The 42,876-nt window shown below is 73.4% G+C and carries 33 protein-coding genes; 15 read left to right on the top strand and 18 right to left on the bottom strand.

Translation table 11 applies throughout. The annotated features are described in order from the left end of the window. The 6 genes from kdpB to ACIPXB_RS36345 form a co-directional block, all read left to right on the top strand. The coding region (gene kdpB / locus ACIPXB_RS36370) for a potassium-transporting ATPase subunit KdpB (protein ID WP_401457157.1) at positions 1–1,196 on the top strand (1,196 nt) is incomplete at its 5' end. A gap of 5 nt (positions 1,197–1,201) precedes the next feature. Beyond that, a complete protein-coding gene (locus ACIPXB_RS36365) occupies positions 1,202–1,921 on the top strand; it encodes a potassium-transporting ATPase subunit C (protein ID WP_401457154.1) in 720 nt (239 codons plus the stop codon). Between the two features lie 100 nt (positions 1,922–2,021). Next, entirely contained in the window at positions 2,022–2,705 is a 684-nt protein-coding gene (locus ACIPXB_RS36360; protein ID WP_401457153.1) for a response regulator, read from the top strand. 52 nt (positions 2,706–2,757) lie between these two features. Further along, positions 2,758–5,298 (top strand): ATP-binding protein, encoded by a 2,541-nt coding sequence (locus ACIPXB_RS36355; RefSeq protein ID WP_401457152.1) that lies wholly within the window; start codon positions 2,758–2,760, stop codon positions 5,296–5,298. 694 nt (positions 5,299–5,992) lie between these two features. After that, positions 5,993–6,799 carry an SDR family NAD(P)-dependent oxidoreductase gene (locus ACIPXB_RS36350; RefSeq protein ID WP_401457151.1) on the top strand — a complete coding sequence of 269 codons (807 nt, stop codon included), beginning with the start codon at positions 5,993–5,995 and terminating at the stop codon, positions 6,797–6,799. 198 nt (positions 6,800–6,997) lie between these two features. After that, positions 6,998–7,801 (top strand): GNAT family N-acetyltransferase, encoded by an 804-nt coding sequence (locus tag ACIPXB_RS36345; RefSeq protein WP_401457150.1) that lies wholly within the window; start codon positions 6,998–7,000, stop codon positions 7,799–7,801. A gap of 38 nt (positions 7,802–7,839) precedes the next feature. On the opposite strand, the gene ACIPXB_RS36340 is transcribed toward ACIPXB_RS36345, so the two are convergent. Then, positions 7,840–9,402 carry a Na+/H+ antiporter gene (locus ACIPXB_RS36340; protein WP_401457149.1) on the bottom strand — a complete coding sequence of 521 codons (1,563 nt, stop codon included), beginning with the start codon at positions 9,400–9,402 and terminating at the stop codon, positions 7,840–7,842. Positions 9,403–9,650: 248 nt separating this feature from the next. Here ACIPXB_RS36340 and ACIPXB_RS36335 point away from each other — a divergent pair, with 248 nt between their 5' ends. The 3 genes from ACIPXB_RS36335 to ACIPXB_RS36325 all read left to right on the top strand — a co-directional run bounded on the left by ACIPXB_RS36335 (position 9,651) and on the right by ACIPXB_RS36325 (position 13,240). After that, positions 9,651–9,740 (top strand): K(+)-transporting ATPase subunit F, encoded by a 90-nt coding sequence (locus tag ACIPXB_RS36335; RefSeq protein WP_401457146.1) that lies wholly within the window; start codon positions 9,651–9,653, stop codon positions 9,738–9,740. A 3-nt stretch (positions 9,741–9,743) separates the two neighbouring features. Further along, a complete protein-coding gene (locus ACIPXB_RS36330; protein ID WP_401457145.1) occupies positions 9,744–12,290 on the top strand; it encodes an ATP-binding protein in 2,547 nt (848 codons plus the stop codon). Positions 12,291–12,589: 299 nt separating this feature from the next. Then, entirely contained in the window at positions 12,590–13,240 is a 651-nt protein-coding gene (locus ACIPXB_RS36325) for a hypothetical protein (RefSeq protein ID WP_401457143.1), read from the top strand. A 108-nt stretch (positions 13,241–13,348) separates the two neighbouring features. Here the strand turns inward: ACIPXB_RS36325 and galK are convergent, their stop codons facing one another. Further along, the gene (gene galK, locus ACIPXB_RS36320; RefSeq protein WP_401457141.1) at positions 13,349–14,566 is read right to left on the bottom strand and encodes a galactokinase; all 1,218 of its coding nucleotides are present in this window, start codon (positions 14,564–14,566) and stop codon (positions 13,349–13,351) included. Continuing rightward, complete coding sequence (gene galT / locus ACIPXB_RS36315) at positions 14,563–15,612, bottom strand: galactose-1-phosphate uridylyltransferase (RefSeq protein ID WP_401457139.1); 1,050 nt, start codon at positions 15,610–15,612, stop codon at positions 14,563–14,565. Before galT ends, galK begins: the two co-directional genes overlap by 4 nt. A 137-nt stretch (positions 15,613–15,749) precedes the next feature. On the opposite strand from galT, the gene ACIPXB_RS36310 reads away from it, so the two are divergent. Further along, positions 15,750–16,559, top strand: a complete 810-nt coding sequence (locus ACIPXB_RS36310) for a DeoR/GlpR family DNA-binding transcription regulator (protein ID WP_401457136.1) — start codon at positions 15,750–15,752, stop codon at positions 16,557–16,559. 85 nt (positions 16,560–16,644) lie between these two features. Here ACIPXB_RS36310 and ACIPXB_RS36305 read toward each other — a convergent pair whose 3' ends face one another. Genes ACIPXB_RS36305 through ACIPXB_RS36285 form a run of 5 tightly spaced genes read right to left on the bottom strand, consistent with a single transcriptional unit; the run spans position 16,645 to position 22,547 of the window. Beyond that, a complete protein-coding gene (locus ACIPXB_RS36305; protein ID WP_401457134.1) occupies positions 16,645–17,658 on the bottom strand; it encodes a LacI family DNA-binding transcriptional regulator in 1,014 nt (337 codons plus the stop codon). Further along, a complete protein-coding gene (locus ACIPXB_RS36300; RefSeq protein ID WP_401457132.1) occupies positions 17,655–19,439 on the bottom strand; it encodes a glycoside hydrolase family 36 protein in 1,785 nt (594 codons plus the stop codon). The genes ACIPXB_RS36305 and ACIPXB_RS36300 overlap by 4 nt, the downstream gene beginning before the upstream one ends. A gap of 2 nt (positions 19,440–19,441) precedes the next feature. Next, positions 19,442–20,269, bottom strand: a complete 828-nt coding sequence (locus ACIPXB_RS36295) for a carbohydrate ABC transporter permease (protein WP_401457130.1) — start codon at positions 20,267–20,269, stop codon at positions 19,442–19,444. Further along, positions 20,266–21,213, bottom strand: coding sequence for a carbohydrate ABC transporter permease (locus ACIPXB_RS36290; RefSeq protein ID WP_401457129.1), 948 nt, complete (start codon positions 21,211–21,213; stop codon positions 20,266–20,268). Before ACIPXB_RS36290 ends, ACIPXB_RS36295 begins: the two co-directional genes overlap by 4 nt. Next, the gene (locus ACIPXB_RS36285; RefSeq protein WP_401457128.1) at positions 21,210–22,547 is read right to left on the bottom strand and encodes an ABC transporter substrate-binding protein; all 1,338 of its coding nucleotides are present in this window, start codon (positions 22,545–22,547) and stop codon (positions 21,210–21,212) included. The genes ACIPXB_RS36290 and ACIPXB_RS36285 overlap by 4 nt, the downstream gene beginning before the upstream one ends. Positions 22,548–22,802: 255 nt before the next feature. On the opposite strand from ACIPXB_RS36285, the gene ACIPXB_RS36280 reads away from it, so the two are divergent. Then, entirely contained in the window at positions 22,803–24,785 is a 1,983-nt protein-coding gene (locus tag ACIPXB_RS36280) for a hypothetical protein (protein ID WP_401457127.1), read from the top strand. A gap of 60 nt (positions 24,786–24,845) precedes the next feature. Here ACIPXB_RS36280 and ACIPXB_RS36275 read toward each other — a convergent pair whose 3' ends face one another. Next, the gene (locus ACIPXB_RS36275) at positions 24,846–25,301 is read right to left on the bottom strand and encodes a hypothetical protein (protein ID WP_401457126.1); all 456 of its coding nucleotides are present in this window, start codon (positions 25,299–25,301) and stop codon (positions 24,846–24,848) included. A gap of 231 nt (positions 25,302–25,532) precedes the next feature. Beyond that, a complete protein-coding gene (locus tag ACIPXB_RS36270) occupies positions 25,533–26,288 on the bottom strand; it encodes a TetR/AcrR family transcriptional regulator (protein ID WP_401457124.1) in 756 nt (251 codons plus the stop codon). Positions 26,289–26,380: 92 nt separating this feature from the next. Between ACIPXB_RS36270 and ACIPXB_RS36265 the strand changes: the two genes are divergently transcribed. Further along, a complete protein-coding gene (locus ACIPXB_RS36265) occupies positions 26,381–27,436 on the top strand; it encodes an aldo/keto reductase (RefSeq protein ID WP_401457122.1) in 1,056 nt (351 codons plus the stop codon). Positions 27,437–27,519: 83 nt separating this feature from the next. On the opposite strand, the gene ACIPXB_RS36260 is transcribed toward ACIPXB_RS36265, so the two are convergent. Both ACIPXB_RS36260 and ACIPXB_RS36255 read right to left on the bottom strand, forming a co-directional pair. Then, the gene (locus tag ACIPXB_RS36260; RefSeq protein WP_401457120.1) at positions 27,520–29,052 is read right to left on the bottom strand and encodes an amino acid permease; all 1,533 of its coding nucleotides are present in this window, start codon (positions 29,050–29,052) and stop codon (positions 27,520–27,522) included. A 213-nt stretch (positions 29,053–29,265) separates the two neighbouring features. Continuing rightward, positions 29,266–30,246 carry a hypothetical protein gene (locus tag ACIPXB_RS36255; RefSeq protein ID WP_401457158.1) on the bottom strand — a complete coding sequence of 327 codons (981 nt, stop codon included), beginning with the start codon at positions 30,244–30,246 and terminating at the stop codon, positions 29,266–29,268. 423 nt (positions 30,247–30,669) lie between these two features. Between ACIPXB_RS36255 and ACIPXB_RS36250 the strand changes: the two genes are divergently transcribed. Genes ACIPXB_RS36250 through ACIPXB_RS36240 form a run of 3 tightly spaced genes read left to right on the top strand, consistent with a single transcriptional unit; the run spans position 30,670 to position 34,720 of the window. Then, complete coding sequence (locus ACIPXB_RS36250) at positions 30,670–32,109, top strand: FGGY family carbohydrate kinase (protein ID WP_401457118.1); 1,440 nt, start codon at positions 30,670–30,672, stop codon at positions 32,107–32,109. After that, complete coding sequence (locus ACIPXB_RS36245) at positions 32,106–33,521, top strand: FAD-dependent oxidoreductase (protein ID WP_401457115.1); 1,416 nt, start codon at positions 32,106–32,108, stop codon at positions 33,519–33,521. The genes ACIPXB_RS36250 and ACIPXB_RS36245 overlap by 4 nt, the downstream gene beginning before the upstream one ends. After that, positions 33,518–34,720 carry an NAD(P)/FAD-dependent oxidoreductase gene (locus ACIPXB_RS36240; protein ID WP_401457113.1) on the top strand — a complete coding sequence of 401 codons (1,203 nt, stop codon included), beginning with the start codon at positions 33,518–33,520 and terminating at the stop codon, positions 34,718–34,720. Before ACIPXB_RS36245 ends, ACIPXB_RS36240 begins: the two co-directional genes overlap by 4 nt. A 9-nt stretch (positions 34,721–34,729) precedes the next feature. Here ACIPXB_RS36240 and ACIPXB_RS36235 read toward each other — a convergent pair whose 3' ends face one another. From ACIPXB_RS36235 to ACIPXB_RS36210, 6 genes are all read right to left on the bottom strand, one after another. Next, positions 34,730–35,443 (bottom strand): thioesterase II family protein, encoded by a 714-nt coding sequence (locus ACIPXB_RS36235; protein WP_401457111.1) that lies wholly within the window; start codon positions 35,441–35,443, stop codon positions 34,730–34,732. Positions 35,444–35,456: 13 nt separating this feature from the next. After that, the gene (locus ACIPXB_RS36230) at positions 35,457–36,299 is read right to left on the bottom strand and encodes an ArsR/SmtB family transcription factor (protein WP_401457109.1); all 843 of its coding nucleotides are present in this window, start codon (positions 36,297–36,299) and stop codon (positions 35,457–35,459) included. A 65-nt stretch (positions 36,300–36,364) separates the two neighbouring features. Next, positions 36,365–37,543, bottom strand: a complete 1,179-nt coding sequence (locus tag ACIPXB_RS36225; protein ID WP_401457106.1) for a cytochrome P450 — start codon at positions 37,541–37,543, stop codon at positions 36,365–36,367. Positions 37,544–37,615: 72 nt separating this feature from the next. Continuing rightward, complete coding sequence (locus ACIPXB_RS36220; RefSeq protein ID WP_401457104.1) at positions 37,616–38,932, bottom strand: MFS transporter; 1,317 nt, start codon at positions 38,930–38,932, stop codon at positions 37,616–37,618. Continuing rightward, a complete protein-coding gene (locus tag ACIPXB_RS36215; RefSeq protein ID WP_401457101.1) occupies positions 38,932–39,912 on the bottom strand; it encodes a TauD/TfdA family dioxygenase in 981 nt (326 codons plus the stop codon). The genes ACIPXB_RS36220 and ACIPXB_RS36215 overlap by 1 nt, the downstream gene beginning before the upstream one ends. A gap of 21 nt (positions 39,913–39,933) precedes the next feature. Beyond that, a partial coding sequence (locus ACIPXB_RS36210) for an amino acid adenylation domain-containing protein (protein WP_401457098.1) occupies positions 39,934–42,876 on the bottom strand: 2,943 nt, incomplete at its 5' end.

Genomic DNA, 42,876 nt, shown 5'->3' with positions numbered 1-42,876 from the left:
CCGGCCGGGCCGTCGAGGCCGCCGGTGACGTCTCCACGCTGCTGCTCGACAAGACCGGCACCATCACCCTCGGCAACCGCCAGGCCGCCGAGTTCGTGCCCGTCAAGGGCACCACCGCGGCCGAGCTGGCGGATGCCGCCCAGCTCTCCTCGCTCGCCGACGAGACCCCCGAGGGCCGCTCGGTCGTCGTGCTCGCCAAGGAGAAGTACGGGCTGCGCGAGCGCCACCAGGGCGAGCTCGCGCACGCCACCTGGGTCGCCTTCACCGCCCAGACCCGCATGTCGGGCGTGGACGTCGACGGCAAGCAGACCCGTAAGGGCGCAACCGGATCGGTCATCGCCTGGGTCGAGGAGCAGGGCGGCACGGTCGCCGCGGACGCCCGGGAGCTCACCGACACGATCTCCCAGGCCGGCGGCACGCCGCTGCTGGTCGCCGTCAAGGACGCCAAGGGTGCGCGCGTCCTGGGTGTCATCCACCTCAAGGACGTCGTCAAGGAGGGCATGCGGGAGCGGTTCGACGAGCTGCGCCGCATGGGCATCAAGACGGTCATGATCACGGGTGACAACCCGCTGACCGCCAAGGCGATCGCCGAGGAGGCGGGCGTCGACGACTTCCTCGCCGAGGCCACCCCCGAGGACAAGATGGCCCTCATCAAGCGGGAGCAGGCCGGCGGCAAGCTCGTCGCGATGACCGGTGACGGCACCAACGACGCCCCCGCCCTGGCCCAGGCCGACGTGGGCGTGGCCATGAACACCGGTACCTCGGCCGCCAAGGAGGCCGGGAACATGGTGGACCTGGACTCCAACCCCACCAAGCTCATCGAGATCGTCGAGATCGGCAAGCAGCTCCTCATCACCCGGGGCGCGCTCACCACCTTCTCGATCGCCAACGACGTCGCGAAGTACTTCGCGATCATCCCGGCGATGTTCGCGGTGGCGTACCCGGGCCTGGACAAGCTCAACATCATGGGCCTGGCCTCCCCCGAGTCGGCGATCCTCTCCGCCGTCATCTTCAACGCGCTGATCATCATCGCGCTCGTACCGCTCGCCCTCAAGGGCGTCCAGTACAAGCCGTCCAGCGCCGACAAGATGCTCCGCCGCAACCTCGGCCTCTACGGACTGGGCGGCCTGATCGCCCCGTTCATCGGCATCAAGATCATCGACCTGCTCATCTCCCTCATCCCTGGCATCGGGTGACCGCAATGAACACTTCCGTATCCAGCGCAGCACGGCTGCTCGGCGCGGGCCTGCGGGCCCTGCTGGTCCTCACGGTCATCTGCGGCGTGCTCTACCCGCTCGCCGTCACCGGGATCGCCCAGGCCCTGTTCAACGACAAGGCCAACGGCTCCGAGATCAAGGACAAGAGCGGCCAGGTCGTCGGCTCCGAGCTGATCGGGCAGACGTACAACCTGCCCAAGCAGAACCCGGACGACCCGGAGGAGGCAGCCCGGCCGGACCTGAAGTGGTTCCAGCCGCGCCCCTCCAACGGCCTCGGCTCCAACAGCGTCAACACCCAGTACTCGCTGCTCCTCTCCGGTGCCACCAACCGCTCCGGTGACAACGGCGCCGTGAACGGCCAGTGCACCAAGGACGCCGAGGAGGGCACCCTCTGCGCCCAGGTCATCGCCGCCAAGGACGCGGTCGTCGCCGACAACTCCACCGCGACCTACCAGGTCAAGCCCGAGGACGTACCGGCCGACGCCGTCACCTCCTCCGGCTCCGGCCTCGACCCGCACATCTCCCCCGAGTACGCCGACCTCCAGGCCCACCGGGTCGCCGAGCAGAACGGCCTCGACGTCAAGCAGGTCGAGAAGCTCGTCAAGGACCACACCCAGGGCCGGACCCTCGGGTTCATGGGCGAGCCCCGCGTCAACGTCCTCGAGCTCAACACCGCGCTCAAGGCCCTGGTGGCCAAGGGCTGACGGTACCCGTCGCACAACCCGGAGCCGGCGGGGGCGCGGAGTGTCCGCACCCCCGCCGGCCCACGGCCGTAACTGCACCTATGGAAAGGCTGCACACCACATGACCCGGGTTCTGGTGGTGGAGGACGACCCCCAGCTCGTACGCGCACTCAAGATCAATCTCCAGGCGCGCAAGTTCGAGGTCGAGGAAGCTCCCAACGGGACGTCCGCCCTGCACCTGGCAGCTGCCCGAAACCCCGACGTGATCGTGCTCGACCTCGGGCTGCCGGACATGGACGGCATCGACGTCATCAAAAGCATCCGGGGCTGGAGCCGCGTCCCCATCCTCGTCCTCTCCGCCCGGCACACCTCGGAGGAGAAGGTACGGGCCCTGGACGCCGGCGCGGACGACTACGTGACCAAACCGTTCAGCATGGACGAGCTGCTGGCCCGCCTGCGAGCCGCCACCCGTCGTCAGGAGGCCCCTGCCGCGACCGACCGGCCCGCCCTGGTGGTGACGGAGGACTTCACCGTCGACCTGGCCGCGAAGAAGGTCCACCGCGGCGACCGCACCGTACGGCTGACCCCGACGGAATGGCACCTGCTGGAGATCCTGCTCTCCCACCCCGGCCACCTCGTGACCCAGCAGCAACTGCTCCTGGAGGTATGGGGTCCCACCTACCAGGAGAACACCAACTATCTTCGGGTCTACATGGCCCAGCTCCGGCGGAAGCTGGAATCCGACCCCTCCCACCCCCGATATCTGATCACCGAAGCGGGCATGGGGTACCGCTTCGAGCCCTGACCGGTGCAGCACCGCCGGCACGCACCACCACCTGCAACAGAGAGTCGAACCCATGGGACGCGGCAAGCTCCGGATCTACCTCGGCGCGGCGCCCGGCGTCGGCAAGACCTACGCCATGCTCTCCGAGGCGCACCGCCGGATCGAACGCGGCACCGACTGCGTCGTCGGCTTCGTGGAGCACCACCGCCGGCCACGCACCGAGGTCATGCTCCACGGGCTGGAGATGATCGAGCGCCGCGAGATCGAATACCGGGGGACGACCTTCACCGAGATGGACGTCGACGCGCTCCTCGCCCGGCGTCCCGCGGTTGCCCTGGTGGACGAGCTGGCGCACACCAACGTGCCCGGCTCGCGCAACGCCAAGCGCTGGCAGGACGTGGAGGAGCTGCTCCAGGCCGGCATCGACGTCGTCTCCACCGTCAACATCCAGCACCTGGAATCGCTGGGTGATGTGGTGGAGACGATAACCGGGGTCCGGCAGCGGGAGACCGTCCCGGACGAGGTGGTGCGCCGGGCCGACCAGATCGAGCTGGTCGACATGTCCCCGCAGGCCCTGCGCCGCCGGATGGCCCACGGCAACATCTACAAGCCCGACAAGGTCGACGCGGCCCTGTCCAACTACTTCCGCCCGGGCAACCTCACCGCGCTGCGCGAGCTGGCGCTGCTGTGGACCGCCGACCGGGTGGACGAGTACCTGCGGGAGTACCGGGGCGAGCACAACATCCGCACCACCTGGCAGGCCCGCGAGCGCATCGTCGTGGGCCTGACCGGCGGCCCGGAAGGGCGCCAGCTCATCCGGCGGGCCGCCCGGCTGGCGGAGAAGGGCGCCGGCGGTGAGGTGCTGGCCGTCTACATCGCGGCGAGCGACGGACTCTCCTCCGCCTCGCCCAAGGAACTGGCCGTCCAGCGGACCCTGGTCGAGGACCTCGGCGGCACCTTCCACCACGTCATAGGCGACGACGTCTCCGACGCCCTGCTGGAGTTCGCCCGGGGGGTCAACGCCACCCAGATCGTCCTCGGCGTCAGCCGCCGCAAGCCGTGGCAGTACATCTTCGGGCCGGGCGTCAGCGCCACCGTGGCCCGCGAGTCCGGACCCGACATCGACGTCCACCTGGTCACCCACGACGCCGTCGCCAAGGGCCGCGGCCTGCCGATCGCCCGAGGGGCCCGGCTGGGGCGCGGGCGCATCATCTGGGCCTGGCTCACCGGCATGATCGGCCCCGCCCTGCTGACCGTGCTGCTGAGCGTCCTTCCCGAGCTCGGGCTCGCGAACGACATGCTGCTGTACCTCACCCTCACCGTCGCGGCCGCCCTCCTCGGCGGTCTGCTGCCCGCGCTGGCCTCGGCGGCCTTCGGCTCCCTGCTGCTCAACTACTTCTTCACGCCGCCGCTGCACCAGCTGACGATCTCCGACCCCCGCAACATCGTCGCCATCTCGATCTTCTTCGGCGTGGCCGTCTCCGTGGCCTCGGTGGTCGACCTCGCGGCCCGCCGCACCCACCAGGCCGCGCGGCTGCGCGCCGAGTCCGAGATCCTCTCCTTCCTCGCCGGCAGCGTGCTGCGCGGCGAGACCGCCCTGGACGCGCTCCTGGAGCGGGTCCGCGAGACCTTCGCCATGGAGTCCGTCGCCCTGCTGGAGCGGGCCGACGAGACGGAGTCCTGGACCATCGCGGGCGCCGTGGGCACGGGCCCGGTGGCCCGGCCCGAGGACGCCGACGTCGACATGCCGATCGGCGAGAACATGGCCCTCGCGCTGTCCGGCCGGGTCCTGCCGGCCGAGGACCGGCGCGTGCTCGGCGCCTTCGCCGCCCAGGCCGCCGTCGTACTCGACCGCCAGCGCCTGGTCGGCCAGGCGGAGGAGGCCCAGCGCCTCGCCGAAACGGGCCGCATCCGCACCGCCCTGCTCGCCGCCGTCAGCCACGACCTGCGCACCCCCCTCGCCGGCATCAAGGCCTCCGTCTCCTCTCTGCGCTCCGACGACGTCGAGTGGTCGGAGGAGGACCAGGCGGTTCTGCTCAAGGGCATAGAGGAAGGCGCCGACCGGCTCGGCCACCTCATCGGCAACCTGCTCGACATGTCCCGGCTCAACACCGGCACCGTCGTCCCGCTGATCCGCGAGACCGACCTCGACGAGGTCGTCCCCATGGCCCTGGGCGGCGTACCCGAGGACAGCGTGGAACTCGACATCCCCGAGACCCTGCCCATGGTCGCCGTCGACCGGGGCCTGCTGGAACGGGCCGTGGCCAACATCGTCGAGAACGCCGTGAAGTACAGCACCGACGGGGAGCCCGTCCTGGTCTCGGCGAGCGCCATCGCCGACCGGGTCGAGGTACGGGTGGTCGACCGCGGGCCAGGCGTCCCCGACGAGGCCAAGGACCGCATCTTCGAGCCCTTCCAGCGGCACGGGGACGCGCCGCAGGGAGCCGGAGTCGGCCTCGGCCTCGCCGTCGCCCGCGGCTTCACCGAAGCCATCGGCGGCACCCTCACCGCCGAGGACACCCCCGGCGGCGGGCTCACGATGGTCCTCACGCTACGGGTGGCACATGACACCCCCCAGGTGGCAGCCGAGCTGCCCTCCTCGGCGGTCAGCTGACCACGGGGGCCTGCACACAGGACGGCGTGCGGAGACGAGCACGCCAGGACCACGCACAGAGCCGCCCGGCCTCCGGTATCCCCTACACCGGCGGCCGGGCGGCTCATCAGTCGGCGACGGACGCGCGGTGAGCGAAGGGTTCGCCCCGCCCCCCACGGACAGAACGACCCGGTGGCGCCTCCGTCCGGGGCACGTCCAGGCCGCGCGCCGTACGGAGGCTTCCCCACGGTCTCGGCCGCGGCGATGTCGCAAGATCATTCTGCGGCCGGTCCGCGGCCCCCGCACCCGCTCTTGACGGGTTCCTTCCGCACCGGGGGCCAACCTTGACACCGTTCTGACGGATTGTCATCCTGCCACGTCAGAGGGTCGTCAAAGCGGTGCGCCGCCCCTTGCCCGGGGCCATGGGATGCGCTGAGATGGCGGTCATGAACAGCGGTCCGCGCCACGAAGACCGGCCACCGTCATGGCGAAGCCGTGCCGGTGTCGCGCCGGTGTCGCCGACAGCGGCGGCCGCCTGCCCGGCCGTCTGACCCGACCGCCGGCCGAACGACGCCGCGTACCCGCATCCCCGCGGGCGAACCGTCCACCGGTCCACGCCTTTGCGCGTTCTCATCCTTCCCGCATGACCTGAGCCCTCCCCTGCCCCGTGCACGGGCGCGGGCGCCTCGGCCATGCCCTCTCACAGGAAACCGACATGCCCTCTTCCCTGTCCGGACGCACCGTCCTGGTCACCGGCTCCACCTCCGGAATCGGCTACGAGACCGCCCGACAGCTGGCCGGGCAGGGTGCGACCGTCCTGCTGCACGGCCGCACCCCCGAGGAGGCGCAGAGCGCCGCGGACCGCCTCATCGCCACGGCCGGTATCGATGCCGCCCGACTGCGCGCGGTGGCGGCCGACTTCACCCACCTCGACGAGGTCGAGTCCCTCGCCCGCACCGTCAACCGCGAACACCCCGGCCTGTTCGCCCTCGTCAACAACGCCGCGATGGCCGCCCCGGAGCGCCACACCATCACGCCCGACGGCAACGAGATCGCCCTCCAGGTCAACTTCCTCGCCCACTACCTCCTCACCAACCTCCTCGAGGACGCCCTCACCAGCACCCCCGGCGGCCGCGTCGTCAACGTCTCCTCCTCCCTCCACCGCACCGCCGCCATCCAGTGGAACGACCCGCACCGGCTGCGCCGTTACTCCCGCCTGGCCGCCTACGCCCAGTCGCAGCTGGCCCTCACGGTCTTCGCCACCGACCCGCGCGTGACCGCCGTCTCCGTGCACCCCGGTGTCTGCGACACCGGCCTGCTGCACCTGTACGGCCACGAGGGCGAGTCCGCCGCCGAGGGCGCCGCGCACGTCGTACGGCTCGTCGACCCGGCCACCGAGATCGTCAACGGCGCCTACTACGACCGCGACCAGCGCGTGGCCCCCGCGCCCGCCGCCACCGAGGAGCGCACCGTCAAGCGCCTCACCAAGCTCGCCGACCTCCTCGTCGGCCACACCGCCTGAAGAGGCACCAGCAGAAAGGCTCCACCACCGTGTCCAAACGCGCCCGCAAGAAGAAGGCCCGCCGCAAGAAGGCCGCCAACCACGGCAGCAAGGCCGGCCAGCGCTGAGCGAGGCCGCATAGCCACTGCCCCTCCCCGCGGGGCGGCCCTCCGTCCAGGGCCGCCCCGCAGCCATGCCCGCGCACCGAAGGAAGATTCCGTGATCATTCTCCCGGCCAGGCAGCTGCCGGCCCTGATCCGCTGGTTCCCGGCCGGGCCGCCGGGCCCCGCCACCCTGACCGAGCACCTGCTGGCCACCCAAGCCGGCACGTGGTGGGCGGACCGCGCCGTAGATCCCCGGGTCATAGCGGCGGAGTGCGGGGAGCACGTCCTGCTGCGCGGCGACCCGAGCGCGCTGGAACCCGCCGACCTGGCTCCGTTCGCCAACACCTCCATCGAGGCGCCGGACCGCTTCCGTCCGCTGCTCGGCAGCGCGTTCGACCAGATCAGGCCCTGGCCGCGGATCGTGCACGTCAAGCGCTCCACCTCGCCGGCCGCCCGGCCGCCGCTGGACGTGACCGTACGGCGGCTCACCACACGCGACGCCCTCGCCCTGCGCCGGCTCCCCGCCGCGATGAGCTGGGTACACCGCACGTGGGGCGGCCCGCAGGCCCTCGCCCGCTCCGGCTACGCCTGGGCCGCGCTCCACCGCGACCGGATCGTCGCCCTCGCCTGCACCTACTTCCTGGGCACGGTGTACGAGGAGATCGCCTGCGTCACGGTGCCCGATCCGCGCCTCCAGCACCTGGGGCGGGTCTGCGTCACCGCACTGTGCTCCGACATCGCCGCCCGCGACCGTACGCCCAGCTGGACCTGCCCCGCCGGCGACCGCAGCACCCGCCACCTCGCTCTGAGCGCCGGCTTCCGCCCGGAGTACGAGTACACGCACCACGTCGTGGGAAGCGCGGCCGCACCGGCGGACGGCGCCCGGCGGCGCGCCGGTCAGCCGGCGGCACTGTCCTGACGCACCCCGAGTGCACTCCGGCCCTCACGCGGGCCGGCTCACGTGGTGAGCGCCAGGCGGGTCTCCTCCAGGTCCAGGGAGCGCTGGAGCCGCCGGCGCGTGGTGTCACTGATCCGGCGGGCATCGTGGAGGCGCTCCAGTTCGGCGGTCTCGACCCCGATCAGGTCGCGGCGCAGCCGGCGGTAGGCGTGATCGGCCGAGGCGGCCGGGTCGGCGTCCTCGAGCCGGTCGCGGGCGTGTTCGAGGCGTGCCTGGAGGCTGCGGCGCAGCCGGTCGGCCACCGCGTCCGGCACGGCTTCGAGCTCGGTCAGCTCGTCGAGCCGCCGGATGCCCGCGGTGGCCAGGGCGCAGCGGGCCGCGGCCTCCTCCCGCTCGGTGTGGTCCGGTTCGAGGGCGATGCCGGACCGCTCGACCACCCTGGCCAGGGAGAAGCCCTGGACCACGAGGGTGAGCACCACGACGGAGGTGGTCAGGACCAGGACCAGCGGCCGCTCGGCGAGCGGGGTGCCGTCCTCGGCGGCGACGGGGATGGCGAGGGCGGCGGCCAGCGGTACGACGCCCCGGGTGCCGGCCCAGGTGAGCACGGCCGGCATCCGCCAGGAGGGCGGTGTCCCGGCCTGGCGCTGGACGACGGCTGCCAGCGGCAGCACCCACAGCAGGCGTACGGCCATCAGCGTCAGGGCCATGGCCAGCGCGTACAGGGGCCAGAGCCGGTCGCCGTCCGTGAGCGCGGCGACCTGGCCGGGCAGCGTGAGGCCGATGAGGCTGAACACCACGCTCTCCAGGAGGAAGACCACGGTCCCCTGCACGGCGTGCAGGTGGAGCCGGATGGGGGCGTCCGTGAGCCGGTCGGCCACGCTGCCCAGCATCACGCCCGCGACGACCACCGAGGTGATCCCGGAGGCGTGGACGGATTCGGCGAGCACGTACGCCACATACGGCGTGAGCAGGGCGACGACGGTCTCCAGGACCGGGTCCTCGGTCCGCTCGCGGATCCGGGACACCAGCCACGCCACCGCGGCGCCGATGAGCGTGCCGCCCCCGGCCAGGACCAGGAACCCGCCGCCCGCGGACTGCCAGGACGCCCCGCCGACCGCCACGGCGCCGACCACTGCCACGCGGAAGAGCACCAGGGAGGTCGCGTCGTTGAACAGGCTCTCGGCCTGCACGAGGACCTGCACCCGGGGCGGCAGCGAGAGCCTCCGGCCGAGGGCGGTGACGGCCACCGGGTCGGTGCTGGCCAGGACGGATCCGAGGACCAGGGCCATGGGCCAGGAGAGCGGGGTGAGCCACGAGGCGACCGCGCCGACCGCCGCGGCGGAGGCCAGCACCAGGCCCACGGCCAGCACGCCGACCGGCTTCCACACCAACCGCAGCTCGCGCCAGGAGAGTTCCTCCGCTCCGGCGTACAGCAGGGGCGGCACGACCACGAGGCTGATCGCCTCGGGGCTGACGTGGATCTCGGGCGTGCCGGGCACCAGGGCGACGGCGAGTCCGGCGAGGACGAGCAGCGGAGGGGCGGGGATGCGCCAGCGCCGGGCGCCGGTGGCCACGGCGGTGGCCAGCACCACGAGAAACAGGACCGTACTGACACTGCGCACGCGGATCCCCCGCTCGATCGACGCGGGCCACGTGCCTCGCGACGCCGACCAGGCTTCCCGGCACTCCGCGTTCACTCTATCGGCCACACGGCTGCCAACGCAGCGTCAATATTCCATGTCCGGGCCGCCAGAATGCCGTCAAGGGTCGTGGCTCGCGCTCGCGCTGTGCCGTTCTCTGGGGTTCGCTGGGGCAGCGCGCACCGGCCTGGCGGGCGCGGGCACGGTCACACGGGGAAGCGAGACGGACTGTGAGTGTGGAGAAAGTGGTCGGCGTTCTGATCGCCGTCAGCCTGATCGGCTACCTGGTACGCGCCTGGTCGCACCCAGAAGGACACTGAGCGATGGCGCACTCGGCACAACTGGCGGGAACCGGACCCACCAGGGCGGTCACCCGCACCGGCCGGCTCAAGGTCTTCCTCGGCGCGGCCCCGGGAGTGGGCAAGACGTACCGCATGCTCGACGAGGCCAAGCGGAGAAGGGCCCGGGGCGCCGATGTCGTCGGCGGGTACGTGGAGTGCCACAGCCGCCCGCTGACCGAGGCCATGCTCGACGGGCTGGACGTGCTCCCCCGCAGGGAGTGCGACTACCGAGGCTCCCGGTACGCGGAGCTGGACCTGGCCGGTGTGCTGGCCCGGCGGCCCGAGGCGGTGCTGGTCGACGAGCTCGCGCACACCAACGTCCCCGGCGGTGGCCGGCACCACAAGCGCTGGCAGGACGTCGCCGCGCTCCTGGACGCGGGCATCGACGTCGTGGCCACGCTGAACGTCCAGCACCTGGAGTCCCTCAACGACGTCGTCGAGCGGATCACCGGCGTCCCGCAGCGGGAGACCGTTCCCGACGAGTTCGTGCGGCGGGCCCACGAGATCGAACTGGTCGACATCTCGCCCGAGGCGCTGCGCCGCCGGATGGCCCACGGGCACATCTACCCACCGGAGCGCGTGGACGCCTCGCTCGCGAACTACTTCCGGCCCGGCAACCTGGGCGCCCTGCGGGAGCTGGCCCTGCTCTGGCTGGCCGGGCGGGTCGACGAAGGACTGCAGAAGTACCGGGCCGAGCACGGCATCGGCAGCGTGTGGGAGACCCGTGAGCGCGTGGTCGTGGCGCTGACCGGAGGCCCCGAGGGCGAGACCCTGGTCCGCCGGGCGGCGCGGATCGCCGCGCGGAGCGTCGGAGGCGACCTCCTCGCCGTGCACGTCGCCCGCAGCGACGCTCTGTCCTCGGGCACCTCGCACGCCGCGCTGGCCTCACAGCGGGCGCTGGTCGAGGATCTCGGCGGCAGCTACCACTCCGTGGTCGGCGACGACATCCCCACCGCCCTGGTGGACTTCGCACACGCCGAGAACGCCACCCAGCTGATCCTGGGGACGAGCAGGCGTAGCCGGGTGGAACGATTCCTCACCGGGCGCGGCATCGGCGACACCGTGGTGGAGCGGTCCGAGAACATCGACGTCCACATGGTGACCCACGAGCGGGCCGGCCGCGGCCGGCTGCTGCCCTCACGGCGTCGCACGCTCCCCCGGTCCCGGCTCATCGCGGGTCCGGTGGCCGGCCTGGTGCTGCCCGTGCTCCTCACCCTGGTCCTGGACCGGATGCGCGGCACCCTGAACCTGACCAGCGAGGCCCTGCTCTTCCTCGTGGCGGTGGTCGCCGTGGCCTGCATCGGCGGCGTGGCGTCCGCGGTGGTCGCGGCGGTCACGGCCGCGCTCCTGCTCAACTACTGGTTCATGCCGCCCGTCGGGCAGTTCACCCTCGACGATCCGGACGCGGTCCTGGCCGTGGTGGTCTTCGCCCTCGTGGCGGCCGTGGTGGCCGCCGCGGCCGACCGGTCCCTGCGCCTGTCACGGCGCGCGGCCCGGGCCACGGCCGAGGCGGAGACGATGTCCTCGCTGGCGGGCAGCATCGTCCGCGGGGACCAGACGATCCCGGCGCTGCTGGACCGGGCGAAGGAGACCTTCGGCATGGAGGCGGTGGAGCTGGTCCCCGCGCCCGCCGACACCGGCGCGACGGCTGCCGACCGCACTGCGGAGTCCGCCCGGCCCCGGATCGTCGTACCGGCCGGGCCGGACAACTTCCTCGTCCTGCACGGCCGTTCGCTGCCCTCCTCCGAACGCCGGGTCCTGGCCGCCTTCGCGGCCCACGCCGGGGCCGCGGTCGAGCGGGCACGGCTGGCGGAGACGGCCGCCGAGGTCGAGCCGGTCAAGGCCGCCGACCGGCTGCGCACCGCCCTGCTGCGCGCCGTCGGCCACGACCTGCGCACCCCACTGGCCGGGGCCCTGGCCGCGGTGAGCTCGCTGCGCAGCCCGGACGCGGAGGTGTTCTCGGCGGAGGACCGGGCGGAACTGCTCACCGCGGCCGAGACGGGCCTGCTGCGGCTGAGCCGGCTGGTGGAGAACCTGCTCGACCTCAGCAGGCTCCAGGCCGGCGCCCTCACCCTGAACCTGCGGGCCACCACGTACGAAGAGGTGCTCCCGGCCGCCCTGGACTCCCTGGCGACCGCCCCGTCCTCCGCCACCGTGGCCGACATACGCGAACTCGAGTCGATGCCCGCCGTACAGGCCGATCCGCCCCTTCTCGAAAGGGTGCTGGCCAACCTCGTCGGCAACGCCGTACGTCACGCACCGCCGGAGCACCCGGTGCTCGTGACCGCCAGCGCGCTCGCAGGGCGCGTGGAGCTGCGCATCACCGACCGCGGGCCGGGCATCCAGCCGGCCGACCGTGAACGTATCTTCGAGCCGTTCCAGCGCCTGGGCGACCACGACAACTCGGCCGGCCTCGGTCTCGGACTCGCCCTCGCCAAGGGCCTCACCGAGGCCATGGGCGGCACTCTGACCCCCGAGGACACCCCTGGGGGCGGCCTGACGATGGTCGTCTCGCTGCCCGCGGCCTGACCCGCCGCGGCGTACGGCGAGAGCGCGCGAGGCGGCTCAGTGGCGCCTCGCCGTGGGGAGAGTGAGGCCTGCCGGCCGTCCGGCCCTGCTCCGCGCGGTCGCCGGCCCGCGGCGCCCGGCCGTGCGGGGGGCGCCGGTCAAGGCCCGGGCGATCCGCTGCGATGCGTCGCCGGTCAACGGGTGTGCGTGCACGGGCAACGCGGCAGCGGGCCTGGTCCCTGAGGGGGCGTCAGTGCAAGCAGGCTCCGGCGGCGGCACGCCCGCAGGTCTTCGCGCCTCCTCTTCCGAGGGAGTTGCCCATGGATGTCACCGTCAACGGAACCACCCATCAGGGAGCGGACGAGCCGGACGCCACCGCCGTCCAGCTGCTGTGCGGCGGCTCCTCGCGGACGGTGCGGAGACGGTGGCGCGGCCACGCGCCGGCCGTGGCCGTCCTGCTGACCCTGCCGATGGTCCTCGGCCTGCCGGCGGCCACGACCGTCAGCGGCCGGATGGTGTCGGCGCACGGCCGGTGGAAGGGCCATGTGGCGGTCGGCTGCGGCCTGGTCGCGGCGAGCTTCGCCGCACTGGCGACCGTGCGCGCCGACACCTCGCTGTTCGCCGTGGCCGGATATCTCCTCGCCGGCGGCGCCGGGGTGGGCATGAGCGCGCAGACACTGGTGCTGGTCGCCCAGAACGCCGCCCCGGCTTCCCACTTGGGTGCGGTGAGCTCCCTGGCCGGGCCGGCACGGGGGCTCGGGGGCGTCCCGGGCCTGACCGCCCTGGGCGCCGCCGTCAGCGCCCGGGTGGGCGCGCCGACCGGAGCCGCGGCCACCGCGTCCGGGCTCCGGGCGGCGTACGGGCTGGGGCTGGCCGACGCGTTCGCGCCGGCCCTTCCCTTCGCGCTCACCGCGCTGATCGCGGTCCTGTTCCTGCGCGGCACGCCCCTGCGCACCGGCCGGGAGGGATGAGCCGGCCGGCGGCAGGGCCGGTGACGGGCCGGGCATGAAGCCCGGGCGGTCGTCAGCCCTTGCCCTGGGGCGGCGGACGCATCGGCCGTCCTCCTCGCCGCGCTTGCGTCACCGCTCGGCGAGGGCGCCGCGTCGCGGGGGCGGGGAGAGACGTCGGGCGCCCGCCGCCGGGGCGACGGCGAGCATGCGCGGCGGGCGGAAGCCGGCCGCGGCGAACGCGGCCGGCACCTCCCGGTTCACCTGGTCCTCCCGTGCGGCCTCGGTCAGGACGACGACGCAGCCGCCGAAGCCGCCTCCCGTCATGCGGGCGCCGAGCGCGCCCGCTCCTCGTGCGGCGGTCACGGCGAGGTCGGCTTCCGGGCAGGAGACGCGGTAGTCGTCGCGCAGCGACGCGTGGCCGGCGGTCAGGATCGGGCCGAGCGCCGCGACGTCCCCCTGGCGCAGCCGGGTGACGGCCTCGGCGACGCGGTCGTTCTCGGTCACCACGTGACGGACCAGCGGAACGAGCTCGGCCGGGAGGACGCGCAGGGCGCGCGGCAGGTGGGCCGCGGGCAGGTCGCGCAGGGCGGGCAGGCCGAGCAGCCGCGCCGCGCGTTCGCATCCGGCGCGCAGCGCCGCGTACGCCCCGTCGCCGAGATCGTGGGTGACGCGGGTGTCGACCAGCAGCAGCCTCAGCCCGTGCCGCGGCAGGTCGAGGGGTACCTGCCGGGGGCGGTCCGGGGTGCGGGCGTCGAGGTGGAGGGCGGCCCCGGTGGTGCAGCAGATCGAGGCCATCTGGTCCATGATCCCGCAGGGGACTCCGGCGAAGTCGTTCTCCGCGCGCTGGGCGAGCCGGGCCAGTTCGGGGCCGTCCAGGCGCAGTCCGTACATCTCGTCGAACGCGAGGGCGGCGGCGCATTCGAGGGCGGCGGAGGAGGAGAGGCCGGCCCCGGTGGGCACCGTGCTGTCGACGTGGAGGTCGGCGCCGCCGACCGCGTGTCCCGCCTGCGCGAGCGCCCACACCACACCGGCGGGGTAGCGGCTCCAGCCCGTCACCGTACCCGGGGACAGCTCGGCCACGGCGAGGTCGGTGATCCGGCCGTCGCCCTGTGCGCTGTGCAGGCGGAGCCGGCCGTCCGCGCGGCGCCGGGCGGCGATCAGGGTGGTCTGCGGGAGGGCGATCGGGAGGGCGAACCCGTCGTTGTAGTCGGTGTGTTCGCCGATCAGGTTGACCCGGCCGGGCGCCGCCCAGACCCCGTCGGGGCTCTCGCCGAAGATCTGCCGGAAGGTGTCCGCGACCCGGTCCGCGCGGATGCCGTCCTCGTCGTGGGAATCGCTGCCGTTCATACCGCGGCCTCCCGCAGGCGCCGGGCGGCCGTCTCGGGGGCCACGTCGTTGACGAAGGCCTCCGTGCCGGATTCCGTCCCGGCGAGGAACTTGAGACGGTCCGGGGTCCGGCGGATCGTGAACAGTTCGAGGTGCAGGGCCAGTTCCTCGCCCCCGGTACGGGGTGCCTGGTGCCAGGCCGAGACGTACGGGGCGGGGACCGTCCCCTCCGGGCCTCCCGGCGGGGCGAACAGCCGGTCGAACCGGCGCAGCAGGTCGAGATAGATCCGCGGGAACTCGGCCCGCTCGGCCTCGTCGAGCCCGGTCAGGTCGGCGACGCGGCGGTGCGGGTAGAGGTGCACCTCGTACGGCCAGCGGGCCGCGTAGGGCACGAAGGCCGTCCAGTGTTCCCCGGCCGTCACCACCCGCTCGGTGGCGGCGCGGGCGTCGGCCAGCAGGTCCTCGAAGAGGTTGCGGCCGGTGGCGGCCCGGTGGGCGGCCGCCGCGGCGGTCATCTTCGCGGTGCGCGGGGTGACGAAGGGGAAGGCGTAGATCTGGCCGTGCGGGTGAGGGAGCGTCACTCCGATCTCGGCCCCCCGGTTCTCGAAGCAGTACACCTGTTCCACGCCCCGGAGCGCGGAGAGTTCCGCCGTGCGGTCGGTCCAGGCGTCCAGGACCAGCCGGGCGGCGTCCGGCGTGAGGTCGGCGAACCGGGCCTCGTGGTCCGGGGTGAAGCACACCACCTCGCAGCGTCCCGCCTCACCGGCGAGGGAGGGGAAGCGGTTCTCGAAGACGGCCACCTCGTAGTCGGCGGCGGGGATCTCGCTGAGCCGGCCGTCCCGGGAGGGACACAGCGGGCACTCCCCGGCGGGCGGGTGGTAGGTGCGGTCCTGCCGGTGGGAGGCGATCGTGATCCAGTCACCGGTCGCCACGTCCCGCCGTAGATCCGGCCTGCCGCTCGCGCGGTCCAGCGGGCGGGTGTCCGGCGCCTCGCGGCCGGGGGATGCGCCGGAGTCGAAGTAGATCAGTTCGCGGCCGTCCGCGAGTGTCACGGTGGTCTTCTTCACCCACCAAGAATAAACATGATCGAACATCGTTCACCAGAACCAAGCACCACACAGCGCGCCCATCCCTCAGGATCGAACACCACGGCTGTGGTATCTTGCGGTTTTCTGACCGAATTCACCTGGATCCGGGAGCGACCGTGGCCGATCAGGCTGCCCAACTGGCCCACCAGCGGAGGGCGTTCATCCTCGACGCGGTACGCCGCGAGGGCGCGGTACGGGTGACGGATCTGGTCGGCGCACTCGGCGTATCGGACATGACCATTCGCCGGGACCTGGACGCGCTCGCCCGGCGTGGTGCCGTGCAGAAGGTCTACGGCGGGGCCGTCGCCCCGGACGGTGCCAGCGGGCACGAACCGGGATTCGACGCCAAATCGGTCCTCCAGGGGGAGGCCAAGGCCGCCATCGCGGCGGCCGCCGCCCGTCTGGTGGAACCGGGCAGCGTGGTGGCGGTCTCGGGCGGTACCACCGCGCACGCGGTCGCCGCCCGGCTCCTCGACGTCCCGCGCCTGACGATCGTCACCAACTCCCTCCCGGTCGCCGACCTCGTCCGGACCGCCGGGCGGGACACGGACGCCGGCGGCCCCGCCCTGCTCCTCACCGGCGGCTCCCCCACCCCCTCGGCCGCGCTGGTCGGCCCGCTCGCGGACCTGGTCGTCGAGTCCCTCCACGTGGACCTGCTCATCCTCGGCGCGCACGGCGTGTCGGAGCGGGCCGGGCTGACCACCCCCAACCTCATGGAGGCGCGGACCAACCGGGCGCTGGTCGCCTCGGCGCGGCGGGTCGCCGTGGTGGCCGACCACACCAAGTGGGGGGTGGTCGGGCTCAGCGGCTTCGCGGAACTCGGCCGGGCGGACTGGTTCGTGACCGACGCGGCCCTTCCCGCCCCGGCCCGCACGGCCCTCTCGGACGCGGTGGGCGAGCTCGTCGTCGCCGACGAGCGGCACTGAACGGCACCGAGCGGCAGTGAGCGGCGCAGCGAGCACTGAGCGGCACGCCGAGCACTGAGCGGCACGCCGGGCGGCACCGCCCGGATCAGACGCCGGCGGCAGCCGCCCCCGGGGCCGGTCCGGTGCTCGCCCGGATGACCAGTTCGGGGTCGAAGAGCAGCTCCCCCACCGGGACGTCACGATTGCCGACGAGCGCCAGCACGCCTCGCCCCACCTCCAGAGCGAGCCGGTCGGCGGGCTGCCGCACGGTGGTCAGGGGCGGATCGGTGAACTCGGTGACGGACGAACCGTCGTAGCCGACCACCGACACGTCCCCGGGCACCGCGCGCCCCTGGCGGCGTACGCCCCGGATCGCGCCCAGGGCCATGTAGTCGCTGGCGGCGACGATGGCGGTGGCGCCCAGGGCGAGGAGCGGGCCGACCGCGGCCTGTCCCCCCTCCACCGTGTACGACTGCCGGACCACCCAGCGCTCGGGGTCCTCGATGCCCCGCTTGGCCATGGCCTCCAGGAAGCCCTGCACCCGGCGGTCGGCGGGCCGGTTGCCGGCCGGTCCCGAGACCATCCCGATCCGGCGGTGCCCCAGCCGGTGGAGGTGGTCGACGGCCAGTTCGGCGGCGAGGGCGTCGTCGGTGGAGAAGACCGGGACGGGCACCCCGTCCGCGAACTCGCCGTTGATCCCGACGTACGGCACCCGGCGCTGGCGCAGCAGCTCGTACGTGTCGGTGTCGGAACCCTCGACGGTGTTGGAGGCGGACAGGAAGACGACGGCCGCGACGCCCTTGTCGACCAGCGCGGAGACGAAGTCCCGCTCCTGCACCCCGCCGGGGAAGGCGGGGCACAGGACCGTCTTCAGTCCGTGCGGCGCCAGGGCCGACTCGATGCGTTCGGCGACGTCGGCGAAGAACGGGTTCGATACGAACTCGGTGATCACCGCGACGAGTTGGCCCTGGGTAGGGCGTTCGTAGCCGAGCTCCGCCATGGCCTGCTCGACGGCGTCCCGGGTCTTCTTCGACACGCCCTGGCGTCGGTTGATCACCCGGCTGACGGTCGCCTCGCTGACCTGAGCGCGGGCGGCGACGTCGGTGATGCCGACCTTCATCGCGGTCCTTCCGTGAGCGTGAGCGATGCCAGGCCGCCGCGCGGCACGGCCAGCGGGCGGACCCCCTCCGGCAGGTGGGTCGGCGGATCGTCCATGATACGGCCGTCGGGCCCGTGGACCACGCCCCGGACCCGGCCGCCGCCGCCCGTCACCTCGACCACCACCCGGTCCCGGTCCGAGCCGTTGACCAGGTGGAAGTGCCGGTACGCGGAGAAGTCCAGCGGGACGACGCGGTCGCCGTGCACGCTCAGCAGGCAGCGGTCCCCCGCGCCGGCCCGCACCAGCGGGTACAGCTCGTCGGGCCGGCCCGGTTCGACCTCCCCGTCCAGCAGCAGCTCGCGGTGCCGGCGCCACTGGCGCAGCCAGAAGGCGATCGTCTCCCGGTGCGCGGCGGGCACCCGGTCCAGCCGTACGGAGATCTGCGGCACCGCGTGGAGCGAGCCGATCAGCTGCCGGGCCACCGAGTCCACGGGGGCGTCCGACGACCACAGCAGCATGTCGGAGTGGACGGCCCCGCCCACCGCGAGCAGCGCGGTGTCCAGGGTGCGCACCCGGTTGGCGGTGGCGTCCGCCGGGCAGTCGAAGGAGCGCAGCATATTGCCGAACGGCGCCATGCCGGGGCCCGTGTAGGGCTGGCGCAGCTCCAGGAGCAGGTCGGGCCGTACGGATTCCAGGGCCGCGCGGAGCTCCGTCAGCAGGACGGACATGGCCCGGCCGACATCGCCCGCTCCGTCCCCCGCGTACACCGTGGCCTGCTCGAGGAAGTCGAGCTTCAGCCCGTCGAGTCCGTACGCGCGGACCAGCCGCAGGCAGAGCCCGACGACGTGCGCGCGCACCTCCGGCCGTCGCGGATCGAGCACCCGCGCGCCGGGCACGGTGGCCGGGGCGGGCGCGTGGGAGGCCCACCGGTCGTGGCAGGCCGCGCCGGGGCCGAGCAGCAGGGGGGCCACCCAGGCCAGGTAGCGCAGCCCGTGGGCGCGGACCCGGGCCACGTGGCCGGCGAAGTCGGGGAACTTGTCCCGGTCCGGCTGCCAGTCCCCGCAGCCCGCGTAGCCGCGGCCGCGGCCCAGTTCCTGCCAGCCGTCGTCGAGGATCAGCGTGCCGCAGCCGAGACCGGCCGCCAGTTCGGCCTGCTGCTCGACACCGGCCGCGGTGACGTCCTGGTTGAAGGCGTACCAGGTGGAGTAGACGGGCAGCCGGGCCGCGTCGGGCACCGGCATGGGGGCGAGCGCGGCCGCGAACCAGGCCCGCAGGGCGCGCATGGCCCGCGCCACGGACCGGGCGCGTGGCACCAGCAGGATTCTGTGCGCCTGCCGCGAGGGGGGCAGGCTCAGGTGCACCACGTGGGTGCCGTGCTCCTCCGACACCCCGAACCGCAGGTCCGCCTCGGGGACCGGATCGGCCACGGCGAAGGTCAGCAGCGTGGCGCCGGCGTGGTCGTACAGGCATCCGGCGGCGTGTCCGTCGGTCAGCGAGACCCGGGAGCGCCCTTCCCAGTCCGCGAGGAGGGTACGCCGCCAGCCCCCTTGCGGGTGCCAGTACCCGGCGGCGTCGCCCAGGGGGACGGAGAACCGGATCTCGACCGGGGCTCCGTCGGCCCGCACCTCCAGCAGGCGCAGGCCGCCGGAGGGCTCGCCGAGGCTCCAGACCGGGCGGATTCCCGGGTCACGGCTGAGGACGGCGACCGAGACCCCGTCCAGCAGCGGCTCGTGGCGGGCGGGGGGCAGCCCGGCGGTGGTCACCGCCTCGGAGTCGTCCATCGGGGCGGGTGTGGTCGGCACGGTCACTCCTTCACGGCACCGGCGAGCAGGCCGGAGACGAACTGGCGCTGAAGCGCGAGGAACACGAGGGCCATGGGGATCGCGGCGGCCGCCGTCCCGGCGAGGATGGCGCCGTAGTCGGTCTCGTCGAGGCCCTGGAGGGAGGCCAGGGCGACCGGGACGGTGTACGAGGCGCTGTCGCGCAGGACGACCAGCGGCCAGACGAAATCGTTCCACTGGTAGAGGAAGAGGAAGATGGCGAGGGCGGCCAGGGCCGGCCTCATCGGGGGAAGGACCACCTTCCAGAACAGCCGCAGTTCGCCGCAGCCGTCCGTGCGTGCCGAGTCGAGGAGCTCGTCGGGGAGCGCGGCCATCGACTGGCGCATCAGGAAGATGCCGAAGGGCAGCGCCAGATTCGGCATGATCACGGCCTGGTAGGTGTTCAGCCAGCGCAGCTCGGCCATCATCTGGAAGAGGGGTACGAGGGTGACGTGGGCCGGGATCACGAGGCCGAGCATGATCAGCCCGAACAGGGCGTCACGGCCGCGGAAGCGGTACTTGGCGAAGCCGTATCCGGCCAGGGTGCAGACGGCTCCCGCGCACACGGTGTAGACGACCGCGATGAGCAGGGAGTTGAGGACGACCCGCCCGAACTGCGCCGTGTCCTGGAGCGTCTGGAGGTTGGCGGCGAGATGGCCGCCGGGCAGCAGGGGCGGCGGGCTGTCGAAGATCTCCGCGGAGCTGTGGGTGGCGGCGATCACGAGCCAGTAGAAGGGGAGGACGACGGCGGCGAGCACGATGGCGAGGCCCGAGGTCAGCAGGATGCCTCGGCCGCGGTGGCGGGTGGTCACGGTTTGTCCCCCAGCAGACGGAACTGGATCACGCCGAGGAGACCGATGAGGACGGCCAGGGCGTAGGCGATGGCGGAGGCGTATCCGAAGTCGAAGTACTTGAAGGCGTTCTGGTACAGGTACACGCCGATGGTCAGGGTCGCGTTGTCCGGGCCGCCGCCGGTGAGCACGTACGGCTCGTCGAAGACCTGGAGGGTGCCGATGGTGGAGAGCACGGCGGTGAGCAGGAGCGCGGGGCGCAGGCCCGGCAGGGTGACGTGGCGGAAGGAGGTCCACGCCCCGGCCCCGTCGACGGCCGCCGCGTCGTACAGCTCGGCCGGTACCGACTGCAGGCGGGCGAGCAGGATCACCGCGTTGTACCCGGTGTAGTGCCAGGTCAGGGCGAGACCGAGGGAGACCTTCGCCCACAGGGGGTCGGTCAGCCAGGGCACGGCGTCCAGGCCAGCCAGCCCCAGCAGCCAGTTGACCAGTCCGTAGTCCTTGTTGAGCAGGACGGAGAACATGATTCCGTAGGCGACCAGGCCGGTGACCATCGGCAGGAAGAAGCCCAGCCGGAAGACCGCCCGGCCGCGCAGCAGGGTGGAGTCGAGGGCCACCGCCAGGCCGGTGGCCAGGGCCAGCATGATCGGTACCTGGACGGCGAGGATCACCGCGGTGTTCTCCAGGGCGGTCCAGAACAGCGGATCGCCCAGCAGCCGGGTGTAGTTGCCGGTGCCGGCGAACCGCTCGGTCCCGCCGGCGGTGGTGTGGAGGCTGATCCGGAAGGACTGGACGATCGGATAGCCCTTGAACGCGGCGAACAGCAGCAGGGCCGGCAGGACGAAGAGGTACGGGGCCATGCGCCGGCGCCGCCGCCCCGCGGACCGCGCGGCCGCCGCCGGGGCGGGGGCGGCCGTGGCGGCGGCGGTGGCGGTGGCCGTGCGCCGGGCGAGTGTCCCGGTCATCGCGCGACCTTGCGTCCGGTCTGCCGGGCGAGCTGCTCCGCCGCCTCCTTCAGCACCTTGGCCGGGTCGGCGCCGGCCAGCAGCACCTTGGACTGGGCGTCGGTGACGAGCTTGAGCGCACGGGCGTAGTCGGCGGTGTAGTTGAAGGCGGGCGAGGGGGCCTTGAGGGCGTCGAGGAAGACCTCGCCCCTCTTCTGTCCGCCGAAGAACGCCGAGGGCTCGTGGAAGACCGGGTCGTCGTAGGCCTTCATCAGGGCCGGGGCGATGCCCTTGCCGCGGTAGATCCGGACCTGCGAGGCCGGGCGGGTGAGGACGAACTCGACGAAGGACCAGGCGGCGGCCTGGTTCGGGCTGGAGCCCGCGACGGCGAGGTGGGTGGAGTTGACGGTGGCCGCGCTGGAGCCGCCCCGGCGCACGGGCGGCGGCAGCCGCACCTTCCACTTCCCCGCCTGCTCGGGCACCTGCTCCTCGATGATGCCGCCGAACCAGGTGGGCATGGGCAGCACGGCCGCGGTGCCCTCCTTCAGGGAGGCCATCAGGGCGTTCCAGCCGCCGGCGAGGTCGCTGACCAGACCCTCGTCGTTCATCGTCTTGATGAGCGACATGGCCTTCACGGCCTCCGGCGCGTCGAGCGTGATCTCCCCGGCGTGGTTGAAGTAGAAGGCGCCCTGGAGCTGGAGGAGCATCTGGAAGACGTTGGCGGAGTCCGCCTGGGAGGCGGGCTTGTCGATGCCCAGCAGGTGGGCGCCGGTCTTCGCCTTGATCTTCTTGCCGGCCTCGATGGTCTCCTCCCAGGTCTGCAGGGCGCCGGCGTCGACCCCCGCTGCCTCGAAGAGGTCCGCGCGGTAGTAGAAGCCCGCCGAGTTCGCCTCCCAGGGCAGGGCGTTGACGCGCTTGCCGTCGGGGGACACGGTCTGCCACATGCCCGGGGCGAAGGCGTCCTTGTGGGCGTCCGCACCCAGCGGACCGAGATCGGCCAGCCCTCCGGGGAACTTCTCCACGTAGCCCGGCAGGTAGTCGACACCGATGTGCAGGACGTCGGCCAGGCCCTGACCGCCGGCCGCCAGGGCGGTGGTGATCCTGTCCCAGATCGCCGGGTTGCCGATGTCCTCGACGGTGACCTCGATCTCCGGATAGGTCTTGTTGAACTCCGGTACGAGCGCCTTCATCTCGGCGGCCGGGCCCTGCCATGACCAGACCGTGACGCGGCCTCGGTCCTTCTCCCCGACGCTGCCGCCCTGACCGGTGTCCCCCGTGCCGGAACAGGCACTCAGGCCGGCTCCCGCGGCGATCGCTCCGCCGATCCGCAGCACTCTTCGCCGTCCCAGTTCCATGCCTGACCACCCCTGTTCGCACCGTTGCGGAAGCCGACTGGCCGGGACTGTAACAACGCCAACTCGACGCTTGCAAGCATTCGTTGAAAACTTTCATCGGCCTCGGCAATGGATTCTGGCAACTTCATTGCAATCCCTCGTCCGTGGTTGCTAGCGTGCCGCGCGCCCAGCTCGGCGCCGACCGGTCCCCCGCACCATCGACCGCGACGCACCATCGACCGCGACCCGACCCCGACCCCGACCCGGGAGAACCTGATGACGCGTTCCCGTGTGCCGCTCCTGACCGCCCTCGCCCTGCTCGCCACGCTCGCCCCCCTCACCCTCGGCGGCCCCGCCTCGGCGGCCCCGCCGGACGCCGCCGGACGACCCGCGCCCGGCCCGCTCACCGTCGTCAACCCCGGGTTCGAACAGGGCACCACGGGCTGGCAGTTCACCTCCGGCAGCGGCGTCGCCACGAACTACCCGCACGGCGGTGCGCGGCTCGCCTACCTCGACGGCGGGCCCGGCCTGAAGGTGTCCCAGGCCGTGACGTCCACCGGCAGGGGCGTCTACGACATCTCCGCCTGGATCGCCACGGGCGGCCCGAACGGCCGGTACGTCGCCCGCGTCAACGGCGTGGTGGCCGCCGAGCAGGTCCTGCCCGGCGCCTCCCAGTACCGCCGCTACACCCTCAGCCGGATAGCCCTGGCCCCCGGCGACCGGCTGGAGATCGCGTTCGAGTCGGGGGACGCCTGGGTCAACGCCGACGACGTGATGCTCTCCCCCGCCTCGCCGGCCGACCCCCGGGTCAGCTCCTCGGACCCGGAGATCGTCGCGATGTTCGACTGGGCCAAGCGGAAGGCCAACAGCTGGGTCCACCTGCCGCAGACCGTGGGGCCGCTCAACGTCGACGAGTGGAACACCGGCGGCACCGGCACCGGGACGTACGGCGCCTCCTACTGGGCCGGTTACGCCAACCGCAGCGGCTACTACTCCCGCGACATGGCCCACCAGCTGGCCGGCGCGGGTGTCCTCGGACTGCACGCGGAGAACAAGGCGATGCTCCGCTCCTTCGCCGCCTCCGCCACCGCCGAGCACAAGTACTACCCGGCGTGGGCCCTCAACTTCGACACGAGGACCTACCTCTCCATCGACTACCGCAGTCCCACGAACTTCGTCCGCGAGGTGCCGGCCACCTTCGAGCTGGTCCAGAAGGCCGAGGAGGCCTACCGCTGGAGCGGGGACCGCTCCTACCTCCGGGACCGGGTCCTGTGGGACTTCTACCGGCACGCGACCGAGGAGTTCGTCACCCTCCACGACGGGCTCAAGGACAACGGCGCGGTCAAGGTGGCCGAGGGCACCGGGGGCGGCATCTTCCAGGGCACCGCCAGCTACAACGAGCTGAGCGGCGAGCCGCTCGCGGAGGCGGGGGACGCGATCGGCTCCCAGTACCAGGCGTACCTGGCGATGGCCTCGCTCGCGCGCGCCAAGGGCAGCCACGGACTCGCCGGCCGCTTCGACGCCAAGGCCCGTGACCTCAAGGCGTACTTCAACTCCACCTGGAGCGGCTCCGGTTCAGGGGCGGACATGGTGCGCGGCTACACCACGGACGGACGGCCGCTGACCGGGTGGGGCAAGGAGAACAGCTGGTTCATGCCGATGAAGCAGATCATGGAACCCGGGCCGCGCCGGGAGGCCTACCTGGACTACATCGACGAGCAGGCCTCGGGCGCCGGCCGGCCCGCCAACATCGAGGCCCTCACGTACCTGCCGGACACCTTCTTCCGGAACAACCGCAACGACACCGCGTGGAAGTGGATGAAGACCGTCTACGACCGCAAGGACATCCAGCACGTGAACACCAAGCAGGGCACCAACGGCGACTACCCCGAAGTCTCCTTCACCCTGCTCGGCCAGACCGTCGAGGGCCTCATGGGGGTCGTCCCCGACGCCCCGGAGCGCTCCCTGACCACCCAGTCCCGGCTGCCGTCGGGGATGGACTGGCTGCGGATCGACGACCTGCGGATCGGCGACTCGTCCTTCTCCCTGCGCCACGACGGAGCGACGAAGTCCACCCTGACCCACACCTCCGGCCGCTCCTCCCACACCTGGGAGGCCCGCTTCCCCGGCACCCACGCGACGGTCACGGTGGACGGGGTGGCCCGGCCGGCCCGGACCAAGGTCGTCGACGGCGTCACATACACCTACGTGACCCCGGTCGTGGCCCCCGGACGCACGGTCACGGTCGAGGTCCGCTGACGAGGGGGCGGGCGCATGGCGGCGGGACCGTCGCCATGCGCCTGCCCCGGGCCGTCGGCCTCAGCAGGCGATCACGACGTCGTGGACGACCGGGTTCGGCGCCCAGGGGTACGACGCCACGCCGAAGGTGCCACGGACGGTGGACCCGCAAGGGGCGGTGACGGCAGGACCGTTTACCGTGAGGGTCGACGAGTTGAAGATGACGGGCCGGGTCTGGACGCTGGGCGCGGCGCCGCCGACGATCTCCGCGGTCAGCGTCGTCAACAGCTCCTTCGGCCGGGGCGCGGGGCTGCCCGGGGACGGCGGGCCGGCGAGGGCGACCGTGCCGTAGACGGCGGCGGTGGTGCCGGTGACCTCGACGCAGATCCGGGTGGCCAGCCCCGCCTGGAGCCCGGAGGCGCCGCAGGAGACGGCGGGTTCGGCGGTGTCCGGCCGGAGCGCCGCGGCGCCGGCCGGAGTCATCGACAGGACGCTCAGGCCTATGACGCCGACCACGAGAGGGGCAAGGCGGTTCATGCGGTGGTTCTCCTTCACATGGGTCTGATCGGAAGTCCCCCGAGAGGGTGTGCAATGTGATATTTCACTGCCACCGGAACGCGCGGGTGATCTCCGCGTGAACAGGTCCCGCACGCTCGGTGACGCGCCCCTCCCGGCGGCGCGGCCGCCCGGCGCCGGGGCTCCGGGTGCGACACAGGCACCGGCTGACGCGTCACCGCCCGGGCCCGCCTCCCCACCCCGGCCGCACGCTCACCGCCCGCGGCTGAGGTCCACCCGGACGAAAACACCCGCGCGGGCGGCGGCCGCGGCTGCCGCGGCGGCCCGGTCGGCCGCCTCGGCATCCAGCGGGGCGGGGGTGGTGAGCAGGCGGTAGTAGAGCGGGGCGGAGACGGCGCGGATCACCTCCTCCGGGTCCGTGTCCGCCGGCAGTTCGCCCCGCTCGACGGCCTGTTCGACGCAGGGCGCCCACTGTGCGACCCGGACCGCGTAGAAGCGGTGCAGGGCCTCGGCGGCGCGCGGGTCGGTGCCCGCGGCAGCGATCACCGCCCGGAACAGCGGCCCCTGGCGCGGATCGGCCAGGGTCCGCGCCACGAGGGCGGCGTTGGCGCGGAGGTCGCCGTCCAGCGAGCCGGTCTCGGTGCGCGGCAGGGACTGCTCGGCCATGTCCGCGAGCAGGTCGGCGACGAGCCCGGCCGGGGTCCCCCAGCGGCGGTAGACGGTCGTCTTCCCGACGTCCGCGCGGCGGGCGACCTCGGCCAGGTCGAGCCGGTCGAACCCGGCTTCGGCCAGCAGGTCGCCCGCCGCGTCGAGCACGGCGGCCCGGACCCGGGCCGTCCGCCCGCCGGGCCGCACGGTGCCCGGCCCGGTCTGACCCGGCCCGGTCTGACCCGGCCCGGTCTGACCCGGCCCGGTCCGACCCGGCCCGGTCCGACCCGGCCCGACCGCGCCCGCCTGGGACGGCTCCTCGGCCGCGGTGTCGTCGCGGTCCACACCCTCATCCGCCATAACGGTTCTCCAGTTCCATTAGGAGCCCCTTCCTGTTACCTTGGGAGCAGCTTAACGGGTCACGCGTTCCATTAATACGTGAGGAGTCCGTCATGGAATACAGGCAGCTCGGTGCGTCCGGTCTCGAGGTCCCGGTGCTCAGCTTCGGGGCAGGAACCTTCGGCGGCAGCGGACCGCTGTTCGGCGCCTGGGGGGACACCGGGGTCCGCGAGGCGCGCCGGATGGTCGACATCGCCCTCGACGCGGGCATCACGCTCTTCGACACCGCCGACGTCTACTCGGCCGGGGCCTCGGAGACCGTGCTCGGCGAGGCCGTCGCGGGCCGTCGCGACCGGGTGCTGATCTCGACCAAGGCGGGTCTGCCCATGGGCGACGGCCCCGACGGGGCCGGCACCTCGGGCAGCCGTCTCGTGCGGGCCACGGAGGACGCCCTGCGCCGGCTCGGCACCGACCGCATCGACCTCTTCCAGCTGCACGCCTTCGACGCGTCCGTACCGGTGGAGGAGGTGCTGGAGGCGCTGGACCGGCTCGTCCGGGACGGCAAGATCCGCCACGTCGGCGTCTCCAACTTCGCCGGCTGGCAGCTGATGAAGTCCCTGGCCGCCGCCGACCGGCACGGCTTCCCGCGCTACGTTGCCCACCAGGTCTACTACTCCCTCGTCGGCCGCGACTACGAGTGGGAGCTCATGCCGCTCGCCCACGACCAGGGCGTCGGCGCGCTCGTCTGGAGCCCGCTGGGCTGGGGCCGCCTCACGGGCCGGATCCGGCGCGGCAGCCCGCTGCCGGCCGGGAGCCGGCTCCACGCGACCGCCGATTTCGGCCCGCCGGTGGACGAGGACCTGCTGTACGACGTCGTCGACGTCCTCGACGAGGTCGCGCGGGAGACCGGGCGGACGGTCCCCCAGGTCGCCCTGAACTGGCTGCTGCGCCGCCCCACCGTGTCCTCGGTCATCGTCGGCGCCCGCAACGAGGAGCAGCTGCTCCAGAACATCGGCGCCGTCGGCTGGTCGCTGGCCCCGGAGCAGATCGCCCGGCTCGACGCCGTCAGCCACCGCCCCGCCCCCTACCCGTACTTCCCCTACGAGCGCCAGGAGGGCTTCGCCCGCCTGAACCCGCCGCTGCTCTCCCCGGCTCCTGCCGCGCCGTAACCGCGTCGCCGCCCGCCCTCACGGCGGAGGACGGGCGGCGACGGGGCTGCAGGCGGCAGGGGACAGCAGGGGTACGGGATCTTCTAGACGATGCCCTCGGCGATCTCGGCCTGCTCCTTGGCGGTGCCGTACGCCGACGGGGTCCCGTACGAGCGGCGCGCGACGTACCACCACACGCTGGCGAGGACCAGGACGACCGCGAGGGCGATCACCGCGTAGTTCATCGAGTCGATGGTGACCGGCGACTTCTGCGGCAGGCAGAACAGGACGGTGACCACGGCCACCCAGATGACGGCGATCCAGCCGATCGGACGGCTCCAGCGGCCCAGGCTCCACGGGCCGGGCTGGAAGCGGTTACCGGCGCGCAGCCGCAGGTAGATCGGGATGGCGTAGGCCGGGGTGATGCCGATGACGTTGATGGCGGTCACGGCCCCGTACGCGGTGGCGGAGTAGAGCGACGGCAGCGCCAGCACACCCGCGACGGCCACCGAGAGCCATACGGCCGGGACCGGCGTCTGGGTGCGGCTGCTGACCTTGCGCCACAGGGCCGAGCCGGGCAGCGCGTTGTCCCGGCTGAACGCGAAGACCATCCGGCTCGCGGCCGCCACCTCGGCGTTGCCGCAGAAGAGCTGCGCGACGATCACCACGAGGAGCAGGGCGGTGGCGCCGCCGGTGCCCAGGGCGTCGAGGAAGATCTGGGCGGGCGGGACGCCCGTGGCGGTGTTCTGGGTGGCCGCGTAGTCCTGGATGGCGAAGGTGAGACCGGCGAGCAGCGCGAATCCGGCGATCCAGGAGACCCAGATGGCGCGGACGATGCCCTTGGCCGCGGAGACGGAGGCGTTGGAGGTCTCCTCGGACAGGTGCGCGGAGGCGTCGTAGCCGGAGAAGGTGTACTGGGCGAGCAGCAGGCCGATCGCCGCCACGTAGAACGGGTTGGCCCAGCCGGTGTCGTTGACGAACTCGGTGAAGACGAACGACGGCGACTGGTGGTGGTCGGGGATGATCGCCAGGGCGCCGACGATCACGGCGACGCCGGCCAGGTGCCACCAGACGCTGATCGAGTTGAGCACACTGACGAGGCGGACGCCGAAGAGGTTGAGCACGGCGTGCAGCAGCAGGATGGCCAGGAAGATCAGGAAGGTGGAGCCGGCGGTGGGCTCGAAGCCGAACTGGAGGTTGAGGAAGGCTCCGGTGAACAGGGCGGCGCCGTAGTCGATACCGGCGATCGCGCCGAGCAGGCCGAGCAGGTTCAGCCAGCCGGTGTACCAGCCCCAGCGGCGTCCGCCGAGCCGGTCGGCCATGTAGTAGAGCGCGCCCGAGGTCGGGTAGGCGCTGGTGACCTCGGCGAGGGCGAGCCCGACGCAGAGCACGAAGAGGCCGACGCCGACCCAGCCCCACAGCATGACGGAGGGTCCGCCGGTGCCCAGGCCGAAGCCGTAGAGGGTCATGCAGCCGGAGAGGACGGAGATGACGGAGAAGCTGATGGCGAAGTTTCCGAAGCCGCCCATCCGGCGGGCGAGGACGGGCTGGTAGCCCAGCTCTCTGAGCCGTTCCTCCTCGTTCCGGTGGGCTGGTGCCTTGTGATCCTGGCGGCCTGCCCAGGCAGTGCGGGACATGACGGTACCTCCGGGGGTGGTGGAGCACGGGGGACGAGTGGTGCACGGGGGTGTGGAGCGGTGGAACGAGGGGTGGTGCGGTGCGGTGAGGGGGTGGGACGCGGCCGGTGAGGGGGTGGGACGCGGCCGGTGCGGGGGCGGGGACGCGGCCGGTGCGGGGGCGGGGGCCGAGGGGGCGGCGGGGCGGCGGGGCGGCGGGGCGGCGGGAGGCTGTCAGGTGCCCGCGGCCAGGCTGCGGGACCTGGCGCGCAGGAACACCTCCTCGGCCAGCGCCTGATCCGCCGGATCGCGGGTGCGGTAGGCCCACGGCAGGGTGGTCCAGTACCGGCCGACGGCCTCGAAGACCCGGGCCGCCTCGGTGAACTGGAGGGCTCCCCAGAGCGCGTGCGCGAGATGGTTGAGGTCCAGCGGCGAGGCGTGCGCCAGGTCGGCGTGGTGGAACCACGCCTCCAGGGCGTGGGTGGCGTCGCGGATGGCGTCCTCGGCGACCCAGTGCAGGTCCAGGGCCCGCTCCTGGCCGCGTTCGCGGCGGTAGCGCTCGACGCGGGCATAGAGCGGCAGGACGTGGACGGCCGAGCCGGTCGGGGCCGAACCGGCGGCCCACTGCACGAAGTTGGCGGCCTCGGAGCGCGGTCCCGACGCGCGCGCGTACATGAACTGGAGCATCCGGTGGTACGCCTCGCGGTTGTGCGGGTCCCGCTGGTCGGCCTCGGCGAGGATGCCCCAGGGCCCGGGGGGCAGCATCGGGCCGGGCGGCGGGAGGCGGTGCTCGTCCATCAGCACCTCCTCGTCGAGGAGGGCGAGGGCGAGCAGGCAGACCCAGGGCACGGGGTCGGCGGGGGCGAGGTCGGCGCTGTCCCGGCACGCCCGCCAGGCCTCCTGCCACAGTTCGCGCGTACGGGGGTGGCCGGCCCGGTGGGCGCGGACGGCCCGTTCGACGGCGACCCGGGTGTGCATCACCGCGGCGGCGACACTGTCCGGCTGCTCGGCCCGCCAGGCCTGGACCACGTCGGAGCCGGCGGCGACCGCGGCGAGGACCTGGGTGCGCTGGGTCCACAGCCCCCAGCCGCCGGTGCGCTCCAGCAGCTGCGCCATCGCCACCCAGCGCCCGGTCCGCAGGTCCTGGACGGCGACGCGCAGCTCGTTGTCGTGGCCGGCGGGGTGGTAGACGGGCCGGAAGTCGCTGCCCGCCATCACCCCGCCCCGCACGACGAACGGCAGGTGCGGACGTGCCTTGCGCTGGTCGTGGTCATCAATCCTCGGATCACGTGGCGGGTGGGGCCGGTCGGCGTTCGGCTGCCTCGCTGCAGCCATGCCGTCGCCAGGGACGCCCAAATCCCTTCAGGGGCCCTGCCGTTGACCCCCGGCCTGCGTCCTTTTCCGTTGATCGGCGATCACTATAGAGCGCGTGTGCGCGTCTGCTGCAAGATTCTCGATCGAACGGAAGTAACCGGCCATCACCGAGAGATGACTTTGCGTCAGTATCGCCGGACGGTGAACCCGCCCGACCAGAAGGGATCTTGACGGGCGGCGTCCGCTGATGAAGGCTTCCCAGCGACGATCAAGCGGCCCGGCCGGGAAGCCGGACGGGCGGCCGACACCAGGGACGGAGCGGTGATGACGGGCCCGGTGCTCGCGGTCGACCAAGGCACATCGGGGACCAAGGCGCTCGTCGTCTGCCCGGAGCGCGGGGTCATCGGCTCCGGTTCCGCGCCCGTACGGCCCCGCTACCTGCCCGGCGGCCGGGTGGAGGTCGACCCCCGCGAGCTGCTGGACTCGGTCGTCGGGGCCGGGCGGGCGGCGCTGGCGGCCGCCGGTGAACCGGTGGTGGCGGTGGGGCTGGCCAACCAGGGCGAGACCGTGCTCGCCTGGGACCCGGTCAGCGGTGAGCCGCTGACCGACGCGCTCGTCTGGCAGGACCGCCGCGCCGAACCGCTCTGCGCCGAGCTGGAGGCGTACGCACCGTCGTTGCTGGAGCGGACCGGACTGCCGCTGGACCCGTATTTCGCCGCGCCCAAGATGGCCTGGATACGCCGCCACCTCACCCGGCAGGGCGTCGTGACGACCAGCGACGTATGGCTGGTACACCGGCTCACCGGTGCGTTCGTGACCGACGCGGCGACCGCCGGCCGGACCCAGCTGCTCGATCTCGACACCGTCGACTGGTCGCGGCCGGCGCTCGACGCCTTCGGCCTCGCGGACGAGCGGCTGCCCGCCGTCGTCGACGCGGACACCCCGGTCGGCACCACCACCGCCTTCGGGCCCGAACTCCCGCTGACCGGGCTGCTCGTGGACCAGCAGGCGGCGCTGCTCGCCCAGCGCGTCACCGAGCCCGGCACCGCCAAGTGCACCTACGGCACGGGGGCGTTCCTGCTCGCGCAGAGCGGTCCGCTCCCCCGCCGCAGCACCACGGGTCTGGTCGGCTGTGTGGCCTGGCGGCTCGCCGGCCGCACCAGCTACTGCCTGGACGGCCAGGTCTACACGGCCGCGTCGGCCGTGCGCTGGCTCACCGAGCTCGGCGTGATCTCCGGCGCCGAGGACATCGACACGGTCGGCGGGAGCGTCCCGGACGCCGGTGGCGTCACCTTCGTCCCCGCGCTCGCCGGGCTCGCCGCCCCCTGGTGGCGGGGCGATCTGCGGGGCTCGGTGTCCGGTCTGGGCCTGGACACCACGGCCGGGCACCTGGTGCGCGCGCTGTGCGACGGCATCGCGGCCCAGGTGGCGGAGCTCGCCGACGCGGCCGCCGCCGACCTGGGCGCGCCGCTCACCGCGCTGCGGGTGGACGGCGGGCTGACCCGGTCCGCGCTGCTGATGCAGGCCCAGGCCGATCTGCTCCAGATCCCCGTCGAGGTCTCGGCGCTGCCGGACGTCACCGCGCTCGGCGTCGGCGCGGTCGCCCGCCTCGGGTACGACCGCGCGCTCACCGTCGCCGAGGCCGTCCCGCGGTGGGAGCCGTCCGCCGTGTACGAACCGGCGGCGGACGCCGGGCGGGCGGCCGAACGCCGGGCGCGGTTCCGTACGGCGGTCGCCGCCCTGCTCGACGCCGGACCGGCATGAGCGTCACCACCGGCGGCGCCCTGCCCGGCGGGACGTACGACGTGACGGTCGTCGGCGGCGGCGTGGTGGGGACGGCGATCGCCCGCGAGCTGGCCCGGCTGCCCCTGCGCACCGCCGTGGTGGAAGCCTGCGACGACGTGGGCGAGGGCACCTCCAAGGCCAACACCGGCATCCTGCACACCGGTTTCGACGCGGTGCCCGGCTCCCTGGAGTCCCGCCTCGTCCGGGAGGGGCAGCGGCGGCTCGCCGCGTACGCCGCCGAGAGCGGCATCCCGGTGGAGCCCCTCGGGGCGCTGCTGGTGGCCTGGGACGAGGAGCAGCTGGCCGCCCTGCCCGGCCTGGCGGAGAAGGCGGTGCGCAATGGCTACCGGGCGGCCCGGATCGTACCGGCCGAGGAGGTGCGGGCCCGCGAGCCGGAGCTCGGGCCCGGCGCGCTGGGGGCGCTCCACGTACCGGGCGAGTCCGTCATCTGTCCCTGGACGACCACCCTCGCGTACGCCACCCAGGCCGTGCGCGCCGGTGTCGACCTGCACCTCGGCTGCCGGGTCACGGCGGTCGCCCCGGGCGATCCGGGTGATCCGGGTGATCCGCACACGCTGGCCACGAGCCGAGGGCGGCTGCGCACCCGGTACCTGGTCAACGCGGCGGGCCTGTACGCCGACGACCTCGACCGGCTGCTGGGCCGGGACGGCTTCACGGTGACGCCCCGGCGTGGCCAGCTGATCGTCTTCGACAAGCTGGCGCGCCCGCTGGTGCGGCACATCCTGCTGCCGGTGCCGGGCGCGCTCGGCAAGGGCGTGCTGGTGTCGCCGACGGTGTACGGCAACGTGCTGCTCGGGCCGACCGCCGAGGACCTGGACGACAGGACGGCCACCGGTTCGACGGCCGACGGGCTCGCGCTGCTGCGCGAGAAGGGCCGGCGGATCCTGCCGGCCCTGCTGGAGGAGGAGGTCACCGCCGTGTACGCCGGGCTGCGGGCGGCCACCGAGCACGACGACTACGCGATCTCGGCGTACCCCGCGCAGCGGTACGTCGCGGTGGGCGGGATCCGTTCGACGGGGCTGACGGCCTCGATGGCGATCGCCGCCCACGTGGTGGAGCTGCTGGCGGAGGGCGGTCTGGACGTGACCGGGGCGCGCGAGCCGGAGCCGGTGCGGATGCCGAACCTGGGCGAGGCGTTCCCCCGGCCGTACCGGGACGCGGAACGGATCGCGGCGGACCCGGAGTACGGCAGGATCGTCTGCCACTGCGAGCGGGTGACCCGCGGGGAGATCCGCGACGCCCTCGCGGCGACCGTCCCGCCCGCCTCGCTGGAGGGCCTGCGGCGGCGCACCCGGGCGCGGGGCGGGCGCTGTCAGGGCTTCCACTGCGGGGCCGCCGTCCGCGCGCTGTTCGAGGGGGCCCGCCGGTGAACGGGGTGCGCGAGCGCGCGGTGGACGTGCTGGTCGTCGGGGCCGGTCCCGCCGGGCTGGCGCTGGCCGCCCGGGTGGCGGCGGCCGGCGCGGGGCGGGTCGAGGTCCTCGAACGCGAGGAGGAGGCGGGCGGGGTGCCCCGGCACTGCCGGCACGGCGGCTTCGGGGACCCGCCGCGCCCCTGGCTCGCGGGCCCGGCGTACGCGCGGCGGGCCGTCCGGGCGGCGCTGGCCGCCGGGGCCGCGGTCCGCACCGGGGTGAGCGCCACCGGCTGGGCCGGGCCGCTGACCCTCACCACGACGAGCCCGGCGGGCCTGGAACGGATCACGGCCCGGGCGGTGGTCCTGGCCACCGGCGCCCGGGAACGCCCGCGCAGCGCCCGCCTGGTGCCGGGATCGCGGCCGGCCGGTGTGCTGACCACCGGGGAGGTGCAGCAGGCGGTCCACCGCTACGGCCAGGACGTCGGCCGGCGGGCCGTGGTGGTGGGCGCCGGTCCGGTGGCCCGGCACGCCGTCCGTACGCTGCGCCGGGCGGGCACCCGCGTGGTGGCGGTGGTCACGGAACGGCCGCGGGCCGCCGCCGTGCCGGGGGCGGCGCTGCTGACGGCCACGACGGTGGCCGAACTGCGGGGCCGGGGGCGGCTGTCGGGCGTCGCCGTCCGGCACGCGGACGGCCGGTACGGGGTGCTCGCCTGCGACACGGTGGTGTTCACGGGCGACTGGATCCCCGACCACGAACTGGCTCGCCACGGGGGCGTCGGCCTGGACGCGGGCACCCGTGGACCCGCCGTGGACGCGGCCTTCCGTACGTCGGTGCCCGGTGTCTTCGCCGTCGGCAACGCCCTGCGCGGTATCGAACGGGCCGGCACGGCGGCCGCGGAGGGCGCCGCCGCGGCGGCCCCGGTGCTGGCGCACCTGGCGGGCGCGCCCTGGCCCGAGCCCGGCCCGCCGCTGCTCGTGCGGGCGCCGCTGGTGTGGGTGACGCCGAACCGGGTCACGGGCGTCTTCGACCGGCCGCTGCGGCTGCGCTCCGGGGAGGCGCTGACCGCACCGGTGGTGACGGTCGCCCAGGACGGCCGGCTGCTGTGGCGGCGGCGGATCCCGGGCCCGGTCTCGCCGGCGCGGTCGCTGCGGCTGCCGCCGGGGTGGACGGCGCGGGTCGAGCGGGCGGGCGGCCCGGTCGTCGTGGGACTGGGCTGACCGATGCTGTCAGGGGCCGGACACCACCCGGACCACCTGCTCCACCTGCGGGGTCAGGTAGAAGTGGTCGCCCTCGAAGACATGGGCCGAGAACGGCCCGTCGGTCACCTCCCGCCACCGCTCCACCTCCTCGGGCGTGACCTGGGGGTCGCGGTCGCCGGTCAGGGCGACGACCTCCGCGCGCAGCCGCGGGGCGTCCGGGCGGGGCCGGTAACTGTCGATCAGGTGGTAGTCGTTGCGCAGGATCGGCAGCAGCAGCTCGCGCAGGTCGGGGTCCTCCCACACGGCCGCGTTCGTGGCGCCCAGCGCGGTGACCGAGGCGATCACGTCCTCGTCGTCGCGGATCCGCTCGCGGGGGGCGGGGTCCCTGCGGCGGCCCGAGACGCACAGCCGTCGCACGTGGGTGGTCCCGGCCGCCTCCAGGAGCAGCAGCGTCTCGTACGCCACCGCCGCGCCCATGCTGTGCCCGAACAGCACGGTGGGCACGGGGTCCTCGGCCAGGAGTTCGGCGGCGACCGCCGCCGCCAGGGTGTCCATGGCCGGGACCAGGGGCTCGGCGAAGCGGCTCTCACGGCCCGGGTACTGGACGGCGAGGAGCTCGACCGAGGGGTCCAGCGGGCGGGACCAGGACCGGAAGAAGCTCGCGCTGCCGCCGGCGTGCGGGAAGCACACCAGGCGCAGGGGCGGCGCGGGCAGGGGGCGGTGGCGTACCAGGTAGGACATGGGGCTCGATTCGTCAGCCGAGTATGGCCTCACCCAGGGGGGTGAGGAGGTGGACCGAGGAGTTCTCCCTGCGTTCCGTGGTCACGAAACCGGCCCGGCGCAGGACCGTGACGTGCTTGCTGGCCGAAGGGTTGGAGATCTGGAGCTGTTCGGCGATCTCCCCCGTCGAGCGGGCGTCCTGGAGGGTGACCAGGACGTCCGCCCGGGTGCGGCCCAGCAGGGCCCGCAGGGCGGACTCGCCCTCCCGACCCTGCCACAGCGCGGCGGCGGCCTCGGGCGCCGGGGTGACGTTGTAGACGAGGACGGGCAGGCCGGACCAGCCCAGGGCCGCGTCGATGAGGAAGGGCTGGGGCGCGAACAGGGAGGGGACGAGCGTCAGGCCCCGCCCGGCCAGGTCCGTCTGCCGCCCGGGCTGGGAGTTGTCGATTCGCAGCACCGGCGCCTCCCAGCGGACGCTGCCGTGCAGGCTGTTGAGCACGTGCTCCATCCCGCCGGCGAGCATGGCCCGTCCGCAGGCGTCGCGTTCGGCCTTCAGGGTACGCAGGATGCGGTCCCAGAACGGCTGGACGGCCGCCGTGTGGAACAGGTCCGTCTCGCGCGGGACGGGCGAGGTGAGGGTCTCCAGCAGGGAGAGCGCGGGCTCCATCGCGGGCGGGCCGGACGGGGCGGACGGTGCGCCGTGCGCGGCCGAGACGCGGCGCATCCGGATCCGCGCCGCCCGGCGCCATTCGGCGAACCCGTCGCGCTGCTGGTCCGTCAGCCGGGCCCAGGCGAAATGGGTTTCGAACGACGCTCCCAGCGTGCTGATGACACGGACACGGGCGATATCCTCGACATTGAGGCGCAATTCCAGCAAACCAACGCTCCCCCGGCTAATTCCTCATGATCATAAGCAAATGGGGACGGCGGGCGCCACCCCGGTCAGCGCCACTCCATCGACACCGGCAGGCTGCTGTAGCCCTGGACGAGGTTCGAGCGCATCCACCGCAGCTCACCGGCGAGCCGCACCCCGCGTGCCTCGGCGGCCAGCTGCCGCAGCAGCTCCTTCAGTTCGACCCGGGCCAGCGCCGCGCCCAGGCAGTGGTGCGGTCCGGTGCCGAAGCCGAGGTGCCGGTTGGGGGTGCGCCCGGGCAGGAAGGTGTGCGGGTCGGGGAAGAGCCGCTCGTCGCGGTTGGCGGCCGAGAGCCAGGCCACCACCGCCTGGCCCTTGCGGATCTCCTGGCCGCCGACGACGCAGTCCTCGGTGGCCACGCGCAGGACGTGCGCGGCCGGGGAGGTCCAGCGGACGAGCTCCTCCACGGCCCGGTCGGTGAGCTCGGGGTCGGCGTGCAGGGCGTCCAGCGTGCCGGGGAACTTCTGGAAGACGTGGAAGGCGCCGGTGATCGAGTGCCGGGTCGTCTCGTTGCCGCCGATCAGCACGTTGTCGCAGTTGATCAGCACGTCCTCGGTGGACAGCCGGCCGTCCGCGAGCAGGGCGCTGACCAGGTCCGTCCCGGGCTGCCGCTGCCGGCGTTCGATCAGCTCGTGGAAGTAGAAGAGGATCTCGGTGTGCGCCTCGGCCGGAGTCATCTTCGAGAAGGAGCTGTCCTCGCCGCCGAACGCGTGGTTCGTCAGCTCGATCAGCTGCTCGCGCTCGCCGATCGGAACGCCGATGACCTCGCAGACGATGGCGGCGGGCAGCCGGGGGCCCACTTCCAGGGCGATGTCGGTGGTCTCCTCGGACTTCAGCCGTTCGACGATCTCCTTCACCTCGTGCCGCAGCACCGATTCCAGTTCGGGGGCGCGCAGCCGGGACAGGAACGGGCCGATGAGGCGCTTGAGCACGGTGTGCCAGTCGCCCTCGCTGACCACGAGCATCCGGCCGCCGGAGGTGTCCGCGTGCTCGGCGTCGAAGCCGATCATCATGCCGTGCTCGGAGGTGAAGGGGGCCTTGGGGGAAAGGACCGCGGCGACGTCACGGTGCGAGAAGACCGACCAGAAGCCGCCCGGCGAGAGGCCCGGCCCGCTCCAGATCTTCGCGTCCGAGGCGACGTACTCCCGCCACATCTCGAAGCGGTCGTCGGTGGTGTAAAGATCGGGGTGTGCCAGATCGATGGTCATGGTGATCTGTCTTCGCCTGTCTGTCGGGGGAGCGCGTGAGGGAACGCGCTGGGAGGAGGGGGAACGAGGGGGTCACGCCGGGGCCTTCTCCGGCTCGGGCAGCTCCGGCTCGGGCAGCTCCCGCGCGGCGGGTTCCGCGCCGGGCAGCCGGGGTGCCCGGCGCAGGACGGGGCTCAGGACCGCCGCCAGTGCGCTGACGGCCGCCAGGACGGCGCAGACCAGCAGGGCGGTGGAGCGGCCCGTGAGGTCCAGCAGCACACCGCCCGCGAGCGGGGCGATCGCGCCGCCGGCGCCGCTGGCGATCCCGGCCACGCTGATGACGCGTCCCCGGTGGCTGTCGGGGGTCAGCAGCAGCTGGTACGTGGTGAAGCAGGCGCTGGACGTCGGCGCGGCGAACGCGATGGCGCCCAGCAGGACGCCGGGGGTCCAGCTGCCGGGGAGCAGCGCGATCCCCGCCGTGCACGCCGCGAACAGCCACAGCACGACGATGATCGGCCGGGAGCCGGGCAGGGCCTTCATCAGCAGCGGCGCGGCCAGGGCGCCCAGCAGGCCGCCGGCGCCGACCAGGCCGGCCATGACACCGATGAGTCCGGTGGCCATGCCGCCGCCCTGCGCCGAGGCGATCACGATGAAGTAGACGGCGCCGAAGAAGAGGTTGGTCGCCGTCGCGAAGGCCAGGCCCAGGCGCAGGTAGGGGTGGCGGGCGAGCCACCGGACCCCCTCCAGCAGCTCCCCCGCACCGCCGCGGCCACCGGCGGGGGTGGCCGGGGCAGCGGGGTCGGCCGGGGCGGCAGGGGCCGCCGGGGGCTGGCGTTTCATGAACAGCAGCAGCACCAGCCCCACCAGGTGCGCGGCGCACCCCACGACGAACGGGAAGGCGTTCCTGACCGCCAGCAGGAAGCCGCCGGCCGCGTTCCCGGCGAGGTGGCCGGCGTACGTGCGCGCCGAGTTCATGGCCACGGCCCGCGGCAGTCTCTCCTCCGGGACCAGGCCCGGGATCATCGCCTCGCCCGCCGCCATCATCATGGCCGTGGCCGCGCCGTTGACCAGCGCGAGCACCACCAGGGCGGGCAGGGAGACCTGCCCGGCCCACAGCAGCAGGGCGAGCCCGCCGAAGACCGCCACCAGGGCGGCCTCGCACCACAGCATCACCGACCGGCGGTCATACCGGTCGGCGACCGCCCCGGCGGGCAGGCCCGCCAGGAGCATGGCCGCCGCGTCGACGAAGCCGATGACGCCCGCCTGGGACGGCGATCCGGTGATCGCCAGGGCCAGCAGCGGCAGCACGATCAGCGAGGTGCTGTACGCGAACTCGCTGAACGCCTGGCTCGTCCACAGCAGGGTGAACCCGCGGCCCTGCCGCCGGTCCCGCTGTCCGGCCGCCGCCATCAGGCGAGCAGCCGCGAGCGCGACTTGGTGTGGACGTACGTACGGCGCAGGTCGCGCACCATGCTGGTGCGCTTGAGCCAGCGGTCGGTGCCGTCGTAGCGCGGGGTGAAGGTGTCCCGGCCGTGGATGACCCGGTAGTTGTCGATGAACGCGGCCTCGCCGGGGCTCAGTACGACGCGCCGCGCGGCGGCCGCCAGCTGCCGGGCGGCGGCGTCCATGGCCCGCCCGGCCTCCTCGTCGCCCTCGACGGGGCTGGTGAAGTCGGCGTCGATGCGCAGGTACGGGGAGTCCTCGGGGCCGAAGAGCACCGAGGCGACCTCGTGCGGGCGCTCCTCCAGGGCGGAGGGGTGCTCGGCCGTGTGCAGCGGGACGACCTCGTGCGAGTCGTCCGGGAAGAACCGGAACCGGTCCTGGTGCAGCACCTCGCGCAGCGGTCCGGACACCTCGACGGCGTCGACCTCCGCCACGGTGGTGCCCACGCCGTCGGGGTTGCGCAGGCACATCAGCGCCACGTAGTCGCCGCGGCAGGTGTGGAAGACGTCCTCGGTGTGCAGGGTGAGCTGCTGCTCGCTGCTGGCGCTGGTGAGGGAGGCCTCCTGGCCCTTGGAGGGGCACACGTCGTGGACGAGGCGGCCGTTCTGCTGGTTGGTCCAGGCGAACGGGTCGCCGAGGACGGAGGCGATCAGGAGCAGCACCAGTTCCTCACGGATCGCGGCGCCCTCCTTCTCGGCGACCTGCCAGCTCGGCGGGGTGGGGACGAGGTTCTCGTCGACGGGCAGGTTCGCCACGGCGATGACCGCGTCCTCGGCGGCGCGGGCGGCGACGAGGAACTGCCGTACGCCCACGGGCAGTCGCTCGGACTCGACGCGGATCCGGTCCGCGTACTCCATGGGGGTCCAGACGGGGTGGGCGGCGAGGAAGGCGTCGGCGATCCGCGCCACCTCGGTCTTCTCCGTGTCGTTCAGCACGTATCGGGCCACAACAACATCCTTTGCGTTTCGTCAGTTACCGGTGGTCGCGGCGATCTGCCGCAGTGCGTCGAGGAAGGCGTCCGCGAGGGCGCGGACGGTGGTGGGGGTGTGGGTGGCGGGGGCGTGCATCCAGTCGACGCGCAGCTCGCCGTCGCTGACGGCGGCCACGATGTCGATCAGGTGCGGGCGCGGCTGCGCGGCGGCCTGGTCGGCGCCGAGGCTGTCGAAGCGGTCCCGGACCAGGCCGGTGCCGTCGCCGCCGCCGGCGCCGCTGGTCCCGGTCCCGGTCCCGGCGTCCCACTGGCCGAGGTAGTTGAAGCTGATCCTCGGGTACGGGGCCGCGGCCAGCGCGGTGTGCGCGGGGCTGCCCGGCTGGGAGAGGTGGCGCAGGGCGCCGTAGCCGATGCCGCGGCCGGGCAGCTTGCGCAGGCCCTTCTTGACGGCCTTCAGCGCCGGGCCCCAGTCGCCCGCCGGGACGGCGAGGGTGACGGGGTAGATCGTGGTGAACCATCCGACGGTCCGGGACAGGTCCACGTCGTCGAACAGTTCCTCGCGGCCGTGGCCTTCGAGGGCGATCGTGACGGGGGCGCCGGCCCAGTCCTTCAGGACCCGGCCGAGGGCGGCGAGCAGCACGTCGTTGATCTGCGTGCGGTGCACCGCCGGCACCCGGTGCAGCAGGGCCTCGGTCTCGGCGCGGCCGAGCGTCGCGGATTCCACCGCGAGTTCGCCGTACGTCGGGGAGGTGCCCGGTCCGGCGTCGGCGGGGCCGTCGCACGGGATGTCCACCGCGCCGCCGGAGGCCTTCTGCCAGTACGCGCTCTCGTGGTCGAGGGCGCCCGAGCGGACGTGGTCGGTGAGGCGCCGCGCCCACAGCTGGTAGCTGCTGGACTTCGGCCCGAGGTCCACCGTACCCGCTGCGGCGAGCTGTTCGTACGCCGCGGCCAGGTCCTCCAGGAGCACCCGCCAGGACACGCCGTCCATCACCAGGTGGTGCACGGCCAGGAACAGCCGGGGGGCCTCGCCGGCGGGCATGCGCAGGAAGACACCCCGTACGACGGCGCCGGTGGCCGGGTCGAGGGCGCTCTGCGCCTCCTCCGCGGCGGCGTGCAGGGCCTGTCCGGTGCCGGTCGCGAGGGTGGTCAGGTCCCGTACGGCGAGCAGGCCGGCGGCGCGCTCGCCGTACTCCTGGGTCCAGGTGCCGGTGGCGGCGTCCTGGGCGAAGCGCATGCGCAGGGCGTCGTGGTGGTCCACGACCGCTGCCAGGGCCCGCTCCAGGAGCGCGGGGTCGGTGTCGGGGGCCAGGCCCACGTGCACCGACATAGCGTACCGGCGCGGATCGACGGTGTGCGTGTCGAAGAACCACCGCTGGATCGGGGTGAGTTCGACGGCCCCCGTGACGGCGGCGGGCGTTTCGCCATCGGCCTCGGCCGCGGCCGCGGTGTGTTCCACGACGGCGGCCAGTTCGGCCACCGTCTGGTGGACGAACAGGAGCTTCGAGCTCAGCTTCAGGCCCGCCTGGCGGGCCCGGGAGATGACCTGGATGGAGAGGATCGAATCGCCGCCGAGGTCGAAGAAGTTGTCGTGGACGCCGACCTTCTCCACGCCCAGCACCTCCGACCAGACCTCGGCCAGGGCCTCCTCGGTGGCGTCGCGCGGGGCGGTGTAGGGCGTGCCGAGCTGTTCGGTGCGCAGTTCGGGGGCGGGCAGGGCGCGCCGGTCCACCTTGCCGCTGGGGGTGAGCGGGAGCCGCTCCAGCGGGACGAAGAGCGCCGGGACCATGTAGTCGGGCAGGGTCCGCGCCAGGTGGGCGCGCAGGTCCGCGGTGGGGATCGCCTCGTCGGCGACGACGTAGGCGACAAGGCGCTTGTGGCCGTCGGCGCCCTGGTGGGCGATCACGACAGTCTCGCGCACCAGGTCGTGGCGCACCAAGGCCGTCTCGATCTCGCCGAGCTCGATACGGAACCCGCGGATCTTGACCTGGTCGTCGGCCCGGCCGAGATGTTCGAGCGTGCCGTCGGCCAGCCAGCGGGCCACGTCGCCGGAGCGGTACATCCGCTCGCCGGGGGCGCCGTACGGGTTGAGGGGGAAACGTTCCTCCGTCAGATCGGGGCGGTGCAGATAGCCCCGCGCGAGGCCGCCGCCCGCGACGTAGATCTCGCCGGCGACCCCGACCGGGACGGGCCGGCGGTGCTCGTCGAGGAGCAGGACCCGGTAGCTGGGCAGCGGCCGCCCCGCCGGCAGCCGGCCTCCGGCGGCGAGGTGCTCGGCGGTGATCTCCTGGTAGGTGACGTGCACGGTGGTCTCGGTGATCCCGTACATGTTCACCAGCCGCGCGCCCGACCCCCCGGCATACCGCTCGAACCACGCCAGCAGGTGCTTGGGCTCCAGCGCCTCACCTCCGAACACCACCCACCGCAGAGCGGCGGGCACCGGGGCCTCGGACCGGACGGCCTGTTCGACGAGCTCGCGGAACATCGACGGGGTCTGGTTGAAGACGCTCACGCCCTCGTCGCGCAGCAGCTGCCACATCGCCTCCGGGCTGCGCGCCGTGTCGTGCGGCACGACCACCGCCCGGCCCCCGGTGATCAACGCACCCCACAGCTCCCACACCGAGAAGTCGAAGGCGTACGAGTGGAACACCGTCCACACGTCGTCCGCGCCGAAGCCGTACGCCGGCTGGCAGTTGGCCAGCAGGTTCAGCACCGTCCGGTGCTCGACCGCCACGCCCTTGGGACGGCCCGTCGAGCCCGACGTGTAGATCACGTACGCGAGGTGCGTGCCCGTGGTGTCCGTCTCGGGGGTGGAGGCGGGCCGGGCCGCGATCACCCCGGCGTCGGCGTCCAGGTCCACCACCCGCGTGCTGCCGACCGGCAGTTGACGGTTCAGTCCGCGGTGGGTGACCAGCAGTTCGGCCCCGGAGTCCGCCAGCATGTAGGCCAGCCGGTCCGCCGGATACGCGGGATCCAGCGGCAC

The sequence above is a fragment of the Streptomyces sp. NPDC090022 genome, from assembly GCF_044748145.1.
In the GTDB taxonomy this organism is placed as follows: Bacteria; Actinomycetota; Actinomycetes; order Streptomycetales; family Streptomycetaceae; genus Streptomyces.
Note: the sequence above shows the minus strand (reverse complement) of the source record. Positions and strands in the feature narration are given on the sequence as shown.

Coding starts and splice junctions, on each gene's coding strand:
- ACIPXB_RS36365 (WP_401457154.1), top strand. CDS start 1,202: ATGAACACTTCCGTATCCAGCGCAGCACGGCTGCTCGGCGCGGGCCTG.
- ACIPXB_RS36360 (WP_401457153.1), top strand. CDS start 2,022: ATGACCCGGGTTCTGGTGGTGGAGGACGACCCCCAGCTCGTACGCGCA.
- ACIPXB_RS36355 (WP_401457152.1), top strand. CDS start 2,758: ATGGGACGCGGCAAGCTCCGGATCTACCTCGGCGCGGCGCCCGGCGTC.
- ACIPXB_RS36350 (WP_401457151.1), top strand. CDS start 5,993: ATGCCCTCTTCCCTGTCCGGACGCACCGTCCTGGTCACCGGCTCCACC.
- ACIPXB_RS36330 (WP_401457145.1), top strand. CDS start 9,744: ATGGCGCACTCGGCACAACTGGCGGGAACCGGACCCACCAGGGCGGTC.
- ACIPXB_RS36325 (WP_401457143.1), top strand. CDS start 12,590: ATGGATGTCACCGTCAACGGAACCACCCATCAGGGAGCGGACGAGCCG.
- galK (WP_401457141.1), bottom strand. CDS start 14,566: ATGAACGGCAGCGATTCCCACGACGAGGACGGCATCCGCGCGGACCGG.
- ACIPXB_RS36305 (WP_401457134.1), bottom strand. CDS start 17,658: ATGAAGGTCGGCATCACCGACGTCGCCGCCCGCGCTCAGGTCAGCGAG.
- ACIPXB_RS36290 (WP_401457129.1), bottom strand. CDS start 21,213: ATGACCGGGACACTCGCCCGGCGCACGGCCACCGCCACCGCCGCCGCC.
- ACIPXB_RS36285 (WP_401457128.1), bottom strand. CDS start 22,547: ATGGAACTGGGACGGCGAAGAGTGCTGCGGATCGGCGGAGCGATCGCC.
- ACIPXB_RS36280 (WP_401457127.1), top strand. CDS start 22,803: ATGACGCGTTCCCGTGTGCCGCTCCTGACCGCCCTCGCCCTGCTCGCC.
- ACIPXB_RS36275 (WP_401457126.1), bottom strand. CDS start 25,301: ATGAACCGCCTTGCCCCTCTCGTGGTCGGCGTCATAGGCCTGAGCGTC.
- ACIPXB_RS36270 (WP_401457124.1), bottom strand. CDS start 26,288: ATGGCGGATGAGGGTGTGGACCGCGACGACACCGCGGCCGAGGAGCCG.
- ACIPXB_RS36265 (WP_401457122.1), top strand. CDS start 26,381: ATGGAATACAGGCAGCTCGGTGCGTCCGGTCTCGAGGTCCCGGTGCTC.
- ACIPXB_RS36260 (WP_401457120.1), bottom strand. CDS start 29,052: ATGTCCCGCACTGCCTGGGCAGGCCGCCAGGATCACAAGGCACCAGCC.
- ACIPXB_RS36255 (WP_401457158.1), bottom strand. CDS start 30,246: ATGGCGGGCAGCGACTTCCGGCCCGTCTACCACCCCGCCGGCCACGAC.
- ACIPXB_RS36250 (WP_401457118.1), top strand. CDS start 30,670: ATGACGGGCCCGGTGCTCGCGGTCGACCAAGGCACATCGGGGACCAAG.
- ACIPXB_RS36245 (WP_401457115.1), top strand. CDS start 32,106: ATGAGCGTCACCACCGGCGGCGCCCTGCCCGGCGGGACGTACGACGTG.
- ACIPXB_RS36235 (WP_401457111.1), bottom strand. CDS start 35,443: ATGTCCTACCTGGTACGCCACCGCCCCCTGCCCGCGCCGCCCCTGCGC.
- ACIPXB_RS36225 (WP_401457106.1), bottom strand. CDS start 37,543: ATGACCATCGATCTGGCACACCCCGATCTTTACACCACCGACGACCGC.
- ACIPXB_RS36220 (WP_401457104.1), bottom strand. CDS start 38,932: ATGGCGGCGGCCGGACAGCGGGACCGGCGGCAGGGCCGCGGGTTCACC.